Below are 56,775 nucleotides of genomic sequence, written 5' to 3'. Positions count from 1 at the left end.
GGGGTCATGCGATACAAGAGCGAGAGGATCATGGCGTTGAGGCCGACGGACTTGCCCGAACCGGTGGTGCCAGCGATCAGCAGGTGCGGCATCGGCGCCAGATCGGCCACCACCGGAATGCCGGCGATATCCTTGCCCAGCACCAGCGGCAGCGTGACCGAGCTGCTATCGAAATCGGCGCTGCCGAGCAGTTCGGAAAGCGACACCGTCTCGCGCACCGGATTGGGCAATTCGATGCCGATCACGTTCTTGCCTGGCACAACGGCCACGCGCGCCGATTGCGCGCTCATCGAGCGGGCGATGTCATCAGCCAGGCCGATCACCCGGCTGGCCCGGATACCCGGCGCCGGTTCCAGTTCGTACATGGTAACGACCGGGCCGGGGCGCACTTCGCCAATGCGGCCGCGCACGCCGAAATCTTCCAGCACGCCTTCCAGCAGCCGCGCATTTTGTTCCAGCGCGGCTGCATCAATGCGCGCGCGCGGCGCAGAGGGCGGCGGCGCCAGCAGGTCCAGACCCGGCAGCACGGCGGCATCACCCAGATCGAGCGACTTCTGCTTGTCGCGCACGTCACGCCCGCTGCGGCTGGGCCGCTCGGGCTGTTCCAGCACAACTGTCGGGCCAGGCTCCGGATCGGTGGTGAGTTCGGCTTCGGCCTTGGGCGGCTTGCGTGTTGGCTTGGGCAACACGATGTTGCCCGGCTCCGCTTCGGTGTCCGGGTTCCACAGGCGCTGGCCGGCCGCGATGGCATCGCCCACTGCCTCGCGACTGATCGCGCTGCCCCAGGCCAGGCAGGCCAGACCTACCGGTGCCAGCAGAATGGCCAGCACCACCCCCACCGACACATCGGCCAATTCCGGAATCGCTTCTGCGGCGTCTGCCGCCGCCGCCAGGCCCTGGCCCAGCAAGCCGCCCGGCCCGGCCGGGGCGCCCATGGCGGAAAATCCGAAACCGCCTGCCGCGAACGCCAACAGCAAGACGCCGGCAAGGCTGCTACTGGCCATGCGCGGCAACGGCACCGGTTCTTCGCGGCCGACGCGCCACCCCGCCAATATCAACGCCGGGCTGAGCAACAGCACTGGCCAGCCCGCCAGTTGCAGCAACAGATCAGCAAAATGCGCGCCGATACTGCCCATCCAGTTGCCCACCGGGCGCGCTGTGGCGGTGTTGAACGCGGGATCGGCCGGGGAATAGCTCAACAGCGCCAGCACCAGCGCCACGCCAATCAGGGCCACCGCCGCGCCGGCGGCCACGCGCGCCGCCATGCGAAGGGCCAGCGCCAAAACGAGGCGCAGCCGCAGCAGCCAGGCGGGTCCACCGGGGCTGCTGCGCTTGGGGGCAGGTGCTGCCCGAGTGGCCATTGCGGTTGCGCCTTTCAATGCGATGCATCGCCCTTGGCATGTTCACCATTTGGGCACTACCTAAAGATGAATCAGGCCATGACTCCGGTCAAGCCTACTCTTGGGAAAACCGCCTGTGGCCCGGACATCATGTCCCGCTTGGGGGAATCGCACAGGTCGGCTAAGAAGCCAGTATGACGATGGATGCAGACGTGATCATCATCGGTGGCGGCCTGGTTGGCGCCACATTGGCGCTGGCTCTGGCCCGGCATGATGTGACGAGCATTGTCGTCGACGCGCAGGATCTGGACAGCACCACCCTTCCGGCCTTCGATGGCCGCGCCACCGCCGTGGCCAGCGCGTCGGCGCGCATGCTGTTCGCCTTGGGGCTGGACGACATCCTCGATACCCACGGCTGCCCGATCCGCGAGATTCGCGTGACCGACGCCGCCCACCCGCAGTTCCTGCATTTCGATGCCGGCGAGGGCAATGATCCGCTCGGCACCATGGTGGAGAATCGCTGGCTGCGCACCGGCCTGCTGCGTGCCGTGCGCGAATGCCCCGAAGTCACGCTGCTCGCCCCGGTCACTGTCGCCGATCTGGCGCGCGACGATCACGCCGCCACCCTCACCTTGGCCGATGGCCGGGTGTTCCGGGCGCCGCTGGTTGTGGCCTGCGATGGCCGCCGCTCCGCCACCCGCGAAGCCGCCGGCATTCCGCTCGCCACCTGGCAATATGATCACGCCGCGTTGATCACCTTGGTTGCCCACACGGTGCCGCACGAAAATATCGCCTGCGAACTCTTCTACCCGTCGGGCCCGCTGGCGCTGCTGCCGATGCGCGACACCGACGATGGCCGGCCGCGCACCGCCATCGTATGGACGATTGACCGCAAGCATATGGACGCCGCGAAGAAGCTGGGCCCCAAGCAGCTCGCTGCCGAAATCGCCGCCCGCATCGATGGCACCGTGGGTGAAATCGAGGTGATCGCGCCGCAAGCCGTGTGGCCGCTCGGCTATCACCATGCCGCCCGTTACACCGACACGCGCCTGCTGCTGCTCGGCGATTCCGCCCACGGCATCCATCCGATCGCCGGCCAGGGTCTCAACATGGGCTTCCGCGATGTCGCCGCCGCCGCTGAAGTGCTCACCAACGCCGCGCGCTCCGGCCTTGATCTGGGCAGCCCCGATGTGTTGGCGCAAATCTCGGCGTGGCGCCGCTTTGACAACAGCTTGGTCTGCGCTTTCACCGATGGCCTCAATCGCCTGTTCGCCATCCCCGGCCGTACCCCCAGCCTGGTGCGCCGTTTCGGCCTCGCCTCTGTCGAACGCATGCCGCCCTTGAAGCGTTTCTTCATGAATCAGGCCCGCGGCGAAACCGGCAAGCTGCCGGCGCTGCTCAAGGGCGAACTGGTCTAGCGAATTGCAGCGTTGCGGCGCCCGGCGGCTGGCCACAGGTTGCCGGCCATGATCGATCGTGACGCAATCCTCGAAAAATATCGGCTTGAGCGGGACAAGCGCCTGCGCCCCGAAGGCAACGCCCAATATGTGCGGCTGGCGACGCATTTCCCGCAGATGCTGGGCGATCCCTACACGCCGCGCAAGGAACGCGCGCCGGTCACCGATCATGTGCGTTTTGCCATGGTTGGCGGCGGGTTTGCCGGGTTGTGCACTGGCGCCCGCCTGGCGCAAGCGGGGATCACCAATTTCCGCCTGATCGATGCCGGCGGCGACGTGGGTGGCACCTGGTATTGGAACCGCTACCCCGGCGCGCAGTGCGACACGGCCTCCATCATCTACATGCCGCTGCTGGAAGAAACCGGGCACATCCCGACCGAGAAGTATGCCCACGCCCCCGAAATCCAGGGCCAGGCCAAGAAGATCGCACAGACGTTCAATCTTTATGAAAAGGCGCTGTTCCACACCGAGGTGAACTCCTGCACCTGGGATGATGTCAAACAGGTCTGGGTGATCGAGACCGATCGCGGCGATCACTTCACCGCCGATTTCGTTGGCATCGGCACTGGGCCGTTGAACGTGCCGAAACTGCCCGGCATCCCCGGCATCGAGAAATTCAAGGGCCACCAGTTCCACACCAGCCGCTGGGATTATGGCTACACCGGCGGTTCGGCCGAAGGCGCACCGATGGAAAGGCTGGCGGGCAAACGCGTCGCCATCATCGGCACCGGCGCCACCGCTGTACAGTGCGTGCCGCATCTGGCGCGCGATTCCGGCGAATTGTTCGTGGTGCAGCGCACACCTTCAAGCGTGGACGTGCGCGCCAATGAACCCATTGATCCCGACTGGTTCAAATCCATCGCCACGCCGGGCTGGCAGACGCGCTGGCTGGAAAACTTCGCCGGCAATGTCGGCATGGGCGGCGCGTCGGAAGACTGGGTGAAGGATGGCTGGACCGACCTGTCGCGCCGCATCCGCAGCCGGGTGATGAGCCTGCCGCCCAGCGAATGGAACCCGGAAAACATGATGAAGGCCTGGGAAATGGCCGATCATGAAAAGATGGAGGAAATCCGCACCCGCGCGGTGACGGTGGTGGAAGACCGCAAGACCGGCGAGGCGCTGCAGGCCTGGTATCGCCAGCTGTGCAAGCGGCCCTGCTTCCATGATCAATATCTGCAGGCCTTCAACCGGCCCAGCGTCACCTTGGTTCACACACATGGCAAGGGTGTCGAGCGCATCGACGAAACCGGCCTGTGGGTGGACGGCGAGCACTATGAAGTGGACTGCATCATCCACTCCACCGGGTTCGAAGTCGGCACCCCCACCGAAGAACGCACCGGTTTCGATCCGATTGGCAAGGGCGGCCATAAGCTCTCCGCGGCGTGGAGCGACGGCATGCGCACGCTGCATGGTCTGAACAGCGCCGGTTTCCCCAACCTGTTTCTGGTGCAGTTCGCGCAGGCGGCCAATTTCATCGTCAACGTGCCGCACAACTGGATGGAAACCGGCACCAGCATCGCCGCCATCGTGCGCCATATGACCGATCATGGCCTGAAGACGATGGACGTGGACGAAAAGGCCCAGGAAGACTGGGTGAAGCTGCTGCTGTCCGGTCCCGGCATGATGATCAACAGCCCGGATTGCACACCCGGCTATTACAACAACGAAGGCCAGCCCATGGATGACCGCGCCAAATATGCGGTGGGCTATCCGGCCGGGCCGAACGCGTTTTTCAGCTACATGCGGGGCTGGCGGTCAGACGGGCAATTCAAGGGGCTGCGCTTCGATTAACCGGTTGTCGGCAGGAACTCGCGCGCGGCCTCTGCCAGCAGGATCGGCACGCCGTCGCGGATCTGATAAGCGATGCCGGCCGTGTCGTTGACCAGTTCTTGGGCGGACCGATCATGCCGCAGCGGCTGCTTGGTCTGCGGGCAAACCAGCAGGGCCAGCAGACGCGGATCGAGCGCGGAACCGCTCATTGGAGGCGGCCACTGCTGCCGCTGCCCCCGATTCCATTGGGCCCAACCGCGAAACTCATCAGCGCGCCCAGTGTTTGTGCGCGCTCGGCCAGGGTGGGCGCTTCCAGCAGCGCCTGCTTTTCGGGCGGATCGAACGGCAGCGCGCCGGCCAGCGCCGTCACCAGCCCTTCGTCGTCAGCCGATTGCACCGCCTCCCAATCGGCGGCGAGCCCGCGCGCATCAAGATAGGGGCGCAGCGCGTCCTCCAGGCTGGCGCGGCTGGCGGCATCCAGCGATTCTTCCTCGGCCCGGTCATCGGCAAAGCCGTGATAATCGGTCATCACCTGGCGATAGAGCGTGTCGCGCTCCAGTTCGGCGCCCACCCGGAAGCGGCTGATGCCGACCAGCGTGACGAGGATGCGGCCATCGTCGGTTTCGCGATATTCGGTGATCCGGCCCAGGCAGCCGACCTTGTAGAGCGGCGGCGGATCACCCGCTCTGCTTCCTTGGGGCGCCTTCGGCTGGATCATGCCGATGGTCCGGTTGGCAGCGCCGGTGGCCGCCATCGCGTCCTTCACCATCGCCAGATAGCGCGGTTCAAAGATGTTGAGCGGCAGCACACCGCGCGGTAGCAGGACCGCGCCGATCAAGGGGAACACCGGTACGGCGGCCGGCAGTGGTTCGAGGGCTTCGCTCTCGCTCATGCAAACCAGATGGCGCGCAGCGCGGCGCGGGTCTTGATGCTCCACGGATCGGCAAGGCCGGCGGCTTCGAACATGGTCAGCAGCTTGGTGCGGGCGGCGCCCTCGTTCCAGCCGCGATCGGCCTTGATGACGGTCAGCAGATGCTCGGCAGCGGCATCGCGTTCGCCGCGGGCAGCCAGAGCACCGGCCAGCTCGAATCGGGCGGCGTGGTCATCCGGGTGATTGGTCACCTGGGCGACGAGATGAGCGAGCTCGTCATCTTCCGGTGCTTCGGCGGCCAGCGCCAGCGCGGCGCGGGCGCGGACAACAAGCTCATCCTTCGAATCGGCAGGCACCGTTTCGAGCGCGGCAGCCGCCGGCTGCGGTTTGCCACCCGCCAGCAACGCTAGGGCATAACGCGCCACCAGATCATGGCGATCCCGCATCTCGCTGGACACCGCTGCCAGCATGGCGATGGCGTCTTCATGGGCGCCGGCCGCAGTGGCCTCGTCTGCCGCTGCGATCAGCTGGCCGATCTGCTCCTCCAGCGCGGCCTCGTCATCGCTGGCCGGGACGCCCGCCAGCAGCTTGTCAATGAATTGCGCCAGCTGCGTTTCCGGCAGGGCGCCCTGGAAGCCATCAACCGGGCGGCCATCAAGGAAGGCATAGACGGTGGGGATGGACTGGATGCGGAACTGGGCGGCCAGCGCCTGGTTCTTGTCCACATCGATCTTGACCAGCGCCACCTTGGGTGCACGGGCTGAAACCAGTCGTTCCAGCGCCGGCCCCAGCGTCTTGCAAGGGCCGCACCACTCCGCCCAGAAATCGACCAGCACCAATGCCGTCTTCGACGCCTCGATCACGTCGCGGCGGAAGGCTTCGATGCTGGCCTTTTCGGCGGCGGGATTGGGAATGCTGGCCAAGGGGTGATGCTCCCATTTGTTGTCGTGCGTGCCATATGGGGGCGGGGGAGGCGGTTTGCCAAGACGGCGCTTGCGCACAGGGGCCAAGAAACCTCGGGCAAAAAAGGGGCTTGCAAGTCCAAACCCGCCGGTGCTAGACGCCTCACCCTCAATGACCGGCGAGCGGGTGTAGCTCAGGGGTAGAGCGCAACCTTGCCAAGGTTGAAGTCGAGAGTTCGAATCTCTTCACCCGCTCCAGTCGTTGCTTGAAAAGGTGGTCCGTTTGGGCCGCCTTTTTCATTGCGGTGCCTCGCCGCGGGACCCATAAAGTCGCCATGCACAGCCACGCTCACAGCCATCCGCTGGGCGGTCATGATCATCATGGCCATGGGCACAGCCATGCGCCGCCAGATTTCGGCCGGGCCTTTGCCATCGGGGTGGTGCTCAATCTTGCTTATGTCGGGATCGAGACGGCGGCGGGCCTCTGGTATGATTCGATGGCGCTGCTGGCCGACGCCGGCCACAATCTCTCCGACGTTGCCGGTCTGCTGATCGCTTGGGGCGGGCTGGCGCTGGCCAAGCGCGCGCCGAGCGCGCGATTCACGTGGGGGCTCGCTCGCTCTCCCATCCTTGCGGCGCTGGCCAACGCACTGATTCTCGTGGCGGCGTGCGGGGGCATCGTCTTCGAATCGGTACACCGTCTGCTCGATCCGCTTCCGGTCGCCGGCAATATCGTGATGCTGGTGGCGGCGGTGGGCGTTGCCATTAACACCGGCACCGCCCTGATGTTCATGCGCGGCCGCAAGGGCGATGTGAACGTGCGCGGCGGGTACTTGCACATGCTGGCCGATGCCGGGATGTCGGCGGCAGTGGTGCTCGGCGGGCTGGTGATCAGCCAGACCGGCTGGGCCTGGGTTGATCCGGTGCTGGGCCTGGCAGTAGCGGCCGTGATCCTGCGCGGCACTTGGGGCCTGCTCACCGAGTCGCTGGCGCTGGCGCTGGATGCGGTGCCGCCGGGCATCGAACCGGCCGCCGTTAACGATTGGCTGACCGGGCTGGACGGTGTGGCAGCGGTGCATGATCTTCACATCTGGCCGCAGGGCACCACCGGCGCGGTGCTCACCGCGCATCTAGTGATGCCGGCTGGCCACCCGGGTGACGAGGCGCTGGCCAACATTGCCCACGCGCTCCACCACCGTTTTTCCATCGGCCATGCCACGCTGCAGGTCGAAACCGGCGCGGATCACTGCCGGCAGGCGCTGCCCGAAGGCTGCGGCGGCGACCACAAGCACTGATGCAACTGTGGGTGGCACCGGTCGGCTCGCCGGAGTAGGAAACCATTCATGCGCATCATCGACCATCACATCGCCGGATCGCCCGTGGCCGCCGGCAGCCGCACCAGCCCGGTGTATGATCCCAACTCAGGCCAGGTGCAGGCAGAAGTGCGATTGGCGGGCGCTGATCTGCTCGAACAGGCAGTCGCTGCCGCCCGCGCTGCGCAGCCGGCCTGGGCCGCCACCAACCCGCAGCGCCGCGCCCGGGTGATGTTCAGGTTCAAGGAACTGGTCGAAGCCCGCATGGATGAACTGGCCCGCGTGCTCAGTTCCGAACATGGCAAGGTGCTGGCCGACAGCCGTGGCGACATTCAGCGCGGGCTGGAGGTGATCGAATTCTGCTGCGGCATCCCGCACGTGCTGAAGGGCGAGTTCACCCACGGCGCCGGGCCGGGCATCGACATCTGGGCCTTCCGCCAGCCGATCGGCATCGGCGCCGGCATCACCCCGTTCAATTTCCCGGCGATGATCCCGATGTGGATGGCAGGCGTCGCCATCGCGACCGGCAACGCCTTCATCCTGAAGCCGTCAGAACGCGATCCCACCCTGCCGCACCTGCTGGGCGACATTTTCCGCGATGCCGGCCTGCCCGAGGGCATTTTCAGCGTCGTCAACGGCGACAAGGAAATGGTCGACGCCATCATCGCCCATCCCGATATCGCGGCGATCAGCTTTGTCGGCTCATCGGATGTGGCCGAATATATCCATGCGCAAGGCTGTGCGCGTGGCAAGCGAGTGCAGGCCATGGGCGGCGCCAAGAACCACGCCATCGTGATGCCCGATGCCGATCTCGATCAGGTGGTGCGCGATCTGGCTGGCGCTGCCTTTGGCTCAGCCGGCGAACGCTGCATGGCGCTTCCGGTGGTGGTGCCGGTGGGTGAGGACACCGCCAACGCGCTGCGCGCCAAATTGCTCCCGGCGATCGGCAAGCTCAGGATCGGCATCAGCACTGATCCGGAGGCCGATTACGGCCCGGTCGTCACCGCTGCCCACAAGGCGCGGATCGAAAGCTACATCCAGATGGGTGTCGATGAAGGCGCCGAGCTGATGGTGGATGGCCGCGGCTTCACCCTGCAGGGCCATGAAGGCGGCTTCTTCGTCGGGCCGACCCTGTTCGATCATGTCACACCCGATATGCAGAGCTACCGCGAGGAAATCTTCGGCCCCGTTCTGCAAATCATGCGCGCGCCCAATTTTGAGGCGGCACTCAAACTCCCCAGCCAGCATCAATATGGCAACGGCGTCGCCATCTTCACCCGCAACGGCCACGCTGCGCGCGAATTTGCGGCGCGGGTGAATGTGGGGATGGTCGGCGTCAACGTGCCGATCCCGGTGCCAGTGGCCTATCACAGCTTCGGCGGCTGGAAGCGCAGCGCCTTTGGCGACATCGGCCAGCACGGCATGGAAGGCGTGCAGTTCTGGACCAAGCGCAAGACGGTCACTGGCCGCTGGCCGGATGGCGGCATGGATGGCGGCAGCGCGTTCGTTATTCCGACGATGGGGTGAGTGAAATGAGCTATGAAACCATCCTTGTCGAACAGCGCGGCGCCGTCTCGCTCGTCCGTCTCAATCGCCCGCAGGCGCTGAACGCGCTCAATTCCCAGGTGCTGGCCGATCTGATCGCCGCCTTTGCCGCCTATGATGCCGATGCGTCGCAGCGCTGCCTTGTCATCACCGGCAGCGAGAAGGCGTTTGCCGCCGGCGCCGACATCAAGGAGATGAGCGGGCAGAGCTTTGCTCAGATGTATGGCGGCAATTTCTTTGCCGGCTATGATCATGTCACCGCCACCCGCAAGCCGTGGATCGCGGCCGTGTCCGGCTTTGCGCTCGGCGGCGGCTGTGAGCTGGCGATGATGGCGGACATCATCATTGCGGCCGAGAATGCAAAATTCGGCCAGCCCGAAATCAAGCTGGGCGTGACGCCCGGCATGGGCGGATCGCAGCGGCTGGTGCGCGCCATCGGCAAGGCCAAGGCCATGGAAATGTGCCTGACCGGCCGGATGATGGACGCGGCCGAAGCCGAACGCTCCGGCCTCGTCGCCCGGGTCGTTCCCACCGAAACGCTGCTCGATGAAGCGCTGAAACTGGCCGAAACCATCGCCGGCATGGCACCGCTGGCCAGCATCGCGGTGAAGGAAGAAATCGACGCCGCCTTCGAAATGAGCCTGAAGGAAGGCGTCCGCTTCGAGCGCCGGCTGTTCCACGGCCTATTCGGCAGCGCCGATCAAAAGGAAGGCATGGCCGCCTTCGTGGAAAAGCGGCCCGGCAACTGGACGGGGCAGTAACATGGCCATCATCGCCTTCATCGGGGTCGGCAACATGGGGGGCGGCATGGCCCTCAACCTGGTCAAGGCCGGCCACGAAGTGTGGGCGTTCGACCTGTCCGCCGATGCGCTGGCGCGGGTCGTGGCGGGCGGTGCAACGGCGGCCAGCAGTGCGGCCGATGCCGCCGCTGGCGCTGATGTGATCATCACCATGCTGCCGGCGGGCAGCCATGTGCGCGCTGCCTATGAAGGCGATCTGTTTGCCGTCGCCCAGCCGCACGCCATCCTGATCGATTGTTCCACCATCGATGTCGCCACGGCCAAGGCGATGGGCGAAGCGGCCGCCAGCAAAGGCCTGGCGATGGTTGATGCGCCGGTTTCGGGCGGCACGGCGGCGGCGGATGGCGGCACCCTCACCTTCATGGTCGGCGGGCCCGATGCGGCCTTTGCCACGGCGAAGCCGATCCTGGAAAAGATGGGCAAGGCCGTGATCCACGCCGGCGGGGCCGGCATGGGCCAGGCCGCCAAGATCTGCAACAACATGATACTCGGGGCCACCATGGTCGCCACCGCCGAAGCTTTCGTGCTGGCCGAAAAGCTGGGGCTGGAGGCGCAGACCTTCTTCGACATCAGCAGCAAGGCCAGCGGGCAAAGCTGGTCCATGACCAGCTATTGCCCCGTCCCCGGCCCGGTGCCCACCGCGCCGTCCAACCGCGATTATGCCGGTGGGTTTGCAGCAGCGTTGATGCTGAAGGATCTGAAACTGGCGCGCCAGGCCGCGCAGGGTGCCGGTGCCAGCGTGCCGATGGGGGCGGAAGCGGAAGCGCTTTACCAGCTGTTCGTCAACAACGGCGGTGCCGCCACCGATTTTTCCGGCATTATCCGGTTGCTGCGCGGCTGATCTGCCGCGTTGGCATTTCGCTGCCATCCGCGCTATGCCGCACCGCATCATGACCACGCCGCTGATCATCGCGCTCCCCAAGGGCCGCATCCTGAAGGAGGCGCTGCCGCTGTTGGCGCGCATCGGCATCGTGCCGGAAGCGGATTTCACCGACGAAAACAGCCGCAAGCTGACCTTTGCCACCTCCCGCGACGATGTGCGGGTGATCCGGGTGCGCAGTTTCGATGTGGCGACGTTTGTGGCCTTTGGCGCGGCGCAGCTGGGCATTGCCGGCAATGATGTGCTGATGGAGTTCGATCTTTCCGAAATCTACGCGCCCGTCGATCTCGGGATCGGTCATTGCCGGCTCAGCGTGGCGCAGCCGGCGGCGCTTGATCCCGATTTGTCGCGCCTTTCGCACGTGCGGGTGGCGACCAAATATCCCGGCCTCACCCGCCGGCACTTCGCGGCGCGTGGCCTGCAGGCCGAGGTGATCAAGCTGAACGGTGCGATGGAGCTGGCGCCGCTGGTTGGCCTGTCCAGCCGCATCGTCGATCTAGTTTCCACCGGCAAGACGCTGGCCGAAAATGGCCTGGTAGAAGTGGAAGTGATCGCCAACATCACCAGCCGCCTGATCGCCAACCGCGCCGCCTTCAAGACGGATAGCCGTGTCGTCGCCATCATCGATGCCATGCGGGAACTGACGGAAAAATCCGATGCCGCAACGGCTTGACGCAAGCGATGCTGGTTTTGCCCCTGCTTTCGCCGCGCTGGTTGATGCCAAGCGCGACGATGCCGCCGATGTGTCGGCCACCGTTGCCGCCATCATCTCGGGCGTGAAAGCGCGCGGCGATGCCGCTGTGGCCGAACTCACCGCCAAGTTTGATCGCGTCGATCTGAATGCTGCCGGCTGGGGGATTCCCGGCGCCGATCTGGATGCTGCGCTGGCGAGTTTGGCCCCAGAGTTGCGCGCTGCCCTTGATCTCGCCGCCGCCCGCATCCGTGCCTTCCACGAACGCCAGAAACCGCAAGGCAATGACGCGGTGGACGATGCCGGCGTGCGCACCGGCGTGCGCTGGTCGCCGGTCGACGCGGCTGGCCTTTATGTGCCAGGTGGGCGTGCCGCCTATCCCTCATCGGTGCTGATGAACGCTATTCCCGCCGTAGTGGCCGGCGTGCGTGATCTGATAATGGTGACTCCCACCCCCGATGGCCTGGTTAACCCGCTGGTGCTGGCCGCGGCGCGCGTGGCCGGTGTGAGCCGTGTGTTCCGTATCGGCGGCGCGCAGGCGGTGGCGGCCCTGGCCTTTGGCACCGCACACATCCCGCGGGTCGACGTGATCACCGGCCCCGGCAATGCCTTTGTCGCCGAAGCCAAACGCCAGCTGTACGGCATGGTCGGCATCGACATGGTGGCCGGACCATCCGAAGTGGTGATCGTGTCCGACGGCAAGTCCAACCCGGATTGGATCGCGGCTGACCTGCTGGCCCAAGCTGAACATGATCCGGTGGCACAATCCATCCTGATCACCACCTCGCCGGCCGAAGCCGATGCCGTGGAAGCCGCTGTGGCCCGCCAGCTTGAAACCCTGCCCACGGCCGCCGTGGCCGGCGCCTCCTGGCGTGATTTCGGCGCAATCATTCTGGTGCCCGATCTCGCCGCTTGCCTGCCGTTGCTCGACGCGCTCGCCCCTGAGCACGCCGAATTGATGGTGGATGATCCCGAATGGCTGTTCGCTCGCATGCGCCACGCTGGCTCGGTCTTCCTGGGTCGCCACACGCCGGAAGCCGCGGGCGATTATCTGGCTGGGCCCAACCACGTGCTGCCCACTGGTCGTCGCGCGCGCTTTGCCTCTGGCCTGTCGGTGGTGGACTTCATGAAGCGGACGACGTTTCTCGATTGCGGTCCGCAGGGGCTGGCGGCGATCGGCCCGGCAGGCGCTGCCATTGCCGATATGGAAGGCCTCGCTGCCCACGCTGCCTCGATCCGGCTGCGACTTGAGACCAGAAAATGAACGCTCAAACAATGCGGCGCATCCGCCAGCTTCATCTTTATATCGGCGTGTTCTTTCTGCCAGCGATCCTGTTCTTTGCCATCAGCGGCGGGTTGCAGGCCTTCCGGCTGCAACAGGCCAGCGGCTGGGATGGGGCGCCGCCGCCGGCGTGGATGGCGTGGATGGGCAGCGTTCATATTGATCAGACCGTGCCGCACGCCGAACAGTCGAAACAGCCGGCGGCCGCCAAAGCGCCAGCTGATCCGGTCAAGGAGGCCGAGCGGGCGGCCCGCAAGCGCGCTGCGCTGCCGATGAAGATCTTCGTTGCGGTGTTGGCAGCGGCGCTTGCCCTGTCCGCCTTGCTGGGCGCGGCCATTGCGCTGAACAGCCGCGCGACGCGGCGTACGGCCGTGTTGATGCTGGTGGCTGGCACGGCAGTCCCGTTGGCGCTGCTGCTGGCCTGAACCTATTTGCCGTAAACCGCGCGTTCGAACGCCCGCAGCACTTCCACCGTGGCCGGTTCGCCAAAGGGCAGATGCTGCATGCACAACACGGCGGCGATATCGGATTCGGGATCAATCCAGTAATAGCTGTTGGCGATGCCGGCCCAGGCCAGCGAGCCTGCAGCGCGGCCATCCGGTCCGGGTTCCGGGTTGATCAGGAAGCCCAGGCCCCAGCCGCAATCCATCATCGGGAACAGATCGAAATCGCTGGAGAAGCCGGGCAGGTTGCTGACCATCCGGCCGGCCGGCATGATCACCTGGTTGCTGGCCATGTCGGTGACGGTTTCGGGGCGCAGGATGCGGGCACCGTTCAACTGGCCCCGGTTCAGGAACATCCGGCAAAAGTGCAGATAATCGCGCGCGGTGGAGATCAGGCCACCACCGGCGCCCTGAAACTCGGCATTGTCCCCGCCGCCGAAATGCACCGGGAAGGGCATCAGGCCACCATCGGGGGTGCGCACGTGCAGCGGCGTTAGCCGTGACTTCACCGCATCGTCGAAAGCGAATGTTGTGTCGTTCATGCGCAGCGGCCCGGTGACATGACGGGTCAGCCAGTCGCCCAGCTTCATGCCCGACGCGGCTTCCACCGCCAGCCCCACCCAATCGGTGGAGATGCCATAGAGCCACTGCGTGCCGGGATCGGCCAGTAGCGGCGCCTTCAGGCTGGCCAGGCTGCCCAGTGCGGCCGGGTTGTGCTGGCGAAACTGGGTCAGCTCCGCCGACATGAATTCATAGCCAAAGCCTGACGTGTGGGTGAGCAGTTGCCTGAGCGTGATCGGCCCGGCGGCCGGCCGGGTGACCGGTTTGCCCTCGTCGTCAAAGCCTTCCAGCACGTCCGGATTGGCGAGCTGCGGTAGCAACGTGCCTAGATCATCATCAAGGTTGAGCCGGCCCTGTTCCACCAGCTGCATGGCGGCGACGCTGGCGATGGCCTTGGTCATCGATGCGATCTGGAACAGATCATCCTGGCTCAGCTGCAGGCCGCCGGGGCCCTTGGTGCCCACCGCCACTTCCGCCAATGTGCCGCTGCTGTTGCCGACGACGGCCACGGCTCCGGGCACGTTGGCTGCGGCAAGCGTGGTTTCGAGTGCCGTCTTGATCCGTTCGAGCATGGGAGCCTCTCCTTCGCCGCCAAGCTTAGGGAAGATGCCCACCCACGGCCCCTCCCGCAAGCGGGAGGGGAGAAGGCTAAAAGCGCCCTCAATGCCGGAAGTGGCGCATCCCGGTGAACACCATCGCCAGCCCGCGCTCGTCGGCGGCGGCAATCACGTCCTTGTCGCGGATGGAGCCACCGGGCTGGATGATGGCGGTGGCGCCGGCTTCTGCCGCCGCGATCAGGCCGTCGGCGAAGGGGAAGAATGCGTCTGACGCCACGCACGAACCGATGGTGCGGGCCTGCGGCCAGCCGGCAGTTTCAGCGGCGTCGATCGCCTTGCGGGCCGCGATCCGGGTGGAATCGAGCCGGCTCATCTGGCCAGCGCCTATGCCCGCCGTGGCGCCGCCGTTGGCATAGACGATGGCATTGGATTTCACATGCCGCGCCACGGTCCAGGCAAACATCAGGCCGACCCATTCGGCGTCGGTCGGTGTACGCTGGGTGACAACCTGGCAGCCGGCACGCAGCACGGCGCCATTGTCCCGGCTCTGCACCAGCATGCCGCCCGAAATCGGCTTCAGCATTAGGCCGGGCCGGCGCGGATCGGGCAGTTCGGCGATCAGCAGGCGCAGATTCTTTTTGCCTGCAAAGACCTTGAGCGCGTCCTCATCAGCGCCCGGCGCGATCACCACTTCGGTGAAGATGCCAGTGATGGCTTCCGCCGTCGGGCCGTCGAGCGGCTGGTTGACCGCAATGATGCCGCCAAAGGCCGAGACCGGATCGCACTGGAACGCCTTTTCATAGGCCTCGGCCAGCGTGGTGCCCGTGGCGACACCGCACGGATTGGCGTGCTTGATGATGGCGCACGCCGGCCCAGCATCGCGCCATTCGGCAATCAGATCGAGCGCGCCATCGGCATCGTTGAGATTGTTGTAGCTCAGTCCCTTGCCCTGCACCTGGCGCGCCGCGGCAATGCCATAACTGCGGCCCTGCGGCAGGTAGAGCGCGGCCTGCTGGTGCGGGTTTTCGCCGTAACGCAGGGTCTCCTTGCGGGTGAGCATGACGGGCAGCACGGCCGGGAACATTTCGCCCTGATCGGCAAAGGCGAACCAGCTGGCGACGGCGGAATCATAGGCGGCGGTGTGGCCAAAGGCTGCGGCGGCGAGGCGGCGGCGCAGAGCCAGCGGGGTGGCGCCGTCGTTCACGTCCAGCGCGGCGATGAAGTCGTCATACTGGTCGGGGCTGGTCAGGATGGCGACGAAATCATGGTTCTTGGCGGAGGAGCGGACCATGGCGGGGCCGCCGATATCGATATTCTCGATGATCTCGTCGCGCGATGCGCCCTTGGCCACGGTGGCAGCAAATGGGTAAAGGTTGATCACGGCCAGATCGATGGCGCCGATGCCATTATCGGTCATCGCCTGCAGATGGTCGGCGTTATCGCGCAGCGCCAGTAGGCCGCCGTGCACGCGCGGGTGCAGCGTCTTCACGCGGCCGTCCATCATTTCGGGGCTGTCGGTCAGTTCGGCGACATCCTTCACCGCGTGGCCGAGCGCCCGCAGTGCCGTCGCCGTGCCACCGGTGGAGACCAGCTCCACACCGCGCGCCACCAGGGCGGCGGCCAAAGGTTCCAACCCGGCCTTGTCTGACACCGAAAGCAGGGCACGGCGAATGGGAACGAGATCGGTCATGGGGAGCGGCTTTCCGGAGCGGTGGACGAATTCGCGCCCGCCTAGCGCCTCAGCTTGCTATTTGCCAGCCCGCTTCAGGCTCCAATGCACATCGGCGGCAATTTTTTGGGTGCCGCCGGAAACCACCAGCTGCTGGGTGCGCTGGATGGTGCCGGCCCCATCAACCCACACCGATGGTTCGATGGCCAGCCGGCCAGCGCCGCTTTCCAGCCGTACCTTGAACGCCCAGATGCGGCCCGCAGGCGTCTTCAGCAAGGCGCCCATGCCATCAGCGGTGGGCGTCGCCGAAACGCCGGGGCCGAGGTGGAAGCGCACATCGAAATTGCGCTCGGCACGGCGGCGCAGCAGGCCGGCAGGCGCCGCTTCGATCAGATCCTCGCCGGCCAGTTCATTGCCATCGGCAGTGAGGAACAGGCGCCGGCGCACCAGCATGCCGAAGCGTTTGGCATAACCATTGTGGCTGGTCTCGATCAGCTGGCCTTCGGCGCCGCTGCGCAGGGCCAGCGTCACTTCCTCCACCCCGGCGGCCAGCGTGCCATCGTCGCGGATGCGGGTGCTATTGGTGTCGGCAATCACCAGAGTCGAATGGGCGGCGGTGGTGGACAGGCCTGATGCCAGCGCGGGCGCCAGGGGCGTCTGCAGACCGCGTACGCCGCCGCAATTGCTGATCAACCGGTCGGGGCCGTCGCTCATCTCAAAGGCGAGGGTTCCGGCGTGGCCGCAGTTGGAAAGGCGCGCCGATGGCGGCGGCCCGGCATCGATCACCACCACGCTGCGCCCGGCCGACAGCCGGTGATAGCCGCTCCAGCGGCCGCCGCGGCGGATCTCGGTGCCGGTTGCTGCCTTGCGCGAAAGCCGGTCAAGGGCATCGGCGCCGATCACTGCGCCGCCATGCCAAGCACCGATCTGGCCATCGCCCAGCATGAGCCCGCGCAGCGCCGGGGCGAGCCGGGCCAGTGTATCGGCAAATACCGGCGGCGCGCGGTTGCCCAGTGCTTCTGGCGCGCCGGCGGTAAAGATCAACAGATCGGCCAGCGTCAGGCCATCAATCGGCGCGCGGCTGGCGATGCCGCCGTCGGGCAGCACCAGCGCCGGCAGCAACTGGTTGAGCCCAGCCAGCGCCGCACTGGTGCGCACGTCGCCGCCGGGGATCAGTGTGCCAGCAGCATAAAGCCCGCAAAGCGCCTTGGCCTGCGCCAGGCCTTCGGTGCCACGCCGGGCGGCGCGATCAAGGTGTCGGGCCCAGGTCGCCATCGCCGACAGCACCGCCGAACGATAGATCTGGTTCGATGATGACAGGATCAGCGGCGCATGGCCCAGTGCCATCAGCAGCCGTGTGCCAGCCAGATCGGCGCGCCAGCCCAGCGCATCATATTCGCCCATGCTGGCCAACCAGCGTTCGACCAGATTCTCCGCCGCGCGCCGCGCTGCCTCGCGATCGGGCAGGATCGCCAGATCGCGCAGCCATTCCCAGCCATGCGCCCATTCCAGCCAATCCGGCGGCGGGCCGGCTTCGCGGAAACTGATGTCCCGCGTCATCTGCGTATGGCCGGCGTGGATCAGGCGGCCGGCGATGATGCGCTCACCGATATGGGGGTCGCCGGGCACCGGATCGGCCGGTGCAGCCAGCAGTTTCAGCGGAAAGCGGCCGCGCAGGCGAAAGCTGTGCAGCGGCGAGGCATAGAGCCGCGACGTGAGCCCCGCAGCCAGTTTTTCCAATAGCGACAGGCCGCGATCACCGCTGCCACGGCGCAGGCTGCCATCCTCATCTTCAAGTTCGGGCTGAGCCGTGGGAGATTGGGGCGGTTTTGCCATCAATGCCCCTTCAAGGCCGCGATATTAGCGGCATACTGCGCTGCGCCGCCCTTGAAGCTGGCGGTGCCGGCGACCAGCACATCGGCCCCGGCGGCAATCACGGTGGCGGCATTGCCGGCATCCACGCCGCCATCCACTTCCAGATGGATCTGGCGCCCGCTGTCGTCGATCATCCGCCGCAGCCGTTCGATCTTCTTCAGCTGGCTGGTGATGAAGCTCTGCCCGCCGAAACCGGGGTTCACGCTCATCACCAGGATAAGGTCGATATCGCCCAGCACTTCGGCGACCAGTTCCACCGGGCTGGCCGGATTGAGCGATACGCCAGCCTTTTTCCCCAGCGCCTTGATGCGCTGGATGGTGCGATGCAGGTGCGGACCGGATTCGGGGTGGACGGTGAGGATATCGGCGCCGGCTTCGGCAAAGGCTTCCAGATACAGATCAACCGGGCTGATCATCAGGTGCACGTCGAATGGCAGATCGCTGTGCGGGCGCAGCGCCTTCACCACGGCCGGGCCAATGGTGATATTGGGCACGAAATGCCCGTCCATCACGTCGACATGGATCCAGTCCGCCCCGGCGGCGCTGATCGCGCGCACCTCTTCACCCAAGCGGGCGAAATCCGCCGACAGGATCGATGGTGCGATGCGAACGGGAAGGGTCATGCCCGTTATCTAGCAGGGGCTTTGCGGCTGCGGTAGTGGCTGGCCACCACCCGCTGCAACCGACTGTGGATGGTTCGCGTCGGCCTGTCTCAGGCCTTCTGCTTGAGCAGCTTCTTCACCGTCTCGTCGAATTCGCGCTTCACCTTCTCGCTCAGCGCGCCCGTTGCCGGCCCGGCCCAACCCACGTGCACTTCCTTCACTCGGCCATCGCGGCCGATGAAGATCGTGCTCGGCCACACCTTTACCGGCGCCAGATCGCCCAGCACCTTCTTGGTGTCTTCGGCGTTGGGTTGGCCGCCATAGACCATCGGGTAGGGCAGCTTGTAGCGGGTCTTGAAGCTGGTGATCTGGCGCATCGCACGGGCCTGATCGGTGCCATACTCGAACTGCAGGCCGATCATTTCCAGGCCTTCCTTTTGCCGGCGCGCCGCGTAGGGGCCCATGAAAATGGCTTCGTCGTGGCAATTGGGGCACCAGGCACCGCCCAGCGTGATCACCACCACCTTGCCCTTGTAGCGGGCGTCGTTCAGGCTGATCATCTGGCCTTCCGGGGTAGGCAGGCGGAACGACAGCCGCTCACCGCCGGGTGCCTCGACGAGCACGGCATTCATCGTCGCTTGGCGTTCCTTCTTCGCTTCCCACGGATTGCCGGCCGGCCGGCTGGTGGCCGCAAACGATGCGCCCTTCAGCGTGTCGCCGGCCAGCGTGCCCTGCCACAGGCTGGTGAAGCTGCCATCGAAAGTGGAAAGCTTGAGCTGGGTGCCGTTCAGTTCGCCCGACAGATAGCGCATGTCGCCTGTAGGCAGCTGCACCGTGCCCGATACCTGGGAACCCACTTGCTTCAGCAACACCAAGCCCTTCACCTTGTTATCGCCATCGGTCAGGTTCCAGCGGCCTGTCACGTTGCCGGCCGGCTTCACCGCGGTTGGCGTGAAGCGCCAGCTGCCGCGCTGGGCCCGGGCAGCCAGCGTGACCATACCCGTGGCGCGCAGCACGGTCGCAGTCCCGGCCAGCGTGCCATTTCCGGCCGCTTTCAGCTCAAGCTTGCTGTTGTAGCTGGGGAAGATCAGCGTGATGCTGTCCCCCGTCACCTGCACCTGCTCAACCTTCAGCCGTTCCGGCGCGTTGACCAGCCACGCTTGCGGGCCGGTCTTGCCTTCGCGCACATCCAGCGTGAACGGCAACGGCCCACCGGGGTGGGCGTCAAAGCTGACGCGCCATTGGCCATAAAGGCCAACTGCAAGAGCCGGGGCAGCAGTCAGGCTGGCGATCAGGCCGGCGGTGAACAGGGTGCGAAATTTGGTCATCATGATCCCCCAAAACGCGATTGCCGGTTATCGTTCAAGCCGGCTTTTCTTGTCCTTGCCAAAGCTGGGCTTTCTAACGTGCATCGCGTTCGGCGGCTTGGGCGCGCGCTGCATCTGCAGCCTGCAGCACCGCCCATGCCGCCTGCACGGCGCGGAACCGCTCGGCCACCTCAGGGCTGGTGCCGGCCACGTCGGGGTGGCTGGCCTTGGCCGCCGTACGCCATGCGGCCTTGACTGCATCGGCGCTGGCGTCGGCATCCAGTCCCAGTACCCTCAGCGCATCAAGTTCAGCGCGGCTGCGGCTGCCATCGCCTTCGCCGCCCCATTCCCAGTGGCTGGCGCGGCGATAATTGCGCTGCCGGTCTTCCGAGGCCGCGCGGGTGGCGGCTTCTTCTGGCGTCAGGCCGCGGAAATAATCCCAGCCGGCGTTATATTTGGCGGCATGTTCCTGGCAGAACATCCAGCGTTCCGGGCTGTTGGGCGCCTTGGGGGCAGGGCGGTCACCCACGTTGGTGCACCCGTCGCGATCGCACAGGCGCACGGTGGTGGCGGCGCGTTCAGCGCCATAATCCCGCCAGCGCGGGAAGCCCCAATCATCGTTGCGCCGCTGTTTTGGCACGTGCCCGCGTCTCCTCAACGCCCCTTCTATGCCATGCCGGCCGCCTTTGCGAGTCTGGACGGCTGCGGCACAAACGGGCATGGCTCGCGCCAGATGTTGGCCCTGTTGACCACGCGGCGCTTCGGCCCCCTGTTTGCCACCCAGTTCCTGGGCGCCTTCAACGACAATCTGTTCCGCACCGCGCTGGTGTTCATCGTTGCCTATGATGTGGCGGCGGCTGATCCCAAACAGGCGGCGTTGTTGGCCTCCACAGCGGCCGGGCTGTTCATCGCGCCCTTCCTCCTGTTTTCCGGCATTGCCGGTTCCGCCGCCGATGCGCGTGACAAGGCCGGGATTACACGGCTGGTAAAGCTTTCCGAAATCGCCTTCATGGCATTGGGCTGGGCGGCGCTGGCAATTGGGTCGCTGCCGCTGGCGCTGGCCGTGGTGTTCCTCATGGGATGCCATTCCACGATATTCGGCCCCGTCAAATATGCCATTCTGCCCCAGCATCTGAAGCCACAAGAGCTGCTTGCCGGCACCGGCCTGGTGGAAGGCGCCACCTTTGTGGCCATCTTGCTGGGCCAAGTCGCGGGCGGGCTGCTGGCAACACAGGCGGTGGGGCCGATCACGCTGGTCATTGCCGGCTTGGGCTGGCTGGCGTCGCGCTTCATCCCGCCGGCGCCCCCGGAAGCGGGTCGCCGCCTGAACTGGAACCCCATCAGCAGCGCTCACGCCGCGCTGGGCCATGCCTTTGCCAATCGCCGGCTGTTGATCGCCACGCTGGCGATTTCGTGGTTCTGGGCGCTGGGTGCGGTTTACACCAGCCAGTTCGTGCCGCTGGCTAGGAATGACATGGGTGCCACGCAAAGCGTCGCCACCCTGTTTCTGGCGGCATTTTCAGTGGGCATCGCCGCCGGTTCGGTGGCGGTGGGACGCTGGCTGAAGGGCCGCATCTCCACCCGCCTTTGCGGGGCTGCCGGGCTGGCCATGGCGCTGGCCGGCGTTGATCTGTGGTTTGCCATCGGCGCAGTGGGTGCGGCGCCCAAGGATGTCGCCAGCTTCTTTTCCGTCGTCGCCGGTTCGCGCGTGTTGATTGATCTCACCGTGCTGGCGCTGGCCGGTGGTGTCTTTTCGGTGCCGCTCTATGCCGTGCTGCAAACCGCGGGCGACGCCGGCTCCAGGGCCAGTGCCATTGCCGCCAACAACATCATCAACAGCCTGTTCCAGGTTGCGGCCGTGCTGGGAGCCGGGGCAGCTGTGAGCGCTGGACTGGGCGTGCCCCTGGTGCTGATGCTGGCCGGGCTTACGGTGTTGCTGTTGTTGCCAGCGTTGGCGCAGTTGGAGCGGGCATAGCGGCAATCCACGTCCGGATCAGCGCGTTCCCCTCTTCATGGGCCAGTGCGCGACCAAATTGGGGCATCATGATGCCGGGTTCGGATGCGATCATGCGGTGCAGCATGATGGATTTGTCGGGCTGGCCGGGCAGGATCGAAAATTCGTGGCCACCCGAACCGCGCCCGGCCGCCACCGGCCGCTTCATCACGCCCAGATGCGCCGGTATGGTTTCTTCGGGTACCAGATACAGTCCGCTATTGGAGGCAAAGCCGCCCGGGCTGTGGCAGTGGCCGCAGTTCACCGCCAGATAGGCGCGGGCGCGGGCGTCGAGCGGTTCAGCTGCATCATCCCACTTTGCCAGCCTTGGCCACGCACCGGCAGGCAGCCCGGTCAGCCGGCCTGATGTGGACCACGTCATCAACTGGTTCGATCCTCTGCCATTGAGGCTGCCATTCAGATTGCCCGCCGTTGGGCCGATCGGGGTGATGGCTTCGCCGTCCTGGTGGCAGGTCTTGCACTGGTTCTGGTTGGGCACGGCATAATCGATGGCCTGCGCGCGGCCCGCCTTGTCGATGAACTCCACGGGCACTTTCATGCCGGCGCGCTTCAACACGGCGCCGCCGTCCTGTTCAACATAGCTCAACGCCACCCAGCCGGCAGGGCGGCGTATCAACAGGCGCGTCTCGATGGGGCGGACGTTCTGCATCGGCTGGCGCAGATCAGCCGGGAAGGCAAAGCGTTTGACCAGCACCGTGCCCACTGGAAAGGCCAGCGCGCCGGAGGGGCGATATTCGGCGTTGGTGCCAGGCGGCAACCAGGCAAAGCGATATTTCTCCGCGCCGTCGGAAAACAGCGGCGTGTTGAGCGTATAGGACTGCACCCCCGGTGCGGGCCGTCCAGCAGCATCGAACATGCCGTAATCGGCCAGCTTCGGTGCGTCGGTGGCCATCAACAGATCGCTGCGCACGCCGGGCGCAGGCGCCGCCCCCAGCAACAGCAGCGCCGCCCCGATTCGTCTCATTTGGCGCGCGCCTCCAGGGCGGCCGGCAACACGATCGCCGGGCGATCAGCGGCCAGCTTGGTCAGGGTCAGCGGAGCCGGCCTGGCCTGGGCTGGCGACGTGCCTTGCAGGCCAAGATTGAGCGTGATGCCCGGCGCATCACTGGCGATGCGGCCGTCGGCGGATTTTTCACCGCCGCCCGGCACAGTATAGCGGGTGACACCATCCCACATCACCGGCGGCAGCGTGCCGCCCATAGCCGCAGCAATTTCCTTGCCGCCGGCAAAGCTGGGGGATTTGCCGTTGTTCATGAAATGATTGCCGGCGATGGCGACGGCGCGCGGTAGCGGATTATAGGCCTTGTCGGTGAAGGCCTGGGTGTAGGCGACCACCATCACGGCGCTGCCGTTATTGCCCATCACATGATTGCCCGACACCATCACATTGGCGTTGGCCATCACCATGATGCCGGTGCCCGATGGCACGCCTGCCACGATATTGCCGGGCGCAGCAAAGTTCACATGATTGTTGTCGATCACTTGGTTGTTTGTCAGCCGCACGTTGCGACCGCCCTGCTGCGGCAGATCGGGCAGATCGAACACCAATATGCCGCCGGCATTGTTGGTGGCCGTGTTGCCCACCACATCGGCGTCATAGCTGTTCTCGATCTCGATCCCGGCGACGTTCATTTCGGCCCAGCTGTTCCGCACGATGATGTTCTGCGACTGGCCCACATAGATGCCGGCATCCGAAGCGCCCTTCACCACCGACCGGTCGATCAGCACGTTCTTGGAACTGACCGGATACAGGCCATAGGCGCCGTTGGTGGATTTCGGCCCGCCGGTCCATTCCACCCGCAGGTTGACCAGCGCGATGCCGTCGCTGCCCTTGGATTTCACCCCGTTGCCGGCGGCATTCTCGATTCCCAGATCGCGCACCACAACATTGTCCGAGGTGATCAGCAGGCCTTCGCCGGCGACTTTCTGGGCGGTGAAGTCAAGGATGGTCTTGTCCGGCCCGTCGCCCTTGACGGTGACGCCATCGACATCGAGCGACAGACCATCGGCGAGCGCATAACGCCCGGCCGCGATATGCACCGTGTCACCCGGCTGGGCTTCGATCAGCGCGGTTTGCAACTTTTCCTGGGCGTTGCCGCCCGGCCCGACGTGGATCATCTTCGCCTGCGCCAGCGATGAACTGGCCAAGAGTGCAATCAGAAGCGCCATGCGCATGTGGTGATCCTTCCCCGGTTCCTATTCTTGGGCATGACTTTCCGCCCTTCTGCAGTGCCACTCAACCCCTGAATTCGTCCGGTTAACGCCCATTTATCGCATTGGCGTCGGGGGTTTGTTATCGATGCGCCCATGCACGCTCTGATTCCTGCCCTACAGATCCACGGCCTGGCCAAGGCCTTTGACGGCTTTCTGGCGGTGAATGGCCTAGATCTCGTCGTGCCGGCCGGGCAGATCTATGCGCTGCTGGGCCCCAATGGCGCCGGCAAGACGACAACGCTCAGGATGGTTACGGGCCTCGCCCGCCCTGACGCCGGGGATATCAGCGTGTTCGGGGTGGATGCGCTGGCCGATCCGATTGCTGCCAAGCGCCTGATCGCCTGGCTGCCCGACGAGCCCTTGCTGTACGACAAGCTGACACCCATCGAGTATCTGGCCTTCATCGCCGGCCTGTGGAACGTGTCGGCTGCTGACGCCGAACCGCGCGCCGAAGCCTTGTTGAAGCGCCTGACCCTTTGGGACAAACGCGACAGCCGCTGCGAAGGCTTTTCGCGCGGCATGAAGCAGAAACTGGCGCTGGCTGGCGCGCTCATCCACGAACCACGCCTGCTCATCCTTGATGAACCGCTCACCGGGCTTGATGCCGCCGCGGCGCGTTCGGTGAAGGACATATTGCTTGAATAGGTCGCGGCGGGCGGCACCGTGATCCTGACCACGCACACATTGGAAGTGGCGGAACGCATTGCCCAGCGCATCGGCATCATCCGCGCCGGCAAGCTGGTGGCGGAAGGCAGCATGGCCGAGCTTTCCGCCGGCCGGGCTGAAGGCACCACGCTGGAACAATTGTTCCTTGAGCTGGCACAGGAAGACGTGCCGGCATGATTGCGCTGGCGCGGCCGGGCAGCCTGCCGTGGCTGGTGCTGCACGATGTGCGGGTGAAGGCGCGCGGCCGCGAAGGGCGCTGGGGCCGCATCATCGCCATGCTGCTGCTGGCGCTGTTGCCGATTGTTGGCGGTGCGGTGATGGCGTGGCGTGTGCGGGGCGGCGCGTATCTGCCGCTGGCCGCGCTCGGTTCGGTCGGCGCGGTGCTGCTGGGCATGATGCTGGTGATGGTCAGTTCCGCCTATGCCCATGTGCTGCGGCTGGGCCGGGATCGCGGCGAGCTGGAATTGCTGCTCACCGCGCCGCTGCCGGTGGCTCGGGTGGTGGCGGCCCGGGTGGCGGGCGTGCAGGCGGTGGTGGCGCTGCCGTTCCTGCTGCTGACAGCGCCCTTCCTCTTGTTTTCCGAGGCTTTTGGCCGTGTCACCTGGGTTGCCGGCCCATTGGTGGTGGTGTCCGTGGCGCTTGTGGCGACCGCACTGGCGCTCACCATCGCCACGCTGCTGGATCGGCTGCTCGGTCCCAAGCTGGCGAAGCTGGTGGCGCAGGTGGCCGGCGTTGGCTTGGCAGCGGCGGTGTTTGCGCTGGGCCAGGCGCCCAATTTTGCGCCCAAGTGGTTCGATGCCCAACTTGCCTTCTTCTCGCAGCGTCCGCCGGCGCCGTTCGACTGGCCGGCGCAGGCCGTGTTCGGCCAGCCCTTGCCGCTGATCACGGTGCTGGGGCTGGCGCTGGCGGCATCGCAATGTTCGGCGTGGCTGGCTGCGAGCCGGATGGAGGCAGCGCCGGCCGATCCCACCGCGGCCCCCCATGTGCCGCGCCGCAGCCGGGCAGTGCGCTTTGGCGGTAGCGCCACGGCCGTGCTGTTCGGCAAAGAGTTGAAATTGCTCGGCCGCGATCCCGAACTCATCTCTTAGATCGGCCAGCAGTTGGTGTTCATGGTGCCGATCCTGGCGCTGATCTTCACCGATGGCCAGGTGACGCCGGCGCGGCTGGCGGCGGCCGGCGTGTTCCTGACTGGTGCACTGTCATCGTCCCTGGCCTGGCTGGCACTGTGCGCCGAAGATGCGCCCGATCTGATTGCGGCTGCCCCCTTACGCCCGGGCGTTGCCATCCGGGCCAAGCTGGCAGCGGCGCTTACCCCGCCGGCGCTGATGGTGTCCGTGCTGGCGCTGGTGGTGCTGCCGAAGTCGCCGGTCGCGGTGGCGGTGATGCTGCCGATGGCGCTGGTGGCTGGCCTCGCCAGTGCCGCCATGCAGGCCTGGACCCAGCCGCCGGCCCGCCGCAGCGCCTTTCGCAAACGCTATCGCAGTTCGCTGCTGATGGCGGTGGGGGAATTCGTGCTGCTGGGCAGCCTTGCCGGCGCAACGCGGCTGATTCTGACTGGCAGTTGGTGGACTCTGGCGGTACTGGCGGTGCCGACGCTGATGCTGGCGGGCGTGTGGTGGTTCCGGCCGAAACCGGCTGAGTGATCAGCCGCGCAGGGCAGCCGCCGCCCGCGCCCGCGCCTCGATCGCGGTCCAATCCGTTTCGCCACGCTTGGCGATCCAGCTGCCGCCGACACAGGCGACGGCCGGTTCGGCCAGCCACTCCGCAGCGCTGTCATGGCTGATGCCGCCGGTTGGGCAGAAGCGCACGTTGCGAAAAGGCGCGGTCAGCGCGCGCAGCATCGGCAGGCCGCCTGCGGCCACCGCCGGGAAGAATTTCAGCCGGTTGAAGCCCATTTCCTGGGCACGGATGATATCGCTGGCGCTGGACACGCCGGGCAGGAACGGCACACCGCTGGTGCGCGCTGCCGATCCCAGTGCCGCCGTGATGCCGGGCGAAACGACAAAGCGCGCCCCGGCCACCAGCGCGGCGGCAAGATCACCCGATGAAATCACCGTGCCGGCACCAACGATGGCGCCTGGCACCTTGGCCATTTCGGTGATCACGTCCAGCGCGACCGGCGTGCGTAGCGTCACTTCCAGCACCGGTAGGCCGCCGGCAACCAGCGCTTCCGCCAGCGGCCGGGCGTGGGCGATATCGTCCACCATCAGCACCGGGATCACCGGCGCCAGGCCCATCACGCTGTCGATATCCATCATCGCTTCTTTCGGCCAAAGGCGGCGGCAGCACCGAACAGGCCGGGCTGCGGGTGGGTGATCAGCTTGACGGGAAGGCTGCGCATCAGCGTTTCAAACCGGCCCTTCGCGGCAAAGCGCCCGGTAAAACCGGAACGCGGCAAATGATCGACCAGGCGAGCGCCCAGCCCACCACCAATTACCACGCCGCCAGCCCCATGCGCCAGCGCGATATTGCCCGCGAACGTCCCCAGCGCCAGACAGAAGCGGTCGAGCGCGGCGGCTGCCAGGCTGTCTTCACCGTTCATGGCCAGGCTCCACAGGGTCTTGTCGTCCATCGGCTGGATGGCCCGATCGTCCAGCGCCGCCAGCGCCGCGTGGATGTCGGCCAGGCCCGGCCCGGAAATCACCCGTTCCGCCGAAACCCGGCCAAAGCGGCGACGGAAATGCGCCAGGATCGCGTCTTCCAGGCTGTCCACCGGCGAAAAATCGCCATGGCTGCCTTCGGTGGGCAGCACCTGCCAATCGTTGCCGCAGCGCTTGACCAGCAGGCCAACCCCCAGCCCGGTGCCGGGGCCGAGCACGGAAATGGTGCCTGTCTCGGGCAACGGCACATCAGGCCCACAGAGATGCTGGAACTGATCCGGGCCGCAGGCGCCGACTGCATAGGCCACAGCTTCAAAATCATTGACCAGCACATGGGCATCAACGCCCAGCTTCTCGTTCACCATTGCCGGGCGGATCACCCAGGGATTGTTGGTCAGCTTCAGCGTGTCGAAGGAGTTTGGGCCCACCACCGGGCCAGCGACGGCAAGGGCTGCAGCACGTGGCAGCGGCCGGCCAATGGTGGTGCCAAAGCACTCCCACGCATCGTGCAGGCTGGCATGGTCAGCGCAGCGCAGCACCACCGGTTCATCAAGCGCCGCCACGCGGCCTTCGCCATCCAGCCTGGCGAGCGCAAACCTGGCGTGTGTGCCACCGATATCGGTCGCGACCAGCTCAGTCATGCCAGCTCACGCCGTCGCGTTCGGTCAGTGCGATGGCGGCGGCCGGGCCCCAGTTGCCGGCGGCATAGGGCTTTACCGCCATGCCGGTCTGCGCCCAGCCGGCGCGGATGGCGTCGATCCAGGTCCACTGCGCTTCCACCTCGTCGCGGCGCACGAACAGCGTTTGCCGGCCTTCGACCAGATCGAGCATCAGCCGTTCATAGGCGATGCGGCGCCGCACATCGGCAAAGGCATTGGTCATGCCGATGTCGAGCGGGACTGCGCGCAGTTTCAGCCCGTCGCGGTCCAGCCCCGGCACCTTGGCCATCATCTGCAGGCCGACATTCTCGTCGGGCTGGATGGAGATGATCAGCTTGTTGGCCTTCAGCGCGGCATCGCCGAACATCGAGTGCGGCACGTCGCGGAACTGCACGATGATCTCGCTCACCCGTTCCGGTACGCGCTTGCCGGTGCGCAGATAGAAAGGCACGCCCTTCCAGCGCCAATTGTCGACATGCGCCTTCAGCGCCACGAAGGTTTCAGTATCGGATGGCCGGGCCAGTTCATCCAGATAACCGGGCACCGGCTGGCCCAATATGGCGCCGGCACCATATTGGCCGCGCACGCTGTGGCTTTCCACTTCGCGGGCGGTGATCCGGCGCAGCGAGCGCAGCACCTTCACCTTTTCATCGCGCACGGCCGCCGGATCGAGGCGCGCCGGCGGCTCCATGGCGACCAACGCCAGCAGTTGCAGCATGTGATTCTGCACCATGTCGCGCAGGGCACCCATGCCGTCATAATAATCGCCGCGGCCTTCCAGCCCCACTGTCTCACCCACGCTGATCTGGACGGACTGGATGCCGGTGGCGTTCCACAGCGGTTCGAACAAGATGTTGCCGAAGCGCAGGGCGAGCAGGTTCTGGACGGTTTCCTTGCCCAGATAATGATCGATGCGGAAAATCTGGCTTTCGGGGTAGGCAGCGGCCACGGCATCGTTGATTGCGCGGCTGCTGGCCAGATCATGGCCCAGCGGCTTTTCCAGCGCGAGGCGAGCGCCTGCACAGGCCAGTCCGGCGCTCGACAGCCCGGCAATCGTCGATCCGAACAGGCTGGGCGCGGTGGACAGGAAGATTGCCAGCCGGCACGGATCGCCCACTTCAGCGGCGAGTGCGGCAAAGCCTTCGGTGCGGCTGGCGTCCAGCGGCACATAGGCCAGCCGATCAAGGAAGCTGGCCACCGCGGCAGGCGGGCGGCGATCCGCCTCCAGATGCTGTTCCAACGCTTTGGCCGCCAGCTCGCGGAAACTGCCGCTGTCGAGCGTGGAACGGGCGGTGCCGATTATTCTGAGATCGGGGTGAAGCAGGCCATCACCGTGCAGGCCAAACAGCGAGGGGATCAGCATCCGCCGCGACAGATCGCCAGTGGCACCGAACAGCAGCAGGGATGTGGCAGCGGTCATGCCCCAACCTTGAACAGCATTGCGCGTCCGCCGGCAAGGCGATTGGCTGTGGTGGCACCTGCAAAGCGTCAGGTGGCGCGTCCGCCACATCTGCCTAGGATGGTTGCCATGAGCCCGCTTCCTGTTGCCCTGATCGGTGCCGGCTGTTCCGGTTTCACCACCGCCAAGCGTCTGCGCGACGAGGGGGTGGTGTTCGACTGGTTCGAAGCGTCGGACCGGATCGGCGGCAACTGGGCCTACAACAACCCCAACGGCATGAGCAGCGCCTATCAGTCACTACACATCGACACGTCGAAATGGCGGCTGCAGTTCGCGGAATATCCGGTGCCTGCCGACTGGCCGGATTTCCCGCACCACAGCCTGATCGCGCAATATTTCAACGATTATGTCGATCATTTCGGGCTGCGGGGCCTGATCCAGTTCGAAAGGCCGGTGACCAAGGTGGCGCGGCGCAGCGACGGTAATTGGGATGTCACCACCAAGAATGGTACCAAGGCCTATCGCGCGGTCGTCGTGGCCAACGGCCACCATTGGAGCCCCAGCCGCCCGGTGTGGGAGGGCCAGTTCAACGGCACCATCATCCACGCCCATGATTATCGCACCCCGTTCGAGCCGCTGAACCTGATCGGCAAGCGCGTGTTGGTCGTCGGCCTGGGCAACAGCGCGGTCGATATCGCGTCCGAACTCGGCCAGCGCAGCATCACGGAAAAGTGCTTCGTCTCCACCCGGCGCGGGGTGTGGGTCTTGCCCAAATATTTCAACGGGGTACCTGCCGACAAGCAGGCCGCGCCGCCGTGGCTGCCGCTGCCGATCGCGCGCTGGATCGGGCGGCGCAAGGTGAAGAGCCTGGTGGGCAATATGGAAGATTATGGCCTGCCCACCCCCGATCACGAACCATTGGACGCTCACCCCACGGTGAGCGGCGAGTTTCTGACCCGGGTCGGCAGCGGTGACATTGCGGTGAAGCCGGCCATCGCCCGGCTCGATGGCGACGGAGTGATCTTCACCGATGGCAGCCGCGAAGTGCTGGACGTGATCATTTGCGCCACCGGCTACAACATCGAATTCCCGTTCCTCAGCGCAGACGATGCGCGGGTGACCGACAATCACATCCCGCTCTACAAGCGCATGGTGCAGTCCGATCCGTCGTTGCACGGCCTGTGGTTCATGGGGCTGGCGCAGACGTTGCCTACATTGGTGAACCTCGCGGAACAGCAGTCAAAGCTGCTGGCGGCGTTTCTGGCCGGCCGTTACGCGCTGCCGTCCCCGCAGGAGATGGCGCAGACCATCGTGGCCGAGGAAAAGCGTTACCAGGGCCATTATTACGCCAGCCGCCGCCACACGATGCAGGTGAATTTCGAACCTTATGTGGCCGATCTGGCCGCCGAAATCAGACGGGGAGCGAAACGGGCGCCGCGTCTGGCGGCGTGAGCGGCGCGCGGCCCAGAGCCACGAATCGCCCCCACAGCAGCACGGCCGACAAGGCGCTGGCGATGACGATCGCCCAGATCAGCCCATCCACACCGCCGCCGGATTTCACCCCCAGCCACCAGGCCAGCGGCATCATCACCACCACATAGCTCACCAGATGCGTGGCGGTGGGCGCCACAATATCAGACCGCGCCCGCAGCGATTGCGACGCCACCACCTGCAGGCCATCAGCGACAAAGAACAGGCTGGACAAGATCATCGCGCTGGCAATGCCGGCGATCACCGCCGCATCACGTGAATAGGCGGCGGCAATCGTCTGCGGGAACAGCCAGACGCCCAGTGACACCAGCAGCAGCACCGCCGTCGTGACGGCAAAGCCCAGGCCGGCCGCCTGCACCATCGCGCCATGATCACGCGCGCCATAGGCCCGGCCCACCAGCACCGATGTGGCCACCGACAGGCCCAGCGGCACCATGAATACCAGCGCTGCCACATTGATCACCACCGCCCACACCGCCACGGCCGTGGCACTGATCCAGCCGGCAAACACCGCCATTGCCGAAAAGGCCAGACTTTCGATGAAATAGCTCGCCGCCCCGCCATAGCCGACCCGGCGCATGGCGCGGAATGCTGCAGGATCACGCGGCGCCTTCTGCAGGACGCCCAGTTCGCGAGCGCGTGTCCACGACAGGATGATCCAGCCGATGGCGACCAGCAGGAAGATGCGGCTGGCAAAGGTGGCCCAGGCGCTGGCCACCGCGCCTTCCACGCCCAGCATGTTGCCGCCCGGCACCAGCCAGAGATTGACCGCGAGATTAACGATATTGGCCAACCACATGGCGATGGTGCCCGGTAGAGCGCGGCCGTGCGCTTCCAGCCAGAACAGGCCGGCATCGGCAACAAGGATGGGGATCAGCGAGGCCGCCTGCACCTGCAGCACCGGCGTCGCGCCATCGGCGAGGCCCGGTGCCAGTCCAAAGGCGTGCAGCATCGGTCCCCCGGTCAGCACCAGAAACACGGCCGCTGCGACCGAGATCCACAGGGAATAGGCCAGACCTCGCCGCAGGATCGCCCCGGTATCGGCCTCGCGGCCTGCGCCGATGGCCTGACTGGTCATCACCTGCACCCCGCTGAGCAGGCCGAGCGCAGTGGTTAGCACAACCCCCGTTACCGCCCAGGCCAGCGCGTGCCAGCCCAGATCAGCTGAACTGTGGCGACCGACGACGATCGTATCGACCAGTCCCATCGCCATGATGCCCAGCCGCGACGCGACGACCGGCCCTGAAAGGCGCAGCAGCGCCGACAGGCCGGATCCGGTCGTCTCGGTCGGGGCCATGGCGGCCGTCATTGCGGGTCATTCCAAGGTGCAAAAGGCCGCTCGCCATACAGGCCGCGGCAGATTCGGGCAAATCGGCGGGCGATTACTTCTTGGGAGCAGGCTTCTCGGGCGGCGCCGGCACCAGCCGGCAACCGCGGGCCTTCATCATGCCCTTGGTGTAACTGCGCCGGATCTGGCCGGCCAGCCGGGCAGCGGCGGCCTGGCGGGCGGCCTTGTTGGCGCCAGTGATCTGCCTGATGATGCCCTGGCCGGGGACCAGGCTGCCGGTAATGCCCTCGGCACTGTCAAACAACTGCTCGGCCGGGCTGCGGCCCTTTTTGCCCACCAGCGCAGGATCGTCGACATCGGGGCCAACCAGCCCCGTCATGCGGTTCACTTCGGTGTTCAGCTGGCGGCAGGTGCGCAGGGATTTCACAGCATAGGGATCAGCCATGATCGCGGCCAGCCCCGGCGCGATCTTCGGCTTCATCACGTTCAGATCGCGCAAGGGGCGGGTGGCAGCGCGGCCCAGCGCATCATCCACACCGCCCTTGTCCGGCCCGATCACCTGCTCGGTTCCGCTGTTTGACGGCGGCGGCGGTGGTGGCGGCGCGGCCTGGGCGGCAAACAGCAAAAGGGCGGGCAACAGCATCACCGCGGCAGTGTGCCCCGGCTCGCCCCGGTCGGCAAGCTTCAGCCTTTACCCATAAGCCGCAGCACTTCAGTGCGGCTGCTGTGATCGTTGCGGAATGTGCCCATCATGCGGCTCGTGGTCATCACCACGCCCGGCGTCATCACGCCGCGGGCCGACATGCAGGCGTGCGTCGCCTCGATCACCACGGCCACGCCAACGGGATCAAGGTGGTACTGGATGCAATCGGCCACCTCTGCGGTCAACCGTTCCTGCACCTGCAGGCGGCGGGCAAAGCCGTGCAGCACGCGCGCCAGCTTGGAAATGCCGACAACCCGGTTGCGCGGCAGATAGGCAATGCTGCCTTTGCCGATGATCGGCGCCATGTGATGTTCGCAGTGCGACTGGAACGGGATGTCACGCAGGATCACGATCTCGTCATAGCCGCCCACTTCGGCGAAGGTGCGCGACAGGTGCAGGCCGGGATCTTCGGCATAGCCCTTGGTATATTCGCGCCATGCCTTGGCGACGCGCTTGGGCGTGTCGAGCAGGCCTTCGCGCGTCGGATCATCGCCGGTCCAGCGAATCAGCGTGCGAATGGCGTCTTCGGCTTCGGCCTGCGGGATGGTAACGAAATCGGCCGGGGCCGGGGCGTCCATCGGGGCATCGTCGTCATAGATGGCAGTCATGGTGGAAACTCCAGCTCGAGGCTCAGCCTGGCCCGCTGCGGCCCATGGGGACAATGGGATAGGCGGCCTAGGCGTATCTGCCCCGGCTCACAATTGTCCCATTGTCGCAGCAGCGGTGCACGCTGCCACGACCCTTTACCAGTGAACAAAAATATATGCCTGTGGCGTCGGGTGTCAGCCGGCCTGTTTCGCCCGGCTGGCGCGCTTGCGCTCGTGCGGATCGAGGTGAATCTTGCGCAGTCGGATGTGATTGGGCGTCACCTCCACCAGCTCATCCTCGTCGATATAGGCGATGGCCTGTTCCAGCGTCAGCTTCTTGGGCGGGGAGAGCTGGATGGCGTCATCCTTGCCGCTGGCGCGGAAGTTGGTGAGCGCCTTCGACTTCAGCGGGTTGACCTCAAGATCTTCCTCGCGGGCGTTTTCGCCGATCACCATGCCCTGGTACACCGATTCGCCCGGGCCGATCATCAGGATGCCGCGCGGCTGCAGATAACCCAGCGCATAGGTGACGGCTTCGCCGCTCTCGGTGGAGATCAGAACACCATTGGCACGGCCCGAAATCGCGCCCTTGTGCGGGCCGTATTTTTCAAACAGCCGGTTCATGATGCCGGTGCCGCGCGTGTCCGACAGGAATTCGCCGTGATAGCCGATCAGGCCGCGCGACGGGGCCGAGAAGGTCAGGCGGGTCTTGCCGCCGCCGCTGGGGCGCATGTCGGTCATCTCGGACTTGCGCTGTGCCATCTTCTCGACAACCGTGCCGGAATAGGCCTCGTCCACGTCGATCACGACGGTTTCATAGGGCTCGGTACGCTTGCCAGCTTCGTCGGTGCCGAAGATCACCCGCGGGCGCGAAATCGACAGTTCGAAACCTTCGCGGCGCATGGTTTCGATCAGCACACCCAGTTGCAATTCGCCGCGGCCGGCCACTTCAAATGCGTCCTTCGACGGCAGTTCGGTGATGCGGATGGCCACATTGCCTTCGGCTTCGCGTGCCAGCCGATCCGCGATCATGCGGCTCGTCACCTTGCTGCCGTCCTTGCCGGCATAGGGGCTGTCGTTCACGCTGAAGGTCATCGACAGGGTCGGCGGATCGATCGGCTGGGCGGCCAAGGCTTCGCTCACGCTCTGCTCGGCGATGGTATCGGCCACGGTGGCCTTGGTCAGGCCGGCCAGCGCGATGATGTCACCGGCAACGGCTTGATCGACGGCAACGCGTTCGAGGCCACGGAAGGCAAAGATTTTCGAGGCGCGGCCGATTTCGGCCACCGTGCCGTCAGGGTTCAAGGCGTGGATCGGGCTGTTGACCTTCAGCGTGCCCGACATGATGCGGCCGGTGAGGATGCGGCCCAGGAAATTGTCGCGGTCCAGCAGCGAAACCAGCATGCGGAACGGGGCTTCCGGATCGCCGCTGGGCGGCGGTACATGATCGACGATCTTCTGGAACAGCGGCTTCAGGTCGCCGGAACGCACGTCGTCGGTCGGCCCGGCATAACCGCCGCGGCCGGAGGCATAAAGGACGGGGAAATCGAGCTGGTCGTCGTTGGCTTCCAGCGTCACGAACAGATCGAACACTTCGTCCAACACTTCAGATGCGCGCGCATCCGGACGGTCGATCTTGTTGACGACGACAATCGGTCGCAGGCCCAGCGCCAGCGCCTTGCCGCAGACGAACTTGGTTTGCGGCATCGGGCCTTCGGCAGCATCAACCAGCAGAATCACGCCATCAACCATCGACAGGATGCGCTCCACCTCGCCGCCGAAATCGGCGTGTCCGGGGGTGTCGACAATGTTGATGTGGTAGGGACTGTTGTCAGCGTCTGCCCACTCGATGCTGGTGCACTTGGCCAGGATGGTGATCCCGCGTTCCTTTTCCAGGTCATTGGAATCCATGGCGCGTTCGGCCACGCGCTGGTTGTCGCGGAAAGTGCCGGACTGGCGGAACAGCTGGTCAACCAAGGTGGTCTTGCCATGGTCGACGTGCGCGATGATCGCGATGTTGCGGGTGGACATGCGGTACTTCCGGATCAGATGGGCAGGGGCTGGGCGGGCAAAATCGCCAGCATTGCGCCGGCCATGTCGGCTGCGCTCATAGGGCAAGCCCGCCGCAAGGGCAAGTCAAGGGTCTCCCGGGGGTGCTGCACTGCCGCAATAACCGGCGAATCCGTCTGCAAATGATTGACTCCAGACGATGACAATGGCCATGTAAATGTCAAAGCTTGGGGCTCGCCCGGATGGTCGAAGACGAAAAGGGAAATGCTGGATATCCGCAAGGTGCCTATCGGGGCCTGACGGTGGGTGCCCTGCTGGCGGAAGCTCGCGCTGCCGCTGGCCGCGAACTGTCCGATCTGGCCCGCGAAACCCGCGTGCCCATGCGCCACCTGATGGCCATCGAAGCCGATGATCATGAAGCGCTGCCGGCGCTGCCTTATGCGTTGGGTTTCGTGAAGACCTTTGCGCGCAGCGTCGGGCTCAATCCTGAAAGCGTCGGCGCCCAATTCCGTGCCGAAACCCGACTGACCCCGCATGTGCCATCCGCGCTCAGCCTGGAACCGCTGGATGAATCCCGATTGCCGTCGCAGGGTCTGGCCTTGGCCGGGTTGGCTGTGCTGGTGCTCGTGATCGGCGGTCTCGGCCATTATGGCAGCGGCGTGCTCGATCCGGTGCCAAGCGCTCCGCAAGTGGCAGCCCCGGCCCCGGCAGCGATAGACACGGCCACTGCAGCAGCCTCCGCTCCGGCGCCCGCCCCGGCTGCTGCTGCGCCGGGCGCCAGTGCCGCAGCTGCGACGCCCGCCATCATCCCAACCAGTGGCCCGGTGACGTTGACAGCGCGAACGGACGTGTGGGTGAAAATCTATAGCCGCATCACCGGCCGCAAGGCATTTCAGGGCCTGATGGTTGCCGGCAGCATCTACAAGGTGCCGGAGGACAATGGTCCCCTCGTCCTGCGCGCGGGTCGCGCCGGCGAGATCGAGGTGAGCGTGGCCGGCGTCAAGCTGCCACCGCTGGGCGGGTCGGTCGAAACCGTTGATGGCGTGGTGCTGACCGCGCCGGCCCTGGCGGAACGTTTTGCCGGGTCCGCTGCTGCCGCTGCGCCTGTTCAGGGTTCGCCAAGTCAGGCTGCTCCACAACCGGCGCCACGTTGAGTTTCGGGAGCCTGTTTGTGAGCCGTTTCGTGCCTGTTCTGCTTGCTGCCGCCGTGCTGCTGCCCGCCCCTCTCGCGGCACAGGCGGTGGATGTTGGCAAGCTCGATCGCCGGGTGGGTACGCTCGAATCGGAAATGCGCGCGGTGCAGCGCAAGGTTTTTCCCGGCGGCAACGCGCGATTCTTCGAACCGGAAATCCCCGCCCAGGCCGCAACGCCCGCACCTGCGCCGGAAACGCCGCCCGCCACCACGCCGATTGCCGATCTGACCGGCCGGGTGGACGCGCTGGAAGGCCAGTTGAAAACGATGACCGGCCAGATCGAGGCGATGGAATACAAATTGCGCCAATTGGAAGACGGCCAGCGCCGATTGAAGGGCGATGTCGAGTTCCGGCTGAACGCGCTGGAGAATCCTGGTGGTGCGCCGCCGGCCCCCGCCGCCGATCCCGCCGCGGTGCCAGGCAAGCTGCCGGCCCTCTCCGCTGCAACGCCCGCACCGGCGCCCGCCAAGCCGGCTGCGCCCGCCGCCAAGCCCGCCACTGATACGGCGGCCTGGACCGCCGCCTATCCAAAGGTGACAGCTCGCGATTGGCCGGGCGTTGAAACGGCGATGAGCCAGTTCATCGCCGATTGGCCGAAATCCATCCGCGTGCCGCAGGCCAAATACTGGCTGGGCCGCAGCTTTGCCGCGCGCACCCACTATTCGCAGGCGGCCAAGGCGTTCCTTGATGTCTATCAGTCCGCCCCGCGTTCGACGCCGGCCCCCGATGCGCTGATCGCGCTGGCTAACGCCTTGAACGCGATGACCAAGCCCAAGGACGCCTGCCAGGTGCTGGGCGAGCTTGAAGCGGTCTTTGGAGCCAAGTTGACCGATACGCAGAAGGCCGACGCCGGGCGCCAGCGCACGAAAGCCAAGTGCACTGCGTGAGCGGGCCAAATGTGCGGCCTGATCTGGCCGCACTGATTGCGGCGGCGCTGGGCCGCCCGGTGGCCGCTGATGAACGCATTGCGGTGGCGACTTCGGGCGGGCCTGACAGCCTGGCGCTGCTGTCGCTGGCCGCTGCGGCCTTTCCCGGCCGGGTGACGGCGCTCACCGTTGATCACCGCCTGCGGTCCGAGGCGGCCGCAGAAGCCGCCGGTGTTGCCGCTCAGTGCGCCGCCCGCGGCTTGCCGCATGTTACGCTGGTGCGTGAAGGCGGGGATTTCACCAACAATATCCAGGCCCGCGCCCGCGCCGCCCGCTATGCCCTGATGGGCGATTGGTGCGCCGCCCACGGCTGCGGCCTGCTGCTCACCGCCCATCACGCCGACGACCAGGCCGAAACGCTGCTGATGCGCCTGAACCGCGCCAGCGGCAGTGACGGTCTGGCCGCGATCCGACCGGCCCGGCGATTGCAGCCCGGCGTGATGCTGGTGCGGCCGCTGCTGGCGGTCCGCAAGGCCGATCTGGCGGCGCTTGCGGCGGCTGATGCTTGGCAGCAAGTGGATGATCCCAGCAACCGCGATCCCCGCCATGATCGCACGGCAATGCGGGCCCTGCTGGCGGCCACGCCGGCGCTGGATGTCACGGCGCTGGCGGCCAGTGCGGCGCATCTGGCTGCCGACGCCGAAGCGCTTGCCTGGGCCGCCGATCTGGCCTGGGCCGGGCGGGTTCAGCAAGCCGATGGCCGGTTGCTGGTTGATGCCGGCGGATTGCCGGCAGCGCTGGTGCAACGGCTGCTGGCAAGCGCGGTGGAAACGCTGGCCGGGCGGCCGGCGCGGGGCAGCGAGATCGCCCGGCTTGCCGCGCGGCTCGGGGCTGGAGCAACCGGCACGCTGGCCGGCATCGTCGCGCGTCCCGGCACAATCTGGCAACTTTCCGTCACCCGGCCGCCACAGACGGGCGGCAAAAAGCCACAAAACGCCGCCTGAAACGGGGCAGAACAGCACAGGCGGATTGCAACCCCACCATTCCACCTTATCTTGGGTTGTGCGTGTGATCGCTAGTATCGCCGTGTGTATCTGATCAGGAACTGTCCATGTCCGAAGGCCCCAACAAGCGTCCGCCCAACCCCTGGATGAAAAATCTGGGGTTGTGGATCGTTATCCTGCTCGGCCTCGCCGTGGCGGTGAACGTGATGCAGGGCACCGGCTCTTCGCGCAGCGGTGACACGCTGGCCTATTCGGATTTCCTGGCGCGCGTGGATGATGGCGCTGTGAAATCGGTGGAGATCCGCGGCGAGGAAATCATCGGCCGCACCAGCGGTGACGAGGAGTTCCGCACCTTCAACCCCGGCGACACCCAGTTGATCGAGCGTCTGCGCACCAAGGGCGTGCGCTTTGATGCCCGCCCGGAAGAAAGCCGTTCGGTGATCGCGCAGCTGTTCTTCAACATGCTGCCCTTCATCCTGATGATTGGCATCTGGATCTTCGTCATGCGCCAGATGCAGAATGGTGCTGGCCGTGGCGCCATGGGTTTCGGCAAATCCCGCGCCAAGCTGCTGGTGCAGAAGGAAGGCCGCGTGACTTTTGACGACGTGGCCGGCATCGACGAAGCCCGCGAGGAACTGCAGGAAATCGTTGATTTCCTGAAGGATCCGGGCCGTTTCAGCCGACTGGGTGGCAAGATTCCGAAGGGCGCGTTGCTGGTTGGCCCGCCCGGCACCGGCAAGACGCTGCTCGCCCGCGCCATTGCCGGCGAAGCCAATGTGCCGTTCTTTTCAATCTCCGGCTCCGATTTCGTTGAAATGTTCGTCGGTGTTGGCGCCAGCCGTGTCCGCGACATGTTCGAACAGGGCAAGAAGTCGGCCCCGTGCATCATCTTTATCGATGAAATCGACGCCGTGGGCCGCAGCCGCGGCGCTGGTCTGGGAGGTGGCAACGACGAGCGCGAGCAGACGCTGAACCAGCTGCTGGTGGAGATGGACGGTTTCGATGCCAACGAAGGCATCATCATCATCGCTGCCACCAACCGGCCCGACGTGCTCGATCCCGCCCTGCTCCGCCCCGGCCGTTTCGACCGCCAGGTCGTGGTCGGTCGCCCCGATATCGATGGGCGCGAGAAGATCCTTGCCGTCCATATGAAGAAGGTGCCGCTGGCGCCCGACGTGAACGCTCGCACAATTGCGCGTGGCACCCCGGGCTTTGCCGGTGCTGATCTGGCCAATCTGGTCAACGAAGCCGCGCTGCTGGCCGCCCGCCGCGGCAAGCGGCTGGTTTCTATGCGCGAATTCGAAGACGCCAAGGACAAGGTGCTGATGGGCACCGAGCGCAAGACCATGGCGATGACCGAGGACGAGAAGAAGATGACCGCCTATCACGAGGCTGGCCACGCGCTCGTCTCGCTGCACGAGCAGGCGTCTGACCCAATTCACAAGGCCACCATCATCCCGCGCGGCCGCGCGCTCGGCATGGTGATGCGCCTGCCGGAACGTGACCAATACAGCTATCACCGGGACAAGATGTACGCCAACCTGGCCGTGGCCATGGGTGGCCGTGTCGCAGAAGAAGTGATCTTCGGCTATGACAAGGTCAGCTCCGGCGCCTCGTCGGACATCAGCTATGCCACCGATCTGGCGCGCTCGATGGCGACTCAGTGGGGCATGTCCGATAAGTTGGGCCCGCTGAAATATGTTGAGAACCAGGAAGAAGTGTTCCTCGGCCACAGCGTGACCAAGGCGCAGAACATGTCGGAAGAAACCGCGCAGATGATCGATAGCGAAGTGCGCGCCATCGTCACCACCGGCTATGATCGTGCCAAGCAGGTGCTGACCGACAATATCGACCAGCTGCACGCCATCGCCGGCGCCCTGCTGGAATATGAGACGCTGACCGGTGACGAGATCAAGAAGGTCATGGACGGCGGCACCGTCGATCGCGGCAGCGCCACCACTACCCCAGTAGTGCGGCCTTCGTCTGGCTCGTCTGCCATTCCCAAGGCCGGCCGTCGCGGCACCGGTCTGGGTGAGGCACCAGCTGGCGCTTGAGGTGGCTGGCGATTGCGCTGGCCCTGTTGGTGGCGGCTCCTGTGGCTGCCACTGATGCCTCGCTGATCGCGTGGTTCGAGATCCCGGTGAGTAATCTGGACCGAGCGATGCGCTTTTACGAATCAGTGTTCGGCAAGCTCCTGAGCCGGGAGCGGGTTGATGGCTACGACATGGCCATGTTTCCTGGCACCGATGGCCCGGAAGGCGCGCTGGTCAAGGGCGACGTTTACGTGCCGGGCAAGGCCGGACCGATTCTCTATTTTCGCGTAACCGATGTTGACGCCGTGCTAAGCCGTGCCAATGCTGTCGGTGGCCGCACCCTTTATGCAAAGAAGGACATCGGTTCCAATGGCTGGGTGGCCGAGTTCGAAGACAGTGAGGGCAACCGGATCGCCCTGTTGCAATCGCGCTAGTTAATCCTCGTGAAATTCGCCGGGTTCGCGGCCTAAGGCAGGCTGGGTGAAAGCATAGACCGCCAGCGCCACCAGCGCCGCCGCTCCAAGCCAGTAGGTAACCGACGGGCCGATCTGATAGAGCCCAATGCCGATCGCCGGCGCCATGATGAAGCAGCTGCCGTTGACCGAGGTTACCGCGCCCGCAACGCCGCCTTGTTCTGCGCGGGAAACGGCAAGACTGGCCCCAGCCGTGAAACCCGGCCGCGCCAGACCATAGCCCATGCTCATCAGCGCAAAGGCCAGCACCAGCGCATACAGGCTGCCCGATACGGCGATGCCTGCCGTGCCGACAGCAGCCAGCAACGTGCCCCAGCGCATCAGCGCCGGCGGGGTGAGCCGCAGCTGCGGGATCAGCACCCATTGCGCTAGCAAGGTTGAAAACGCCCCGGCCATGAAGATCAGCGCGATCGACCGCTGTGAATCAAGCGCGTCACCGCCCAGCGTGTCGATCACCAGAAAGCCCAGCGCCTGGCCGGTGGCGGCCTGGATGGAGCCTGACACAAAGCCAAATATCATGAAGGGCGCAATTCGATTGTCTTTCACGCTCAGTCGCTTGGGCCGGCCGGCGGCGGCGGCGCTCACGCTGGCGCCGGTGGTGGCTCCGGCCAGATTGGGCTCCGACGATGGTGCGCCGCTGCCCATTTGGGCCTGGCCAGGCCGATGGGTCGGATCATCATCAGGCAGCACTCGTGCCACAGCGGCCATCACCACGGCGGCAATGGCGGCAAAAGCGAACATTGGCCCCGAGAGCCCCAATGGGGCCAGGATGAACAAGGGCGCCACCGCTGGCCCGATGATGGTGCCCAACCCGAACGCGGATGACAGGCTGGACAGCGCGGCGGTGCGATCCTGTTCGTTGGTGCGCCCTGCGACATAGGCCTGTGCCGCCGGGTTGGCCGCCGATCCGAATATGCCGAACAGGCTGCGCAGGCTGGCGAACAGCGCGAAGGTGGCGATCGGCGCCAGCCAGCCGTTGAGCCCGGCATAGATGGCAATGCCGCAGCCGGTCATCGACACCATGAAGCCCAGCGAGCCGACCAGCATCAGCCGCCGCCGGCCGCGGATGTCGCTCTGCCGCGCCCAATAGGGCGCGCTGACCGTCCACAGCAGGGCAGAGAAGGAGAAGATCAACGCCACCAGCATGTCGGGCAGATGGATCACACGCGCGATGGCGGGCAGAACGGTTTGCAGCGCCGTATTTCCAGCGGCCACAGTGAGCAACGCGGCAAAGACCACGGCGAATTCACGGCGCGGCAGCGATGTGGCGCCAAGGCCGGCAAAGGGATTGCGGGGTTGCACGCCTGCTTCATGGCCCTCACCGACGCGCTTGCCAAGCTGGCACTTGCCCACCACCATGCCATCCTGACAGCAGCGGGAGGGTGATATGGCAACGGGCAAGGTGTTGGTGACCGGCGCTTCGGGCTATATCGCCGGCTTCATCATCAAGGCGCTGGTGGCCGATGACTGGCCGGTGCGTGGTACCATCCGCAACCTCGCCCGTGCCACTGAAGTGCGCGCAACGCTGGGCCTGCCCAATCTTGAACTGGTGGCCTGCGATCTGATGAGCGACGCTGGCTGGGCCGAAGCGATGCAGGGCGTTGAATATGTGCAGCATATCGCGTCTCCGATCCCGGCGGGCGAACCGAAGAACCCTGATGATCTGATCGTTCCGGCCCGCGAAGGCGCCTTGCGTGCGCTGCGCTTTGCCCATGCTGCCGGCGTTAAGCGCGTGGTGATGACCAGCAGCATGGCGGCCATTGCCTATGGCCATGGCAACGGCCACGCGCCGTTCACGGAAAGCGACTGGTCCAACATCAACAGCCTCGAATCATACGCCTATATCAAGTCGAAGACGCTGGCCGAACGTGCCGCCCGGGACTGGATGGCGGCGAACGGCAAGCCGATGGAATATGTGTCGATCAACCCGGCCGCCGTGCTCGGCCCGGTGCTGGGAGCGGATTTCTCGACCAGCCTCGAAGTGGTGAAGAAATTGCTCGACGGCGCGCTGCCCGGCCTGCCGCGCCTGGGCTTTGGGGTGGTCGATGTGCGCGACGTCGCTGATCTGCACGTCACGGCGATGACAGCGCCAGGGCTGGATGGCGAACGCTTCATCGCGCAGGGCAAGTTCATGTGGATGCGCGAGGTGGCCGAGGTGCTGAAGGCCGGACTGGGCAATCAGGCGCGGCGGGTGCCGACGCGCGGCCTGCCGGATTGGCTGTTGAAACTGCTCGCCAATTTCGATGCGACGGTGAAAATGGTCGTGCCCGAACTCGGCCGCCGCCGTGAGGCCAGCGCGACGCACGCCCTGGAACGGCTGGGCTGGAGGACGCGAGACGAGGCGACGACCATCCTCGATTGTGCGCACAGCCTGATCGAGAAGGGGCTCGTCAAGGCGTGACAGTCCGCTTTTGTCAGTTTTGACGAATCGGACGGGATTGGGGAAATTCTGTCCAAGCAAGTGACTGATTTTCAAAGAGCCTGTCACGGTACTTGTACCGCATCAGGCTCCTGTAGGACAGCCCGGGTTCAGCGCCCGCCCTGCGCCGCAATCCAGCGATCGATCTTGGCCTCCAGCACCGCCATCGGCAGGGCGCCGGTCATCAGCACCTGGGCATGGAAGCCCTTGATATTGAACTTCGGACCCAGCGCCGCCTGCGCCTTGGCGCGCAGCCGGCTGATGGTGAGCTGACCGATCTTGTAGGCCAGCGCCTGGCCGGGAATGGCGATGTAGCGCTCCACTTCGGCGGTGGCGTCGGTGCGGCTCATGCTGCTGTTGGCCAGCATATAGTCGATGGATTGATCGCGGCCCCAACCCTTTGAATGGATGCCAGTATCGACGACCAGGCGCAGGGCGCGCAGCATCTCGTCTTCATAGCGGCCCTGCAGCTGATAGGGGTCCTTGAACATGCCCAGTTCCGGCCCCAGGCTTTCGGCATAGAGGCCCCAGCCTTCGGCAAAAGCGGTGTTGCCGCCAAAGCGCTGGAAAGCGGGGAGTTTCTCATTCTCTTGCGCAAGGCTGACCTGGAAATGGTGGCCGGGCACGGCTTCGTGGAGATAGAGGGTTTCAACCCCATAACTGCTGCGTGAGGGCAGGTCGTAGGCGTTGTAGTAGAACACGCCCGGGCGCGAACCGTCGGGCGTGCCGCCCTGATAACTGCCTCCAGCGTCGGTCTTTTCCCGGTGCGGCGGAACGGGGCGGATCTCCAGCGGCGATTTCGGGAGCGTGTCAAACAGCTGGCCGATCACGACGTCCACGCGCTTGCCCGTATCGCGGAAGGCATCCCCCATGGCTGTGGCGCTGGCGAACTTGAAGCGCGGATCGGTGCGCAGGTGGGTGAAGAAGGCGGCGCGGTCGCCTTTGAAGCCAACGCGGGCCTGCACGTCGTCCATCCCCTTGAGGATGCGGGCAACTTCGGACAGGCCAATATTGTGGATCTCGTCGGGTATGAGGTTGGTCGTGGTGTTGGCGGCGACCAGATAGCGATAAAGCGTCGGCCCACCCGGCATGGCGACCAGGCCGGGGGCTTCGCGGGCGACGGGGAGATATTCGACTTTAAGGAAATCCCGCAGGCGGATAAGCGCTGGATTGACCCGCTGGCCGATCATCTGCGTATAAGCCATTTTCAGACGGGCCTGGTCTGCAGCATTGATATCGTTGGGGAATTTCTGCACCGGCTTCATCATGATGGAAGCGTCCGTGCCGCCGGTGGTGAGGTTGTTCAGCTGGTCGATGATGTTGTTCACCACCAGCTTGGGCTGCACCACGCCGGTCTTCATGCCCTGGCGGAACCGCAGGATCGAAAGATCGAGCAGCAGCGCGAACTGGTCGTGGCGCTTCAACGCATCTTCGTAATCTTTCAATGACTTGAATGGCGCTGCACTTTCGCCGGATTGGAGTTCCGCTAGAAACGAGTGGAAGCCGAAGAAGTGATCGATCGGACGCGGCAGATTGGCGGCGAGCAGGTCAGGCTGCACGCCGGCAAGATCGGTTTCGCGCTGCCATTTGAACGTGTCGTAACTCACTTGCTCGTCCGCAGTGAGGGCGCTGCGGTCGATGGCAGCCAAGGCCCTCAATTCGGACCCCGCGGCGCGCTTTTCGGCAGCAAAAGCCGCGTCGGTGATCATTTCGCCCAACTGGTCGGCACGGCTGGTATCACCGCGGAACAGGCCATAGAGCGGATTACGCTTCAGACTGTCGGCATCGCTGGCGGCAAACAGCGCGCTGAGGGCGGCGGCTGGCGTTTGGGTGCCGGCCTGTGCCGTACCGGTACCGGCGGCTGGCGCCATGGTGGTTTGTGCGGCCGCGGGCACAATCGCGATCAGGCTGGCGGCAAGCAGAAGAAAAGCGCGCATGGAAAGGCTCCGGAAGATCAAGCGTATTGCTGCAATAAGACGGTTGGCGAATCAGTCAATCACCTTCCCGCGCGCCATCACCCATTTCACCTGCGCCAGTTGCTTCGCATCCGCGGTCGGGTCGCCATCAGTGGCGATGATGTCGGCGGCCTTGCCGGGTTCGAGCGTGCCGGTTTCGGCAGAGAGCCCGAGCAGTTCGGCGGCGCCGGTGGTGGCGCTGATCAGCACCTCACGTGCCGTCATCCCGCCAAATTCCACCATGTCGCTGGCTTCCTGGCCGTTGCGGCCATGTTCGAACACGCCGGCATCGGTGCCAAAGGCGATGGGGGCGCCGGCGGCGCGGGCGGCGATGATCTGTTTGCCGCGGCGTTCCAGGATGGCGCGCACCTTGGCTTCCACCAACGGGGTGTAGGCGCCGCTGCCTAGCCGTTCGGCGGTGGCGCGGAAGGGCAGCAGAGTGGGGACGAGCCAGCCCTTGTGTGCGGCGAGGGCTTTGGCCCCGGCTTCGTCGGTGAAGCTGCCGTGTTCGACCGAGTCGACTCCGGCGCGGGCGGCGGCCTCGATGCCGCGCGGGCCGTGGGCGTGGGCGGCGACCTTCAGGCCCAGGCTGTGGGCGGTGGTGACGATGGCGCGCATCTCATCATCGGTGAAATGCTGGTCGAGCCCGCGGCCCTGCTGGCTGAGCACGCCGCCGGTGGCGGTGAACTTGATCACGTCGGCGCCGCGCTGGCTGGCTTCCCGCACCCGGGCGGCGCATTCCACCGCGCCGGTGCATGTGTTGCCCTGGTCGAGCGCGTCATTCACCACCGGGGCAAAGCCCGACACGTCGCCATGGCCGCCAACGATGGAGAGTGAAGCCCCGGCGGCGAGGATGCGCGGGCCGGGGAACATGCCGCTGTTGATGGCATCACGCACGGCGAAACCCGAAAGCCGCGCGCTGCCCAGATCGCGCACGGTCGTGAAGCCGGCCTTTGCGGTTATGCGGGCGTTCTTCAGGCCATAGGCGACGGAGAGTTCGGCGCTGTCCACGGCTTCGCGCCAGAACGGCGTGCCGGGATCGCCGGTGAGGTGAACGTGGCTATCGATCAGCCCAGGGCTGAGGGTGCGACTGGACTGGTCGATGGCCCGCGCGCCGGACGGGATCGGCGCGCTGGCCGGGTTGATGGCGGTGATGCGGCCATCGGTGACGATGATCGTGCTGGGGCCGAGGGCGGGCTTGGCGGCATCGGTGATGACGCGGCCGGCCCGGATTGCAATCACATCTTTGGCGACGGTTTCGGCTGCGGCCGGGCTGGCGAGGAGGAGGGCGGCGATGAGGGTGGTGTGCATGTTTGGGTCCCCTGTTGTTTGGGGCTGTTTGCGCCGCTGTGGGAGCGGGGCCAGTTGCAAATGCGACAGGTGGCAGAGCGCCCTTCACCCGGGCCAAGCCACGCGAGTCTCACGATCTCTCGTGCAAGTGGAGAGGTGATGGGTTGAAGGCCGCCCGAAATCGAACGGGTGCAGGGACTGAGTCCCTGCCCGCCGGAGGCCCGCTTACTTCTTTTTCAACCCAAGACGGCGAATCTCGATCTTTGGGAAGCGATCCATCACCACATCCAGCCCGGCGGCTTCAGCGCGGGCGGCGGCCACGGGGTCGATGACGCCAAGTTGCGTCCAGACAGCGCGCGCACCCACCGCGATGGCCTCGTCCACCACGCCGGAAACGAATTCGCTGCGGCGGAACACGTCCACCATGTCGATGGGTTCGGCGATGTCAGCCAGCTGCGCCACAACGGTCTGGCCGTGGATCACCTGCCCGGCGAGCTGCGGGTTGACCGGGATTACATGGTAGCCTTGGGCGAGCAGCATTCCCATCACCTCAAACGCGGCGCGGTCCGGCCGGTCGCTGGCGCCGACGAGCGCAAGCGTGCGGGTCTCTTCCAGCAAGCGGGCGATATCGGCGTCGGCGGTGAGCGGCATGGCCTTACAGTCCGACCGTGACGATGACGCCGCGGGCGATCTCGTCGAAGATGGCGGCCGGCTCGCCGCTCACTGGCTGGGCGGTTTCCGATGCTGTGCGCACCGCCATCTGCAGGGGGATGCGACCGAGGAAAGGCACGCCCATCGCTTCGGCTTCCTTTTCCGCGCCGCCATGGCCGAACGGATCGGAGACATGGCCGCAGGCGGGACAGCAGTAACCGGCCATGTTCTCGACCACGCCGAGCACGCGCACATTCACTTCGCCGAACATGGCGACGGCGCGGCGGGCATCGATGAGGGCGAGATCCTGCGGGGTGGAGACGATCAGCGCGCCATCGGGCTTGAGCTTCTGTGCGAGCGTGAGCTGCACGTCGCCGGTGCCGGGCGGCAGATCGATGACCAGCACGTCGAGCGCGCCCCAATCACATTGCTCGACCATCTGGACGAGCGCTGAGGACGCCATCGGCCCGCGCCAGACGATCGCCTTGTTGGGATCGGTCATCATGCCCATCGAAAGCGCCTTGATGCCATGGCGCACTTCGGGTTGCAGCTTGTCGTTCTCGACCCGGGCGCGGCCTTCGATGCCGAGCAGCGTGGGCACGGAGGGGCCATAGATATCGGCATCTAGCAGGCCAACCGTTTGCCCGGCGCGGGCGAGCGCGAAGGCCAGGTTGGCGGCCACGGTGGATTTGCCAACGCCGCCCTTGCCGCTGGCCACCGCAACCAGCTTTCGGATTCCCGGCACGGTGCTGGCCTTCGGTGCGGCCGTGGGCGTCGCGGCTCTGTCGGCGGTGAGAATGATGCGCGCGACGCTCACACCGGGCACGCGCTTCACGGCGGCTTCAACGGTGGCCTGCAGGCGCTCGGCCGTGGTCTTGTCGAGGCCGTCCACAGCCAGCACCAGGCCCACGGTGCCATCGTCCTTCACCACGACGCCAGCGGCGCGCCCGGTTTCCACCACGGTGCCGCCGCCGGCCGGATCAGCCACCGCGGTCAGCGCGGTCATCACATCGTTCTTCACGGCCATCAGCCTGTTCTTCCTTGCAGTCGAGGCCATAACCGCAGACAAATGCTGCCGCAGTGCCGCATGGTCTCGCAATCCCCGTTCGGCGTCCGTATATAGATGGTTCAACGTCTTTCGATAAGGTTTCATCCAGTCCATGCCATGGCAGAACAATGGTGAAGGTGGCGGCGACAGCCCGCCCGGTGCCGAAGGCGAAGAGCCAGCGGCCGAGAAGCCTGAAAACCGGCCCGTCAATCCATGGGGCGAAGGCCCGCCGCGCCGCCCGATGGGCAAGCCCGGGCAGAGCCGCGGCGGCGATTTCGATGATCTGATCCGGCGCAGCCAGGAACGTCTGAAAACCCAGTTTGGCGGCGGCAATGGCGGCAGCGGCGGCGGTTTCGATGTTGGTGATGGCCGCTGGCTGGTGTGGGCCGGCGGGGCGATCGTGGCGGCCTGGGTGGTGTTTTCCAGTTTCTACTCGGTGGATGCGCAGTCAGCTGCGGTGGTGCAGCGTTTTGGCGCCTATGTTTCGACCACCGGCCCGGGCGTGCATTTCAAGCTGCCGTGGCCGATCGATGCGGTGGAACTGCGCAAGGTTGAACAGATCAACATCATCGACATTTCGTCGAGCGAAGGCGCCAACGAGAATCTGATGCTCACCGGCGATCAGAATATCATCAACCTTGCCTACACTGTGCGCTGGAAGATCCGGAATCCGGAAAGCTTCCTGTATGAGCTTTCGGATCCGGAAAAAACCGTGCGCGAAGTGGCCGAATCGGCGATGCGTGCCGAAATCAGCCGCGCCTCGCTGAATGATGCACTGGGACCGCAACGCGCCCAGATCGCCGATCGGGTGCGCGAACGCATGCAGGAACTGCTTGATAGCTATCGCAGCGGTGTTGATGTGCGCGGCGTGGATATCAAGCAGGCCGATCCGCCCGCCGCCATTGATGGCGCGTTCAAGGATGTTTCCGCGGCCCAGCAGGACGCGCAGCAATATCTGAACCGCGCCCGCACCTATGCCCAGGCGCTGGTCGCCAAGGCGCAGGGCGATGCCGCCGGCTTTGATGCCGTTTATGCCCAGTATCGCCTGGCCCCGGAAGTGACGCGCAAGCGCATGTATCTGGAAACCATGGAAAAGGTGCTGGCCAAGGTGGAAAAGACCGTGGTGGATGCTCCCGGTGTGGCGCCCTATCTGCCGCTGCCTGAAGTGCGACGCCGTGCGGCAATCGCGCCGGCCGAGCCGGCCCCGGCCCCGGCACAGCGGTAACGGAAAGAATCACGATGGCCACCTTGACCCGCAATCCTGCCATTCTTGCCGGCCTGGGCTTTGCCCTCGTCGTGCTGGCGATGAGCAGTTTCTACACCGTTCCCGAAACCCAGCAGGCCGTGGTGCTGCGCCTGGGCAAGCCGGAGCGGATCGTGAACGAATATGATCCGAAGGCAAAGCTGGGCGAAACCGGCGCCGGCCTGACGATGAAGGTGCCTTTCATCGAAGACGTGCGCTTCATCGACAAGCGCATCATGGATCTGGATATCGATGCGCAGACGGTGCTTTCCACCGATCAGCTGCGGCTGGTGGTTGATGCCTTTGCCCGGTTCCGCATCGTCAACCCGCAGCGCATGGTGGAAACCGTGGGGACGGAGCAGAATGCGGCGGACGCGCTGAAGCGAATCCTGGCATCGAAGTTGCGCAACGAACTGGGCAAACAGCCGTTTGCCGCGCTGCTGTCGCCGGAACGCGGGGCGTTGATGGATGATATCCAGTCCAGCGTGAACAGCCAGGCCAAGCAATATGGTGCCGAAATCGTGGACGTGCGCATCAAGCGCGCCGATCTGCCGTCGGGCCCGCCGCTGGAAGCAGCGTACGCGCGCATGGCATCGGCCCGGCAGCAGGAAGCTGCGACCATCCGCGCCCAGGGCAACAAGCAGGCGCAATTGGTGCAGGCCGAAGCCGATGCCAGCGCGGCCCGCATCTATGCCGACAGTTTCGGCAAGGCTCCGGAATTCTATGCCTTCTATCGCGCCATGCAGGCCTATCGCACCACGTTCGAAGACGGCACCGCCACCGTGGTGCTGGGGCCGAACAATGAATTCCTGCGCGAGTTCGAAGGCCGCAAGGGCAATCGCTGAGCCGCTCGGCCTTGTTCATGCACGGTTAGGCGTGTTGTTCGCATAAGAAGCCAGACGGGCTCAACCGCATTGCAACCAGAAAGACAGACATGAAGTCAAAGATCATTCGTTCGCTCGTCCCCGTCGCTGTTCTGGCCACTGGCCTGGCTGCCATTGCCGTTGCGCAGGCGCCTGCCACCCAGCCGGCGCAGAACGCCGTGGCACCGGCCGTGGCCATCAGCCCACCTGGCGGCGCGCCGCGCAGCTTTGCCGATCTGACGGCACGGCTCGCGCCGGCCGTGGTCAACGTGTCGACCACCCAGAAGGTGGAAATCGGCCGCATGCGCCGCATGCCCGGCCAGCCCGGCGGCAATCCGCTGGAAGAACTGTTCCGCCGCTTCCAGGAACAGCAGGACGGCGGTGAGCCGGTGACGCGCGAGGCGACCAGTCTGGGCAGTGGCTTCGTGATCGCTGCTGATGGCTATATCGTCACCAACAACCACGTGATTTCGGCCGGCGAAGGCCGCAACAAGCCGGTGGAATCGATCACAGTTACTTTGTCGGACCGGCGCGAGTATAAGGCGCGCGTGGTTGGCCGCGATCCGCTCACCGATCTGGCTGTGCTGAAGATCGAGGCGACCGGGCTGCCGTTCGTGCAGTTCGGCAACAGCGAAGCGGTGCGCGTCGGCGATTGGTCCATCGCCATCGGCAACCCGTTCGGGCTGGGCGGCACGGTGACGGCCGGCATCATTTCGGCCCTGCATCGCGATATCGGTTCGGGCCAGTATGACCGCTATATCCAGACTGATGCCAGCATCAACCAGGGCAACAGCGGCGGGCCGCTGTTCGATCTGGCCGGCAACGTGATTGGCATCAACACCGCCATCTTCTCGCCCACCGGTGGCAACGTTGGCCTGGGCTTTGCCATTCCGGCTGAACTGGCCAAGCCGGTGGTCGACCAGCTCAAGGCAACCGGCGCGGTCAAGCGCGGTTATCTGGGCGTCGCGATCCAGCGGCTTTCGGCCGATATCGCCGCCGGCTTGGGCCTGCCCAAGGACAAGGGCGAGATTGTTGCCAGCGTCGAACCCAACGGCCCGGCCGCGCGGGCCGGGGTGCGCCAGGGCGACGTGATCGTGACGGTGGCCGGTCGCGAGGTGAATTTCGACAATAGTCTTTCGTACATCGTTGCCACCACGCCGATCGGCTCCACCATCCCGATTGAAATGATCCGCGAAGGCAAGCGCCTGAAGGTGAACGCCATCATCGTGCAGCGCCCATCCGAAGCCGTGGTGGCCCAGCGCGCTGGGCTGCCTTCGGACGACGAACCGGCTGACGAAGACACCAGCAAGGCCCCCGGCATCGAAGCCGCCAAGGCCAGCCTGGGCATCACCCTGCAGCCGCTCACCCCGGTGCTGCGCCAGCAGCTGAAGCTGGATGAAAAGGTGCAGGGCGTGGTGATTGCCGGCATCAGCCCGTCGTCGGACGCAGCCACCAAGGGCCTGCAGCGCGGTGACGTCATCCTGAAGATCGGCCAGAAGCCGGTGACCAGCCCCGCCGAGGCGGCGGACGCCGTGGACGCCGAACGCAAGGCCGACAAGGATACGGTGTTGATGCTGGTGCAGCGCGGCAACACGCCGGGCCGCTATACTGGCGTGAAGCTGATCCCGCCGAAGGGCTGAGGCATTTGCCAACACGAGAACGGGGAGCGGGCGACCGCTTCCCTTTCTCGTTACAGCGCCCGTTCGTAGATGCGGTAGGTGCGCGTCACGTGGCTGTCGATGGCGTCGGCGACGGAGCGCATCGGGCCGTTATCCTCCAGAACCCAGCCGAGTTCGCCTACACTGGCGCCGAATTCCGTTACGGCGACGCGGCGGATATATTCGATCATCTGGAACGCCATCAGCGATGCGGCGCGATGGCCTTGCAGCGATTTGCGGATCCCCATCAGCGGCACGCGCATGCGCTTCACCTTGGGCGCGCGCAGCCGCCAGAGCAGCTTGGCCCAGCCGAACGGGAAGAGATTGCCGTTCAGATCGCGGGTCAGCTCATTGATGTCGGGCAGGGTGATCATGAAGCCGACTGGCACGCCTTCATATTCGGCCACGCGCACCAGGCCTTCGAAGATGATCGGCTTCAATTTCTTGCCGACATAGGCGATTTCGGCCGGGGTGAGCGGCACGAAGCCCCAATTGTCCGACCAGGCATCGTTGAGGATATCGAGGATCAGCGCGGCTTCCTGGTCGAACTTCGATTTGTCCACCGGGCGCGTCACCAGCTTGGCGTTGCGTTCTGAAAAGGCGACGATGCGCTGCACCATTTCCGGGAAGGGCTGGGCGATGGGCAGCGACCAGCAGTGCAGATCCTTCACACCCTGATAGCCGCGGGTTGCTACCATTCCTTCGTAATAGGGCAGATGATGCCCCATCATCACCGTGGGTGGTCCTTCAAAGCCCTGCACCAGCAGGCCCGGCTCATCCCAGACCGACAGGCTGAACGGGCCCATGGCGCGGGTCATGCCCTTTTGGCGCAGCCAGTCTTCGGCCGCATCGAACAGCGCTTCGGCCACCGCTGGATCGTCGATGCACTCGAACATGCCGAAATGGCCGGTGCCGGGGCCAGCGCCCGGCGCGCCGGGGGCAATCACCAGTTGATCGACCTGCGCCGAAATGCGGCCGACCACGCCGCCATCTTTCAGGGCCAGCCAGAAGGCGGCTTCGGCATGGCCGAACCAGGGGTTGGATTTGATGCCGCCAATCAGGCCGAGCATTTCGGCTTTCAGCGGCGGCACCCAGTGCGGATCATTGGCGTAGAGTTTCCACACCAGATCGACAAAGGCCTTGCGGTCGGCAGCGCTTTCAACGCGCTTGAGGGTGATACTGCTCATCGCTGGCCGTGATAGGGGGAAATCAAGGCAAATTTGCGGGCGGAAGGGTCGATGCTGACCCTATTCTTCGGTGCGGATCAGCACAGCCTCGCCGATCAGCAGGAACAGCAGGAACGGTGCCCACGCCGCCATCAGCGGCGGTACCGTGCCGAAATTGCCCATCGCCAGCATGAAGTTATCAGCCACGAAGAAAGCAAAGCCCAGCGCCATGCCGATCACGGCGCGCACGAACAACTTTCCCGATCGCGCCAGCCCAAAGGCGGCGACCGCGCCCAGCAGCGGCATCAGCACGGCTGACAAGGGCCCCGAAATCTTGTGCCAGGCGGCGGCTTCCAGCACGTCGGTGGGCTTGCCGGCGGCGCGCTGTTCGCCGATCTGCGGCCACAAATCCCACAGCGCGATGAAGTTGGGATTGATGCTGCTGGTGTTGAACTGGCGCGGCACCACCACGGTCGCAAAATCCAGACTCGCCCGCGATTCCAGCCCGCCGCTGGCCACATCGAACAGACGCACGTCGCGCAATCGCCAGCCGCCACCGATTGGCGTGGCGCTGGCCGCCATCACCACCTGCACCAGGCCATTGTCGCGCCGGTCATAGATGGTGACGCCGGTGAGGCGCGTGCCGTCGCCGCGCCCGGCCACGGCATCGGCGTGGAACAGATCATCGCCGCCGCGCACCCAGCTTTGCGTGCTCTTGGGTGCGGCCGTGGGGGATTTCCGGTATTCCTGTTCCTGCCAGGCCTTCAGCGTTGCACTGGCACTGGTGCCGATGCGTTCGTTCCACAGGAAATTGGCCGCGGCCACGCCCAGCGCCGCCACCATCAGCGGGGCGAGAATATGGTGCGCGCTCAGCCCGGCGCCCTTGAAGATCGCCACCTCGCTGTTCTGGTTGAGCGTGGCCAGCGTCACCAGGGTTGCCAGTAGAACCGAGAACGGCAGGAACAGCTGCACGATCTGCGGTGCGCGCAGCGAAACATAGACCCACAGATCGGATTCTGTGTTGCCGGCCGCTGCCAGCACCTTGCCCGATTCCGACAAGAGATCGAGCGACTGCAGGATCACGGTCAGCCCGATGATGAAGGCCGCGACCCGCACCAGGAACATGCGCGCCGTGTACCAGGCGATGGTGCGCGACGGGAACAGGATGGAGAGGAGCTTCACGGTGCGCGTTTACCCGGCCGACAACACGTCGTCGGCCCAGTTCTGGCGCCGCACCAGTTTGCCGGCCAGGCCGGAGAGGAAGCCGGTGATCTTGCCGAACCAGTGATCGAGCGCGCCGATCGGCTGGCCGCCCGGCCGTTCCAGCACGCGGAACAGCCACAGCGCCACGCCGAGGAACAGCGCAAAGGGCACCCATTGCGCCAGCACAGGATCAATTCGGCCCAGCGTGCCCATGCGTTCGCCATATTCGGTGAACTTGTGGAAGGTGACGAGCGCGATGGTGGAGAGGAACACGCCCAATGCCGAGGTCGAGCGTTTTGGTGGCACCGCCATCGGCAACGCCAGGAACGGCAGCAGGAACATGATCACGCACTGCACGATGCGGCGGTTGAAACTGGCCGAGGCGCTGCGCTGCTCGGTTGCGTCGGTGGCGGTGACCATGGTGTGCAACAGTTCCGGCAGGGTGGCTTCCAGATTGCCTTCGCCGCGTTTGCGGAAGGTGGCCATTTCCGGCAGCCGGATCGGCAGATCATGCTGGGCAAAGGCGAGCACGCGCGGGGTGGCACCGGGTTTGGGACTGTGCACCAGCGTGCCATCGCGCAGGCGCAGCAGGATATATTCGGGATCGTCGGTGGCGAGGAAGGTGCCGCGCGCGGCGGTGGCGGCAACGATCTGGCCATCCTTGCCAGCGGCGCGCACGAACAGGCCGCGCAGATCGGCGCCCTGGTTGCGCGATTCCTCCACGCGCAACGTCAGTCCGCCACCGAGATTGGCGAATTCGCCCACCTTGATCGAAGCGCCGAGCGCGCCGGAGCGAAGCTCGAAGCGCAGATTTTCATAGGCATAGCGGGTGACGGGTTGCAGCCAGCCGACGATGCCGAAATTGACCACGGCAAACACCGTGGCAAACACGAACGGCACGCGCAGCAGCCGCTTGTACGACACGCCCACGGCCAGCAGCGTATCGAGTTCCGACGACATGGCGAGCCGGCGGAAAGCGAGCAAGATGCCCAGCATCACGCCGATCGGGATGCCCAGCGACAAATATTCCGGCAGCAGATTGCCCAACATGCGCCAAACCACACTGACCGGCCCGCCTTCGTTGATGACGAAATCGAACAGGCGCAGCATGCGATCAAGCACCAGCAGCATGGCGGCCACCACCAGCGTGCCGAACAAGGGCACGATGATCAGGCCGAACAGATAGCGATCGATGCGCTTGGTCACGCCGCAGGCAAAGTCCTTCTCCGGGCGCGACGGCGACCGGGCGGCTATCCTATAGCCGCCCGGGATGGCCCCGTCATGAACAAATCAGGCGTGTTCGTGCAGGGCCAGTTGGGCCATTTGCGCGGCATGTTCGAACTTGGCGAGCACGATGTCGATCTGCTCATCGCTGTGCAGCGCGCAGATGGAGCAGCGCAGCAGGAACACGCCAGCCGGCGTGGCAGGCGGCCGGCTCATGTTCACATAGACGCCCAGCTCGATAAGGGTGGACCACATCAGCGCGGTGGTTTCCTGATCTGGCATCAGCACCGAAACGATGGCGCTTTCCGGCGTATCGGTGGCCAGGCGGAAACCGCGCGCTTTCAACCCACCGTGCAGGCGCCGTGTCGCTTCCCACAGCCGGGCGCGCTTGTCGTGCGCGGTCATCAGCTTGCGGATGCTGGTGGTGGAACAGGCGATCACCGCCGGTGGCAGCGAGGCGGTGAAGGTGTAGGGCCGGCAGACCAGGCGCAGTATCTCGAACTTGGGGTGGTTGGAGACGCAGAAGCCGCCCACCGTGCCGACGGACTTGGAGAAGGTGCCGACGACGAAATCGACATCGTCCGCCACGCCCTGTTCTTCATAGACGCCGCGGCCATGCTCGCCGAAGAAGCCCATGCCGTGGGCTTCATCGACCAGCACCATGGCACCGTGCGCCTTGGCCACCGCCACCAGTTCCGGCAGCGGCGCAACATCGCCCAGCATTGAATAGACGCCTTCCAGCACCACCAGCTTGCCGGCTTCGGGCGGTAGGCGCTTCAGGCGCTTTTCCAGATCGGCGACATCATTGTGGCGGAAGCGCACGATATCGGCGTTGGACATCTTGCAGCCATCATAGATGCTGGCGTGGCTGTCGGCATCGAGGATGATGAAATCGCCCTTGCCGGCCAGCGTGGAAACCATGCCGAGATTGGCCTGGTAACCAGTGGAGAACACCATGGCGTGGGACATGCCATAGAAGTCTTTCAGGGC

52 protein-coding genes and 1 tRNA gene (1 of these 53 only partly in view) are annotated in these 56,775 nt (G+C 65.5%); 25 read left to right on the top strand and 28 right to left on the bottom strand.

What is annotated here, in order from left to right:
• Positions 1–1,265, bottom strand: the 5' portion of a protein-coding gene (locus tag Q7O19_RS02495; RefSeq protein ID WP_303808462.1) for a DNA translocase FtsK. 991 nt of this gene lie to the left of the window's left edge; the window shows 1,265 of its 2,256 coding nt (coding positions 1–1,265); the start codon lies at positions 1,263–1,265; the stop codon falls past the left edge of the window.
• A gap of 269 nt (positions 1,266–1,534) precedes the next feature.
• On the opposite strand from Q7O19_RS02495, the gene Q7O19_RS02490 reads away from it, so the two are divergent.
• Both Q7O19_RS02490 and Q7O19_RS02485 read left to right on the top strand, forming a co-directional pair.
• Complete coding sequence (locus tag Q7O19_RS02490; RefSeq protein WP_303808444.1) at positions 1,535–2,758, top strand: UbiH/UbiF/VisC/COQ6 family ubiquinone biosynthesis hydroxylase; 1,224 nt, start codon at positions 1,535–1,537, stop codon at positions 2,756–2,758.
• A gap of 48 nt (positions 2,759–2,806) precedes the next feature.
• A complete protein-coding gene (locus tag Q7O19_RS02485; RefSeq protein WP_303808443.1) occupies positions 2,807–4,588 on the top strand; it encodes an NAD(P)/FAD-dependent oxidoreductase in 1,782 nt (593 codons plus the stop codon).
• Here Q7O19_RS02485 and Q7O19_RS02480 read toward each other — a convergent pair.
• From Q7O19_RS02480 to trxA, 3 genes are read right to left on the bottom strand one after another with little or no spacing between them, the layout of a single operon-like run.
• Complete coding sequence (locus tag Q7O19_RS02480) at positions 4,585–4,776, bottom strand: Trm112 family protein (protein ID WP_303808441.1); 192 nt, start codon at positions 4,774–4,776, stop codon at positions 4,585–4,587. The genes Q7O19_RS02485 and Q7O19_RS02480 overlap by 4 nt on opposite strands.
• On the bottom strand, positions 4,773–5,459 hold the full coding sequence (locus Q7O19_RS02475) for an LON peptidase substrate-binding domain-containing protein (protein ID WP_303808439.1): 687 nt from the start codon (positions 5,457–5,459) through the stop codon (positions 4,773–4,775). The genes Q7O19_RS02480 and Q7O19_RS02475 overlap by 4 nt, the downstream gene beginning before the upstream one ends.
• Entirely contained in the window at positions 5,456–6,361 is a 906-nt protein-coding gene (trxA, locus tag Q7O19_RS02470) for a thioredoxin (RefSeq protein ID WP_303808437.1), read from the bottom strand. Before trxA ends, Q7O19_RS02475 begins: the two co-directional genes overlap by 4 nt.
• Positions 6,362–6,523: 162 nt before the next feature.
• Between trxA and Q7O19_RS02465 the strand changes: the two genes are divergently transcribed.
• The 8 genes from Q7O19_RS02465 to Q7O19_RS02430 all read left to right on the top strand — a co-directional run bounded on the left by Q7O19_RS02465 (position 6,524) and on the right by Q7O19_RS02430 (position 13,276).
• A tRNA-Gly gene (locus tag Q7O19_RS02465) sits at positions 6,524–6,598 on the top strand.
• A 77-nt stretch (positions 6,599–6,675) separates the two neighbouring features.
• On the top strand, positions 6,676–7,635 hold the full coding sequence (locus Q7O19_RS02460; protein WP_303808436.1) for a cation diffusion facilitator family transporter: 960 nt from the start codon (positions 6,676–6,678) through the stop codon (positions 7,633–7,635).
• A gap of 48 nt (positions 7,636–7,683) precedes the next feature.
• Positions 7,684–9,180: a CoA-acylating methylmalonate-semialdehyde dehydrogenase gene (locus tag Q7O19_RS02455; protein ID WP_303808435.1), complete on the top strand. Its 1,497-nt coding sequence runs from the start codon at positions 7,684–7,686 to the stop codon at positions 9,178–9,180.
• Positions 9,181–9,185: 5 nt separating this feature from the next.
• A complete protein-coding gene (locus tag Q7O19_RS02450; protein WP_303808434.1) occupies positions 9,186–9,959 on the top strand; it encodes an enoyl-CoA hydratase in 774 nt (257 codons plus the stop codon).
• Positions 9,898–10,839, top strand: coding sequence for a 3-hydroxyisobutyrate dehydrogenase (gene mmsB, locus Q7O19_RS02445; protein WP_303808460.1), 942 nt, complete (start codon positions 9,898–9,900; stop codon positions 10,837–10,839). Before Q7O19_RS02450 ends, mmsB begins: the two co-directional genes overlap by 62 nt.
• Positions 10,840–10,888: 49 nt before the next feature.
• Entirely contained in the window at positions 10,889–11,551 is a 663-nt protein-coding gene (gene hisG / locus Q7O19_RS02440) for an ATP phosphoribosyltransferase (RefSeq protein WP_303808433.1), read from the top strand.
• Positions 11,535–12,833: a histidinol dehydrogenase gene (gene hisD, locus Q7O19_RS02435; protein ID WP_303808432.1), complete on the top strand. Its 1,299-nt coding sequence runs from the start codon at positions 11,535–11,537 to the stop codon at positions 12,831–12,833. Before hisG ends, hisD begins: the two co-directional genes overlap by 17 nt.
• On the top strand, positions 12,830–13,276 hold the full coding sequence (locus Q7O19_RS02430; RefSeq protein WP_303808431.1) for a hypothetical protein: 447 nt from the start codon (positions 12,830–12,832) through the stop codon (positions 13,274–13,276). Before hisD ends, Q7O19_RS02430 begins: the two co-directional genes overlap by 4 nt.
• Before the next feature lie 2 nt (positions 13,277–13,278).
• Here Q7O19_RS02430 and Q7O19_RS02425 read toward each other — a convergent pair whose 3' ends face one another.
• The 6 genes from Q7O19_RS02425 to Q7O19_RS02400 form a co-directional block, all read right to left on the bottom strand.
• Positions 13,279–14,427: a serine hydrolase gene (locus tag Q7O19_RS02425; protein ID WP_303808430.1), complete on the bottom strand. Its 1,149-nt coding sequence runs from the start codon at positions 14,425–14,427 to the stop codon at positions 13,279–13,281.
• A gap of 88 nt (positions 14,428–14,515) precedes the next feature.
• Positions 14,516–16,102 (bottom strand): bifunctional phosphoribosylaminoimidazolecarboxamide formyltransferase/IMP cyclohydrolase, encoded by a 1,587-nt coding sequence (gene purH / locus Q7O19_RS02420; RefSeq protein ID WP_303808429.1) that lies wholly within the window; start codon positions 16,100–16,102, stop codon positions 14,516–14,518.
• Positions 16,103–16,159: 57 nt separating this feature from the next.
• The gene (locus tag Q7O19_RS02415; protein WP_303808427.1) at positions 16,160–17,917 is read right to left on the bottom strand and encodes a heparinase II/III family protein; all 1,758 of its coding nucleotides are present in this window, start codon (positions 17,915–17,917) and stop codon (positions 16,160–16,162) included.
• Positions 17,917–18,579 (bottom strand): ribulose-phosphate 3-epimerase, encoded by a 663-nt coding sequence (gene rpe, locus Q7O19_RS02410; protein ID WP_022680925.1) that lies wholly within the window; start codon positions 18,577–18,579, stop codon positions 17,917–17,919. Before rpe ends, Q7O19_RS02415 begins: the two co-directional genes overlap by 1 nt.
• A gap of 89 nt (positions 18,580–18,668) precedes the next feature.
• Positions 18,669–19,889, bottom strand: a complete 1,221-nt coding sequence (locus tag Q7O19_RS02405) for a peroxiredoxin (RefSeq protein WP_303808425.1) — start codon at positions 19,887–19,889, stop codon at positions 18,669–18,671.
• A 70-nt stretch (positions 19,890–19,959) separates the two neighbouring features.
• Positions 19,960–20,505 carry a J domain-containing protein gene (locus tag Q7O19_RS02400; RefSeq protein ID WP_303808424.1) on the bottom strand — a complete coding sequence of 182 codons (546 nt, stop codon included), beginning with the start codon at positions 20,503–20,505 and terminating at the stop codon, positions 19,960–19,962.
• 93 nt (positions 20,506–20,598) lie between these two features.
• Here Q7O19_RS02400 and Q7O19_RS02395 point away from each other — a divergent pair, with 93 nt between their 5' ends.
• Positions 20,599–21,840, top strand: a complete 1,242-nt coding sequence (locus tag Q7O19_RS02395) for an MFS transporter (protein ID WP_303808423.1) — start codon at positions 20,599–20,601, stop codon at positions 21,838–21,840.
• Here Q7O19_RS02395 and Q7O19_RS02390 read toward each other — a convergent pair.
• Together Q7O19_RS02390 and Q7O19_RS02385 are read right to left on the bottom strand one after the other, a co-directional pair.
• Positions 21,791–22,843 carry an SO2930 family diheme c-type cytochrome gene (locus Q7O19_RS02390; RefSeq protein ID WP_303808422.1) on the bottom strand — a complete coding sequence of 351 codons (1,053 nt, stop codon included), beginning with the start codon at positions 22,841–22,843 and terminating at the stop codon, positions 21,791–21,793. The two genes, Q7O19_RS02395 and Q7O19_RS02390, sit on opposite strands and share 50 nt — an antisense overlap.
• A complete protein-coding gene (locus tag Q7O19_RS02385) occupies positions 22,840–24,054 on the bottom strand; it encodes a parallel beta-helix domain-containing protein (protein WP_303808420.1) in 1,215 nt (404 codons plus the stop codon). The genes Q7O19_RS02390 and Q7O19_RS02385 overlap by 4 nt, the downstream gene beginning before the upstream one ends.
• A 132-nt stretch (positions 24,055–24,186) precedes the next feature.
• Between Q7O19_RS02385 and Q7O19_RS02380 the strand changes: the two genes are divergently transcribed.
• Genes Q7O19_RS02380 through Q7O19_RS02365 form a run of 4 tightly spaced genes read left to right on the top strand, consistent with a single transcriptional unit; the run spans position 24,187 to position 26,402 of the window.
• Positions 24,187–24,738 (top strand): ABC transporter ATP-binding protein, encoded by a 552-nt coding sequence (locus Q7O19_RS02380; protein WP_303808419.1) that lies wholly within the window; start codon positions 24,187–24,189, stop codon positions 24,736–24,738.
• 18 nt (positions 24,739–24,756) lie between these two features.
• Positions 24,757–24,936 (top strand): hypothetical protein, encoded by a 180-nt coding sequence (locus Q7O19_RS02375; RefSeq protein ID WP_303808418.1) that lies wholly within the window; start codon positions 24,757–24,759, stop codon positions 24,934–24,936.
• Complete coding sequence (locus Q7O19_RS02370) at positions 24,933–25,847, top strand: hypothetical protein (protein ID WP_303808417.1); 915 nt, start codon at positions 24,933–24,935, stop codon at positions 25,845–25,847. Before Q7O19_RS02375 ends, Q7O19_RS02370 begins: the two co-directional genes overlap by 4 nt.
• 21 nt (positions 25,848–25,868) lie before the next feature.
• A complete protein-coding gene (locus Q7O19_RS02365; protein WP_303808415.1) occupies positions 25,869–26,402 on the top strand; it encodes a hypothetical protein in 534 nt (177 codons plus the stop codon).
• Here the strand turns inward: Q7O19_RS02365 and eda are convergent, their stop codons facing one another.
• From eda to zwf, 3 genes are read right to left on the bottom strand one after another with little or no spacing between them, the layout of a single operon-like run.
• Positions 26,403–27,014 (bottom strand): bifunctional 4-hydroxy-2-oxoglutarate aldolase/2-dehydro-3-deoxy-phosphogluconate aldolase, encoded by a 612-nt coding sequence (gene eda / locus Q7O19_RS02360; RefSeq protein WP_303808458.1) that lies wholly within the window; start codon positions 27,012–27,014, stop codon positions 26,403–26,405. It lies immediately after the preceding gene.
• The gene (glk, locus tag Q7O19_RS02355) at positions 27,014–28,000 is read right to left on the bottom strand and encodes a glucokinase (protein ID WP_303784138.1); all 987 of its coding nucleotides are present in this window, start codon (positions 27,998–28,000) and stop codon (positions 27,014–27,016) included. Before glk ends, eda begins: the two co-directional genes overlap by 1 nt.
• Positions 27,993–29,438, bottom strand: a complete 1,446-nt coding sequence (gene zwf, locus Q7O19_RS02350) for a glucose-6-phosphate dehydrogenase (protein WP_303808413.1) — start codon at positions 29,436–29,438, stop codon at positions 27,993–27,995. The genes glk and zwf overlap by 8 nt, the downstream gene beginning before the upstream one ends.
• Positions 29,439–29,546: 108 nt before the next feature.
• Between zwf and Q7O19_RS02345 the strand changes: the two genes are divergently transcribed.
• On the top strand, positions 29,547–30,869 hold the full coding sequence (locus Q7O19_RS02345) for an NAD(P)/FAD-dependent oxidoreductase (protein ID WP_303808412.1): 1,323 nt from the start codon (positions 29,547–29,549) through the stop codon (positions 30,867–30,869).
• On the opposite strand, the gene Q7O19_RS02340 is transcribed toward Q7O19_RS02345, so the two are convergent.
• The 4 genes from Q7O19_RS02340 to typA all read right to left on the bottom strand — a co-directional run bounded on the left by Q7O19_RS02340 (position 30,829) and on the right by typA (position 35,517).
• Positions 30,829–32,205, bottom strand: a complete 1,377-nt coding sequence (locus Q7O19_RS02340) for an MATE family efflux transporter (RefSeq protein ID WP_303808411.1) — start codon at positions 32,203–32,205, stop codon at positions 30,829–30,831. The genes Q7O19_RS02345 and Q7O19_RS02340 overlap by 41 nt on opposite strands.
• An 85-nt stretch (positions 32,206–32,290) precedes the next feature.
• The gene (locus Q7O19_RS02335) at positions 32,291–32,842 is read right to left on the bottom strand and encodes a hypothetical protein (RefSeq protein ID WP_303808410.1); all 552 of its coding nucleotides are present in this window, start codon (positions 32,840–32,842) and stop codon (positions 32,291–32,293) included.
• 38 nt (positions 32,843–32,880) lie between these two features.
• Positions 32,881–33,507 (bottom strand): GTP cyclohydrolase I FolE, encoded by a 627-nt coding sequence (folE, locus tag Q7O19_RS02330; protein ID WP_303808409.1) that lies wholly within the window; start codon positions 33,505–33,507, stop codon positions 32,881–32,883.
• Positions 33,508–33,681: 174 nt separating this feature from the next.
• A complete protein-coding gene (gene typA / locus Q7O19_RS02325) occupies positions 33,682–35,517 on the bottom strand; it encodes a translational GTPase TypA (RefSeq protein ID WP_303808408.1) in 1,836 nt (611 codons plus the stop codon).
• A 221-nt stretch (positions 35,518–35,738) separates the two neighbouring features.
• On the opposite strand from typA, the gene Q7O19_RS02320 reads away from it, so the two are divergent.
• The 5 genes from Q7O19_RS02320 to Q7O19_RS02300 all read left to right on the top strand — a co-directional run bounded on the left by Q7O19_RS02320 (position 35,739) and on the right by Q7O19_RS02300 (position 41,026).
• Positions 35,739–36,650, top strand: a complete 912-nt coding sequence (locus tag Q7O19_RS02320; RefSeq protein WP_303808407.1) for a helix-turn-helix domain-containing protein — start codon at positions 35,739–35,741, stop codon at positions 36,648–36,650.
• Between the two features lie 17 nt (positions 36,651–36,667).
• The gene (locus tag Q7O19_RS02315) at positions 36,668–37,576 is read left to right on the top strand and encodes a YbgF trimerization domain-containing protein (protein ID WP_303808406.1); all 909 of its coding nucleotides are present in this window, start codon (positions 36,668–36,670) and stop codon (positions 37,574–37,576) included.
• The gene (gene tilS, locus Q7O19_RS02310; protein ID WP_303808405.1) at positions 37,573–38,559 is read left to right on the top strand and encodes a tRNA lysidine(34) synthetase TilS; all 987 of its coding nucleotides are present in this window, start codon (positions 37,573–37,575) and stop codon (positions 38,557–38,559) included. The genes Q7O19_RS02315 and tilS overlap by 4 nt, the downstream gene beginning before the upstream one ends.
• A 107-nt stretch (positions 38,560–38,666) precedes the next feature.
• Positions 38,667–40,613, top strand: coding sequence for an ATP-dependent zinc metalloprotease FtsH (gene ftsH / locus Q7O19_RS02305; protein WP_303808404.1), 1,947 nt, complete (start codon positions 38,667–38,669; stop codon positions 40,611–40,613).
• A gap of 41 nt (positions 40,614–40,654) precedes the next feature.
• Entirely contained in the window at positions 40,655–41,026 is a 372-nt protein-coding gene (locus Q7O19_RS02300) for a VOC family protein (protein WP_303808403.1), read from the top strand.
• Here the strand turns inward: Q7O19_RS02300 and Q7O19_RS02295 are convergent, their stop codons facing one another.
• Positions 41,027–42,424 carry an MFS transporter gene (locus tag Q7O19_RS02295; RefSeq protein ID WP_303783698.1) on the bottom strand — a complete coding sequence of 466 codons (1,398 nt, stop codon included), beginning with the start codon at positions 42,422–42,424 and terminating at the stop codon, positions 41,027–41,029.
• 28 nt (positions 42,425–42,452) lie between these two features.
• On the opposite strand from Q7O19_RS02295, the gene Q7O19_RS02290 reads away from it, so the two are divergent.
• Positions 42,453–43,466, top strand: coding sequence for an aldehyde reductase (locus Q7O19_RS02290; protein ID WP_303808402.1), 1,014 nt, complete (start codon positions 42,453–42,455; stop codon positions 43,464–43,466).
• A 128-nt stretch (positions 43,467–43,594) separates the two neighbouring features.
• On the opposite strand, the gene Q7O19_RS02285 is transcribed toward Q7O19_RS02290, so the two are convergent.
• The 4 genes from Q7O19_RS02285 to Q7O19_RS02270 form a co-directional block, all read right to left on the bottom strand.
• The gene (locus Q7O19_RS02285) at positions 43,595–45,421 is read right to left on the bottom strand and encodes a DUF885 family protein (RefSeq protein ID WP_303808401.1); all 1,827 of its coding nucleotides are present in this window, start codon (positions 45,419–45,421) and stop codon (positions 43,595–43,597) included.
• Between the two features lie 51 nt (positions 45,422–45,472).
• Positions 45,473–46,750: an amidohydrolase family protein gene (locus tag Q7O19_RS02280; RefSeq protein WP_303808400.1), complete on the bottom strand. Its 1,278-nt coding sequence runs from the start codon at positions 46,748–46,750 to the stop codon at positions 45,473–45,475.
• Positions 46,751–46,954: 204 nt separating this feature from the next.
• Positions 46,955–47,380: a CoA-binding protein gene (locus Q7O19_RS02275; RefSeq protein ID WP_303808399.1), complete on the bottom strand. Its 426-nt coding sequence runs from the start codon at positions 47,378–47,380 to the stop codon at positions 46,955–46,957.
• A 4-nt stretch (positions 47,381–47,384) separates the two neighbouring features.
• Positions 47,385–48,407 carry an Mrp/NBP35 family ATP-binding protein gene (locus Q7O19_RS02270; RefSeq protein WP_303808398.1) on the bottom strand — a complete coding sequence of 341 codons (1,023 nt, stop codon included), beginning with the start codon at positions 48,405–48,407 and terminating at the stop codon, positions 47,385–47,387.
• Between the two features lie 133 nt (positions 48,408–48,540).
• Between Q7O19_RS02270 and hflK the strand changes: the two genes are divergently transcribed.
• From hflK to Q7O19_RS02255, 3 genes are all read left to right on the top strand, one after another.
• Entirely contained in the window at positions 48,541–49,653 is a 1,113-nt protein-coding gene (gene hflK, locus Q7O19_RS02265) for an FtsH protease activity modulator HflK (protein ID WP_303808397.1), read from the top strand.
• A gap of 14 nt (positions 49,654–49,667) precedes the next feature.
• Positions 49,668–50,516, top strand: coding sequence for a protease modulator HflC (hflC, locus tag Q7O19_RS02260; protein ID WP_303808396.1), 849 nt, complete (start codon positions 49,668–49,670; stop codon positions 50,514–50,516).
• 89 nt (positions 50,517–50,605) lie between these two features.
• On the top strand, positions 50,606–52,174 hold the full coding sequence (locus Q7O19_RS02255) for a Do family serine endopeptidase (protein WP_303808395.1): 1,569 nt from the start codon (positions 50,606–50,608) through the stop codon (positions 52,172–52,174).
• Between the two features lie 50 nt (positions 52,175–52,224).
• On the opposite strand, the gene Q7O19_RS02250 is transcribed toward Q7O19_RS02255, so the two are convergent.
• From Q7O19_RS02250 to Q7O19_RS02235, 4 genes are all read right to left on the bottom strand, one after another.
• The gene (locus Q7O19_RS02250) at positions 52,225–53,379 is read right to left on the bottom strand and encodes an N-acetyltransferase (protein ID WP_303808394.1); all 1,155 of its coding nucleotides are present in this window, start codon (positions 53,377–53,379) and stop codon (positions 52,225–52,227) included.
• A 60-nt stretch (positions 53,380–53,439) separates the two neighbouring features.
• Positions 53,440–54,540: an LPS export ABC transporter permease LptG gene (lptG, locus tag Q7O19_RS02245; protein ID WP_303808393.1), complete on the bottom strand. Its 1,101-nt coding sequence runs from the start codon at positions 54,538–54,540 to the stop codon at positions 53,440–53,442.
• A 9-nt stretch (positions 54,541–54,549) separates the two neighbouring features.
• A complete protein-coding gene (locus tag Q7O19_RS02240; RefSeq protein WP_303808392.1) occupies positions 54,550–55,767 on the bottom strand; it encodes an LptF/LptG family permease in 1,218 nt (405 codons plus the stop codon).
• A gap of 84 nt (positions 55,768–55,851) precedes the next feature.
• On the bottom strand, positions 55,852–56,775 hold a 924-nt coding region (locus Q7O19_RS02235), incomplete at its 5' end, for an aminotransferase class I/II-fold pyridoxal phosphate-dependent enzyme (RefSeq protein WP_303808391.1).

This window comes from Sandarakinorhabdus limnophila DSM 17366 (assembly GCF_945882885.1).
Classification (GTDB): Bacteria; Pseudomonadota; Alphaproteobacteria; order Sphingomonadales; family Sphingomonadaceae; genus Sandarakinorhabdus; species Sandarakinorhabdus limnophila_A.
Note: the sequence above shows the minus strand (reverse complement) of the source record. Positions and strands in the feature narration are given on the sequence as shown.

Excerpts from the sequence above, each read along its gene's own strand:
- Q7O19_RS02490 (WP_303808444.1), top strand. The coding sequence starts at position 1,535 with ATGACGATGGATGCAGACGTGATCATCATCGGTGGCGGCCTGGTTGGC.
- Q7O19_RS02485 (WP_303808443.1), top strand. The coding sequence starts at position 2,807 with ATGATCGATCGTGACGCAATCCTCGAAAAATATCGGCTTGAGCGGGAC.
- Q7O19_RS02480 (WP_303808441.1), bottom strand. The coding sequence starts at position 4,776 with ATGAGCGGTTCCGCGCTCGATCCGCGTCTGCTGGCCCTGCTGGTTTGC.
- Q7O19_RS02475 (WP_303808439.1), bottom strand. The coding sequence starts at position 5,459 with ATGAGCGAGAGCGAAGCCCTCGAACCACTGCCGGCCGCCGTACCGGTG.
- Q7O19_RS02460 (WP_303808436.1), top strand. The coding sequence starts at position 6,676 with ATGCACAGCCACGCTCACAGCCATCCGCTGGGCGGTCATGATCATCAT.
- Q7O19_RS02455 (WP_303808435.1), top strand. The coding sequence starts at position 7,684 with ATGCGCATCATCGACCATCACATCGCCGGATCGCCCGTGGCCGCCGGC.
- Q7O19_RS02450 (WP_303808434.1), top strand. The coding sequence starts at position 9,186 with ATGAGCTATGAAACCATCCTTGTCGAACAGCGCGGCGCCGTCTCGCTC.
- hisG (WP_303808433.1), top strand. The coding sequence starts at position 10,889 with ATGACCACGCCGCTGATCATCGCGCTCCCCAAGGGCCGCATCCTGAAG.
- hisD (WP_303808432.1), top strand. The coding sequence starts at position 11,535 with ATGCCGCAACGGCTTGACGCAAGCGATGCTGGTTTTGCCCCTGCTTTC.
- Q7O19_RS02430 (WP_303808431.1), top strand. The coding sequence starts at position 12,830 with ATGAACGCTCAAACAATGCGGCGCATCCGCCAGCTTCATCTTTATATC.
- Q7O19_RS02425 (WP_303808430.1), bottom strand. The coding sequence starts at position 14,427 with ATGCTCGAACGGATCAAGACGGCACTCGAAACCACGCTTGCCGCAGCC.
- purH (WP_303808429.1), bottom strand. The coding sequence starts at position 16,102 with ATGACCGATCTCGTTCCCATTCGCCGTGCCCTGCTTTCGGTGTCAGAC.
- Q7O19_RS02415 (WP_303808427.1), bottom strand. The coding sequence starts at position 17,917 with ATGGCAAAACCGCCCCAATCTCCCACGGCTCAGCCCGAACTTGAAGAT.
- rpe (WP_022680925.1), bottom strand. The coding sequence starts at position 18,579 with ATGACCCTTCCCGTTCGCATCGCACCATCGATCCTGTCGGCGGATTTC.
- Q7O19_RS02405 (WP_303808425.1), bottom strand. The coding sequence starts at position 19,889 with ATGATGACCAAATTTCGCACCCTGTTCACCGCCGGCCTGATCGCCAGC.
- Q7O19_RS02395 (WP_303808423.1), top strand. The coding sequence starts at position 20,599 with ATGTTGGCCCTGTTGACCACGCGGCGCTTCGGCCCCCTGTTTGCCACC.
- Q7O19_RS02390 (WP_303808422.1), bottom strand. The coding sequence starts at position 22,843 with ATGAGACGAATCGGGGCGGCGCTGCTGTTGCTGGGGGCGGCGCCTGCG.
- Q7O19_RS02385 (WP_303808420.1), bottom strand. The coding sequence starts at position 24,054 with ATGCGCATGGCGCTTCTGATTGCACTCTTGGCCAGTTCATCGCTGGCG.
- Q7O19_RS02380 (WP_303808419.1), top strand. The coding sequence starts at position 24,187 with ATGCACGCTCTGATTCCTGCCCTACAGATCCACGGCCTGGCCAAGGCC.
- Q7O19_RS02370 (WP_303808417.1), top strand. The coding sequence starts at position 24,933 with ATGATTGCGCTGGCGCGGCCGGGCAGCCTGCCGTGGCTGGTGCTGCAC.
- Q7O19_RS02365 (WP_303808415.1), top strand. The coding sequence starts at position 25,869 with ATGGTGCCGATCCTGGCGCTGATCTTCACCGATGGCCAGGTGACGCCG.
- eda (WP_303808458.1), bottom strand. The coding sequence starts at position 27,014 with ATGGATATCGACAGCGTGATGGGCCTGGCGCCGGTGATCCCGGTGCTG.
- glk (WP_303784138.1), bottom strand. The coding sequence starts at position 28,000 with ATGACTGAGCTGGTCGCGACCGATATCGGTGGCACACACGCCAGGTTT.
- zwf (WP_303808413.1), bottom strand. The coding sequence starts at position 29,438 with ATGACCGCTGCCACATCCCTGCTGCTGTTCGGTGCCACTGGCGATCTG.
- Q7O19_RS02345 (WP_303808412.1), top strand. The coding sequence starts at position 29,547 with ATGAGCCCGCTTCCTGTTGCCCTGATCGGTGCCGGCTGTTCCGGTTTC.
- Q7O19_RS02340 (WP_303808411.1), bottom strand. The coding sequence starts at position 32,205 with ATGGCCCCGACCGAGACGACCGGATCCGGCCTGTCGGCGCTGCTGCGC.
- folE (WP_303808409.1), bottom strand. The coding sequence starts at position 33,507 with ATGACTGCCATCTATGACGACGATGCCCCGATGGACGCCCCGGCCCCG.
- typA (WP_303808408.1), bottom strand. The coding sequence starts at position 35,517 with ATGTCCACCCGCAACATCGCGATCATCGCGCACGTCGACCATGGCAAG.
- Q7O19_RS02320 (WP_303808407.1), top strand. The coding sequence starts at position 35,739 with ATGGTCGAAGACGAAAAGGGAAATGCTGGATATCCGCAAGGTGCCTAT.
- ftsH (WP_303808404.1), top strand. The coding sequence starts at position 38,667 with ATGTCCGAAGGCCCCAACAAGCGTCCGCCCAACCCCTGGATGAAAAAT.
- Q7O19_RS02295 (WP_303783698.1), bottom strand. The coding sequence starts at position 42,424 with ATGGTGGTGGGCAAGTGCCAGCTTGGCAAGCGCGTCGGTGAGGGCCAT.
- Q7O19_RS02290 (WP_303808402.1), top strand. The coding sequence starts at position 42,453 with ATGGCAACGGGCAAGGTGTTGGTGACCGGCGCTTCGGGCTATATCGCC.
- Q7O19_RS02285 (WP_303808401.1), bottom strand. The coding sequence starts at position 45,421 with ATGCGCGCTTTTCTTCTGCTTGCCGCCAGCCTGATCGCGATTGTGCCC.
- Q7O19_RS02280 (WP_303808400.1), bottom strand. The coding sequence starts at position 46,750 with ATGCACACCACCCTCATCGCCGCCCTCCTCCTCGCCAGCCCGGCCGCA.
- Q7O19_RS02275 (WP_303808399.1), bottom strand. The coding sequence starts at position 47,380 with ATGCCGCTCACCGCCGACGCCGATATCGCCCGCTTGCTGGAAGAGACC.
- Q7O19_RS02270 (WP_303808398.1), bottom strand. The coding sequence starts at position 48,407 with ATGGCCGTGAAGAACGATGTGATGACCGCGCTGACCGCGGTGGCTGAT.
- hflK (WP_303808397.1), top strand. The coding sequence starts at position 48,541 with ATGCCATGGCAGAACAATGGTGAAGGTGGCGGCGACAGCCCGCCCGGT.
- hflC (WP_303808396.1), top strand. The coding sequence starts at position 49,668 with ATGGCCACCTTGACCCGCAATCCTGCCATTCTTGCCGGCCTGGGCTTT.
- Q7O19_RS02255 (WP_303808395.1), top strand. The coding sequence starts at position 50,606 with ATGAAGTCAAAGATCATTCGTTCGCTCGTCCCCGTCGCTGTTCTGGCC.
- Q7O19_RS02250 (WP_303808394.1), bottom strand. The coding sequence starts at position 53,379 with ATGAGCAGTATCACCCTCAAGCGCGTTGAAAGCGCTGCCGACCGCAAG.